Genomic DNA, 54264 nt, shown 5'->3' with positions numbered 1-54264 from the left:
TCGATGGCGTCGAGGGGCTTTCCACTGTCCCGAACGCCATCGGCGAGCTGTTCGTCGTCACGGGTGATCTGGCCGGTAAGGACCACGCCGCCGTCCAGTGTGCCTGCCAGACGGGCGTCGATTCGGCCATCTCGAAGACCTGCAACTTCCCGAACGACGCCTCGCGCGAGGACATGGCGGATGTCTTCAGGTTCATCTACGACAACGGCGGCAAGGGCGTCACCGTCTATCGGGACGGTACCCGATCGAAGCAGGTGCTGACTACCCGCGCCGAGAACGCCGAGTTCGCCGACGAGGAGGAAGCCGCCGAGGCGCTCGTCGAACAGATCACCGAGGTGTTCGGCGGGATCGACGAGTTCCTCACTCACGAGGAGGTCCGCGCGGTCGTCGCCGACGACTTCGACTTCACGCCCGAGTCGGGTCAGTACGCCCAAAAGCGCACCCGACCCGACGTGCTCCACGGCGTGACCCAGCGCATCGACACGGGCTACGGCAAGCTCTACGTCAACATCAACGAGGACAGCGAGGGCCGCCCGTTCGAGCTCTTCGCGAACATCGGTAATTCGGGAGGGTTCACCGCGAGCTTCACCGAGGCGCTCGCGAAAACCATCTCGACCGCCCTGCGCTCGGGCGTCGATCCCGAGGAGATCGCGAGCGAACTCCAGGGGATCCGCTCGCCGAAGGTCGCCTGGGACAAGGGCCAGCAGGTCAACTCCATCCCCGACGCGATCGGTACGGCGATGCGGCGCTATCTCGACGGTGATATCGAGCGCGCGTACCCCAAACAGCAGAACCTCACCGAACTCGAGGAGGAGGAACTGACCCGCGAAACGCCCGATGCCCCCGAAACGGACGGTGGGGCGGCGGTCGAGTCGGGCGCTTCGGAGGGCGCCCATCAGGACCTCATCGACGCGGGCGAGAGCCCCGAGTGTCCCGATTGTGGCTCGATGACGCTGTACTACTCGGAGGGCTGTAAGACCTGCGAGTCATGTGGCTGGTCGGAGTGCTGAGGTAGGTTCCCGTTTCCGCTCGGTTCTCCCGATCCTCACCGGCAGCGGTCGCTATCGCACACGACGACAAGAGTTAATAACGAGGTATACGGTTTCCGTGTATGGATCGTGATAACGCGGAGCCGAGCGTCCGGCGGCTTCCCGGGGAGCGGACGCGCGAGTGGATCGACCATCACCATCAATACTCCGCGCCCAGCGAGCACGCCCACGAGTTCGCCTGGGACGTCTCCGGCGAGGCCGAGGGCCCGTTCTGCACCGACCTCGACGGTAACGTCTTCCTCGATTTCACCTGTCACATCGGTGCCGCGCCGCTCGGCTACAACAACCCGAAGATAACGGATCGAATGGCGGAGTTCGACCTCGTCGACCCGCTGAAGATCGCCGGCCAGGACTTCTACGCCGGGTCGGCGGGCGGTCCCGAGGACCCCGAGATCCCGGGCGCGGCCCAGCTCATGGAGCGTCTCGTCGGGAGCGCCTCGCAGTACGACATGGACACCGTCTTCCTCTCGAACTCGGGCGCGGAGGCCATCGAGAACGCGATGAAGATCGCGTACGCGAACACCCCCGAACGGAAGTACGGAATCACCTTTCTGGGGGCGTTTCACGGCCGAACCCTTGGAACGCTCTCGATGACGCGTGCCGGCGACGTCTACACGCGCGCGTATCCCGAGATCGCCGGCACCCGAACCGTGCCCTTCTGCGAGGACCGCACCTGTGACGAATCGACCTGCTCGTGTGGCTTCTTCGCGGGCGGGCGCTCGCAGCTCGAACGGATGCTCGATCCCGAGCGGGGCTACATGGACCCCGCGGAGGTCGCCTTCATGGTCCTCGAACCGGTCCAGGGCGTCGGCGGCTACCGGTTCCCGAGCGACGCGTTCATGGAAGAGGTCCAGCGGGTCTGTGAGACCCACGACATCCACCTGATCGTCGACGAGATCCAATCGGGGATCGGCCGCACAGGGGAGATGTGGGCCGCGGATCATTACGCCATCGAGCCGGACGTGATCTGCAGCGCGAAGGCGCTTCGTTCGGGCGCGACGATCTCCCGCTCGGACGTCTTCCCCGAGGAGAAGAACCGCCTCGGCTCGACGTGGGGCGGCGGCGACCTCGTCGCGGCGGCCCAAGGGGTGTTCACCCTCGACGCCATCGAGGAGTACGACCTGCTCGAGAACGCCGTCGAGCGCGGCCGGCAGATGCAGGAACTGCTGCGGGATGCCGACCTCGAAGGGGTGACGGACGTCAGGGGAAAGGGCCTGATGCTCGCCGTCGAGTTCGACTCGAAAGAACGCCGTACCGAGGTCGTGAAGGCAGGACTCCAGCGCGGGCTGCTCACGCTCGGCTGTGGCCACAGTACGGTTCGACTCCTGCCGCCGCTCGACGTGACCGAGCGCGAGATCGAACTCGGGGTCTCGCTGTTTCGCGACGCGATCGAATCGGTGCGGTAACGGGTTTCGTTTCCGATGTATACGAAAACATAAGTCCCGCGGCCGAGAGGATGGTCTTGTTAGTGATTACCGTGCAGGTGTTCGAACGAGCGGAGTACGAACGGCGACTGGAGCGAACGAAAGACCACATGCGCGAGGCGGGAATCGAGACGCTCTTTCTCACCGATCCCGCGAACATGAACTACCTCTCGGGCTACGACGGCTGGTCGTTTTACGTCCATCAGGGGCTGATCGTCTCGCTGGACCACGACCAGCCCGTCTGGGTGGGCCGCGACATGGACAAAAACGGCGCGAAAGCCACCGTCTGGATCGACCACGAGAATCTCTACCCCTACAGCGACGACCACGTCCAGTCGCCCGTAGGCAAACACCCGATGGACTACGTCGCCCACGTCATCGAGGAGATGGGACGGGGCGATACGCATGTCGGCGTCGAGATGGACGCCTACTACTACACCGCCAAATCCCACCAGCGTCTCCGAGAGCGACTCCCGGAGGCGACGTTCTCGGACGCCACCCTGCTCGTGAGCTGGGTGCGCGTGGTGAAATCCGATGCCGAAATCGAGTTGATCGAGCAGGCCACCCAGCTCTCTGAGGCCGCGATGCAGGCCGGGATCGACGCGATGGGCGAGGGCGTTCCCGAGTCCACGGTCGCGGCGGAGATCTACCACACCCTCGTTGCGGGCACCGAGTCCTTCGGCGGCGATTATCCGGCGATCGTCCCGCTGATGCCCTCGGGCGAACACACCGGGACGCCGCATCTGACGTGGTCGGACGAGCCCTTCGAGGAGGGCGACCCCGTGATCGTCGAGCTGGCGGGCTGTCGCCACCGGTATCACTCGCCGCTTGCGCGGACCGCCGTCGTTGGGGGCGTCCCCGACGAGATGGAGCGGGTCGCGGACGTGGTCGTCGAGGGGCTGAACGCGGCGCTCGATACGGCCGCACCGGGTGTGACCTGCGAGGAGGTCGAACTTGCCTGGCGGGAGTCGATCGCGAGACACGGCATCGAGAAGGAGGACCGCATCGGCTACTCGATGGGGCTCGGTTACCCGCCGGACTGGGGCGAGCACACCGCGAGCCTCCGACCGGGCGACGAAACGGTGTTGAAGGAGGACATGACTTTCCACATGATTCCCGGTATCTGGACCGACGAGTTGGGCGTCGAGATCAGCGAGTCGTTCCGGGTGACGGCAAACGGGGCCGAACGCTTCTCCTCGTTCCCCCAGAAGGTGTTCTCGGTCTAATCGCCCGGGTCGTTCGGTGATCGCAGTACCGGTCCTTCGAATTGTGGCGTGGTAACGTTTCTACCGGCGGATATCGACATAGAAAAGTAGTCGAGACTCGTTCATCCGAGTGAAACGACCGTCGTGCAGGAGGGTTTACATCATGGTAGAAAAATACGACCTCGTCATCGTCGGCGGAGGAATTAGTGGGGCAGCGCTGCTTTATACCGTCTCGAAGTTCACCGACATCGAGCGGGTAGCGTTACTGGAAAAGGAGGACGAGATCGCGACGATCAACTCCCATCACACGAACAACTCCCAGACGCTGCATTTCGGTGACATCGAGACCAACTACACCCGCGAGAAGGCCGAAGAGGTGAACGAAGGGGCCCAGATGCTCGCGGGCTACCTCGAAGACGAGGACCCCGACCGGGAGATCCACAGCAAGCGAAGCAAGATGGTGCTGGCGGTCGGCGAGGAGGAGGTCGACGAACTCACCGCACGCTATCACGACGAGGGGTTTTCGGACCTGTACCCGAACCTTCGGGCGATCGACCGCGAGGAGATCGCCGAGATCGAACCCAATGTCGTCGAGGGACGGGATCCCGACACCGAACTGCTGGCGCTCCAGACGCCCGACGGCTACGTCGTCGACTACGGCGAGACCGCAAAATCGTTCGTCGAGGACGCAAGCGAGGAGGAGGGGATCGACGTCTACACCGGCAGCGAGGTAAAGCGCCTCGACGAGACCGACGACGGCTTCATCGTCGAGAGCGAGGCGGGCTGGTTCGAGGCCGAGGCCGCCGTCGTCGCGGCGGGTTCACACAGCCTGCAGGTCGCAAAGGAGATGGGTTACGGGAAGAACAAGTCCCTGTTGCCCGTCGCGGGCAGTTTCTTCCTCGGCGACGACCTGCTGAACGGTAAGGTCTACACGCTCCAGATGCAGAAGCTCCCCTTCGCCGCGATCCACGGCGACGCGGACGTCCACGACGATTCAATCACCCGGTTCGGGCCGACGGCCAAGCTCGTGCCGACGCTCGAACGCGGGGAGCTCTCGACGGTCGAGGACTTCTTCGACGTCTTCGGACTGAACGTCGATTCCTTCCTCAGCTACGGCAACGTGCTGGCCGACCGGGTCCTGCTGCCGTACGTGCTCAGGAACCTGCTCTACGATGTCCCCGAAGTCGGTAAACGCGCCTTCCTCCCGCACGTGAAGAAGGTCGTCCCGAACGTCGAACTCGACGACATCGAGCGGGCGAAGGGCTACGGCGGGGTGCGCCCCCAGATCGTCGACACCGAGGGCAAGAACCTCGACATGGGCGAGGCCAAGATCACCGGCGACGGGATCATCTTCAACGTCACCCCCTCGCCGGGCGCCTCGACCTGCCTGAAGAACGCCATGCGCGACACCGATCAGCTGATGGAGTTCCTCGACGGCGAGTTCGAGTTCGACGAACGGGGCTTCCGCGAGGCGACGGTCGGGAACTTTCCCGAGACGCAAGCGATCCCGGCCGACGACGACTGATCACTCCGGCGCGAGCACGAGGTTCTCGAGCTCGCCGGAAACGTCGAGACGCTCGACGTTTCCGGCGACGATCTCCGCCAGTCGCTCCCAGTGTTTCGGAGTATGCCCGCCCGTATGCGGCGTTATCATGACGTTCTCGAAGCCCCACAGGACGTGTTCTGAAGGGAGGGGTTCGGGGTCGGTCACGTCCAGTGCCGCCCCACGAATGGCGTTGGTCTGGATCGCATCCACCAGCGCGTCGGTTTCGACGATCGGCCCGCGGGCGGTGTTGATCAGGACCGCCTCGGGGGGTAGGGTGGCGAACTCCGCCTCGCCGATCAGCCCCCTCGTCGTCTCCGTCAGCGGGCAGGCGATCACGAGGTAATCGGTGCGCGCGAGTGCGTCGTGGAGACCTTCCTCGTCGAACCCGATCACCTCGTCGGTCGGCCCACCTTTTTCAGGACTGTAGCGCACTCCAATAGTTTCGACCTCCATTCCCGCCAATCGCTGGACGAGCGCCTTCCCAATGGAACCGAGGCCGACAACTGTTACTGTGCTGCCGGTCAGTTCCCCGGACTGGAAGTGGCGCCACTCCCTGTTCTGTTTTCGCCGCCAGCCCTCGTGGAGCCGCCGGGCGAAGACGAGCATGTTCCCCAGAACGCCCTCCGCGAGCCCTGGCGCGTGGATCCCGCCGGCGTTGGTCACCGCCACGCCCCGCTCGCGCAGCGCCTCGATCGGGAGGTGCTCGGTGCCCGCGAAGGCACACGCGAACAGTTCGAGCGCCTCGGCGTGCTCTAGTAAATCCTCGCCGATCCGCACCCCGGTTGCGATTCGGGCATTTTCGATCAGCTCGCGCTCCTCGCTCGGCGTCCGGGCCCGGCGGACCTCCCGGTCGGGCAGCCGCTCGCGCAGCTCTTCGGCGTACGGTTCGGTCGAGAGGCCCTCGGTCCCCTCGCGCAGCACCACCACGTCCGGTCGGTCCTCAGTCATAGATATCGTTCCACTCGATCACCGCATACCGCTAAAATCTTCGTATTCGCTATCAACGAATTCTGTGTATTTTTAAGTGGCTGGAACGACGAGTTCGCGAGAGAATGTCACGGACGATACGCGAGGGGATGGTCGAGCGCAGACGGACCTTTCACCGGTACCCCGAACCGGCGTGGCGGGAGTTCTACACGACGAGCCTGCTGGTCGACGAGATCGAGCACATAGGGGTCGCCGAGCAGTGCTCGGATGGCTTGCGGGAGCCGAACGGTTCCCGCGGTGTCGACGAACTCGCGGTCGGACGCGAGGCGATGGCCCCCGACGAGCGCATGGCGGTCCCGGACGACGAGGAGTTGGAGAAATGGTTCGATCGGGCGCGGGCGGCTGGCGCCCGCGAGGACGTGCTTTCGGCCTGCGAGGGTGGATATACGGGCTGTGTGGCCGTCCTCGATCGCGGCGAGGGCCCCTCGATCGGGCTTCGGGTCGACATCGACGGGCTGTTCATCGAGGAGGCCTCGGACGAGGGGCACCTCCCCGCACGCGAGGGGTTTCGCTCCGAACACGAGGGGATGATGCACGCCTGCGGGCACGACGCCCACATGACGATCGGGATCGCGGTGCTGGAGGCCGTCGCCGAGAGCGATTTCTCCGGTACTTTCACCGTTTTCTTCCAGCCCGCAGAGGAGGACGGCGGCGGCGGACGGCCGATGGCCGAAGGGCCCTACATGGAGGGTATCGAGTACCTGCTCTGTGTCCACGTCGGCCTCGATCACCCCACCGGCGAGGTCGTCGCGGGGATCGAAAAGCCGCTGGCGATGAGCCACATGCACGTCGATTTCACCGGACAGTCCTCCCATGCGGGACAAGCGCCCGAGAAGGGGGCCAACGCGATCCAAGCCATGGCGACCGCGGTGAGCGAGGCCTACGGGATCCCGCGTCACGCCGAGGGGATGACGCGGGTCAACGTCGGCCGGGTCGAGGCCGGAACGACGAGCAACGTCATCGCCGAGGACGCGCGGATCAGCGCGGAGGTGCGCGGCGAGACCACCCGGCTGATGGAGTCGATGAAGGGGCGCTTCGAGCGGGTCTGTACGTCGGCCGCCGAGATGCACGGCTGTGAGGCCGACCTGCAGGTCCACAGCGAGTCGCCGCGCGCGGACAGCGATCCCGAGCTCGCGGCGCTGGTCCACGGGGTCGCACGCGGGGTCGATGGGGTCGACAATCCGGTCGAAACCGCCGATTTCGGTGCGAGCGAGGACGCGACCTTCCTCATGGAGGCGGTACAGGACGCGGGCGGGCTGGCCTCGTATCTCGTCGTCGGAACCGACCACCCCGACAGCCACCACACCCCGCATTTCGACGTCGACGAGCGTTCGCTGGGGATCGCACTCGACGTGCTCACCGGATCGATCGAGAAAATCGCGGCCGAGCGCCCCTAATCGGTCAGATCCTCGATACGCCCCTCACGGTGGGCAGTCGCCTCTGCGGTCCGGCGGACGAACTCGTCCATCCGTCCCTTGAGTTCCTCACGGACCGGCGCCGAGGAGAACGCCTCGCTTTCGGCGAGCAGGCGCACGAACGCCCGCAACTCCTCGTCGGTGAGCTCGTCGAACCGGCCCTCGTCGAGCTTCTCGACCACCTCGTCGACGTCGATCCGCCCGACGGGGTCGACGTTGAACTCGACGTTCACCATCCGGTACTCCGAGTCCGCCAGCTCCTGTTCGCCCTTCGAGACCCCGCGAGCGAGCATGTCCTTGAACGGCGTCGAATACCCCATCGTCCCGAGATGGAAGAAGGCGAGCGTGTCGGTGATCCCACGGGTGTAGGCCTCCCGTTTCTCGTTTTCGGGGTCGAACACCGTCTCGCGGTCGCGCTCGTCCAAGTGATCGAACAGGATGGTGAAATCGAGGATCGCGTTGCGGACCCGCCGGCGGATCCGGTTTCGCTTCTGTTTCTTCGAATGCTCGGTGTAGTCGGTTTTACGCCCCAACAGGAACTCCCGGTCACTTGGAGTCAGGATTCCCCGGTCGCGCCCGGGATCGAACGCGAGGTCGGCGGCCGACTCGCTACTGGGGGTTTCGTTGTCGCTACTCATACACGGAAATCGTGTACGATGTCGGAAAACGCTTGTGAATGGGGGCGAATCAGTCGTCGTCGGCGGCGGGCGGGGTGTCGTTCTGTTTCGAGCGGTCGGGCCCCGAGCCGATGATCCACGCCCCGTCCTGTAGGATCACGCGGCCGTGGTTCGCACTGAATTCCTTTGCGAGCCCGAGCATCGCGAGGAAGCAGACGAACGCAAAGGGTGCGCCCGTGATGACGACCGCCTGCTGGAGCGCTTCAACGCCGCCCTCGCCGCCGATGATCATGAGGATCGCGGCGGTTATCCCCAGCACTACACCCCAGAACACCCGGTTGATGGTCGAAGGGTGGGCTTTCCCGCCGGTAGTCATCATCGAGACGGCGAGCGTCGAGGAGTCCGCCGACGTGATGAAAAAGGTCGTCACGAGGACCATGAACGCGATCATGAGCACCGACCCGAACGGGAACGCCTCGAAGAGGATAAACCCGGATGCCTCCGGGCCGATCTCGCCGGCGATCACCGCGCCGAAGTCGGCGACGCCGTTGTGCTGGGCCCAAACGGCCGTGCCGCCGATGAACGTGAACCACGGGATGGTCGCCGCGGAGGTCGCGGCAATGCCCGTAAAGGCGACCTCACGGACCGTCCGCCCGCGCGAGATCCGCGCGATGAACAGACCCGCGAAGGGCGACCACGAGAGCGCCCACGCCCAGTAGAAGACCGTCCAGGCGTTGGCCCACTCGGTGCCGCCCTCGACGCCCGCACCCGTAAAGAGGCTCATGGCGACGAAATCGCTGATCATCCCGCCGACGGCCTGCGTCCCCAGCAGGACGAGGAAGATCGAGGGACCGACGAGGAACGTCGCGAGCATGAGCGTGACGAACAGTATCATGTTGAAGTTCGAAAGCCGCCGGATCCCCTTATCGACGCCGAGCACCATCGAGATCGTAAACAGCAGCGTCATCGTCGTCACCACGATCAGGATGCCGGCGTTTCCGAGGTCGATTCCCCACTGGAAGTTCAGGCCGCTGATGAACTGGCTGCCGATGAACCCGAGCGAGGTGGCGACGCCGCCGATGGTCGCGAACACCGCGAGGATGTCGACGACCTTCGCGGCCGGCCCGTCGAGATTGTCCTTGCCGAGGATCGGCGTCAACGCCGAGGACACTCTCAGGGGCACGCTCTCGTAGTTATACGTGTAATAGCCGATGGCGATGCCCATGATCGTAAAGACCGCGAGCTGGGGCAGCGCCCAGTGAAAGAGGGTCTGTTGGACGGCGATGCTCATCGCCGCGGCCGATCCCCCTGAAACGTCGAACAGCGGCGAGGGGTCGGCATAATAGAACAGCGCCTCGGTCGGTCCCCAGAAGACGACGCCCGCGGCGAAGCCCGCGGAGTACAGCATCGAGAAAAACGACAGGAAGCTGTACTCGGGCGGGTCGTCGCCGAACTTGATCTTGCCCCATGGCCCGACGATCAGGAACAGCAAGAACAGGACGATCAGAAAGACGATCACGAGCAACGCCCAGTTCAGGTACTGGTTCATTACCCCGTTGAGGTCCGCGATCGCGTCCTGAACGGCGGTGGGGTTGACGAAGAACGTCACGATCACGCCCAGCGTGATCCCGGCGCCGACCAGGAAGACGACCGGATCGATCTCCTCTCGGAACCGACCGACTGCTCCGAGTTCGTCGTCAGCCATACTTAGAGCACCCCCGTTCCACCGTCGCGCTCGCACGGTTCGGTCGGATCGGCGTCCCGGACGACGGGGCCGTTCTCTGATGCGTGTCGCAGTCCACCCCCGATCATGGTATGTGGTGTCATCTATCGGGCTCAATCGGGAACGACGGTCTTAACGGTTGCGATTATTGTAGATAGCACACACATATTACGTATACTGAGTGCCGAGCGGGACGATAGGACAACGAACGTCGAAGCGGCGCGGTTCTCAAGGGGTCGTCCGCTCGATCGCCTCGCAGACCACGTCCATCGCCGTCTCGGCCAGTTCGTGGGTGAGCACGAGCGGCGGCAACAGGCGAAGAACGCTTCCGTGGCGGCCGGCGGTCCAGACGAGCACGCCGCGCTCGTAGCAGTAGCGCTGGATCTCGTCGACGACCTCGTCGGCGGGTTCGCCGTCGTCCGAGAACTCCGCGCCGATGAACAGGCCCTTCCCACGGACCTCCGCCAGGAGCGGGTTCGACTCGCCGGCCTCGCGCAGCCGGCCCCGCAGGTACTCGCCGAGTTCGCGGGCATGCGCGAGGAGGTCGTGTTCTTGGATGTACTCGATAGCCCGCGTGCCCGCACGCATCGCGACGACGTGGCCCCGGTAGGTGCCGGCGTGGTCGCCCGGTCCCCACGTGTCGAGTTCCTCGCGGTACATCGTCGCCGAGAGGGGAAAACCGGCTCCTCCGAGGGCCTTGGCCATCGTCATCGCGTCGGGCGTCACGTCGTAGTGCTCGCAGGCGAACCACTCGCCCGAGCGGCCCAATCCTGATTGGATCTCGTCGAACACTAAGGGAAGGGCGTTGTCGTCGGCGATCTCGCGCAGCCCCTCGAGAAATCCCTCCGGCGGGACGACGACCCCGCCTTCGCCCTGAATCGGCTCGGCGAAAATACCTGCTGGATTGGCAAGCCCGCCGTAGGGGTCCTCGACGATCGCGCGGACCTCTTCGAGGGCGTCCTTCACCGCCTCGTCCTCGGTTTTGCCCTGTCTGAGTGGGTAAGGATAGGGCGCGTGGACGACGTCGGGGAGCAGGGGCGTGTAGCGGCTCTTGAATTTCTTGTTTGAGGTCAGGCTCATCGGGCCGCTGGTTGGGCCATGGTAGGCCCCCCGGAAGGCGATCAGACCGGTGTTACCGGTGTTGTACTTCGCGAGCTTGATCGCGGCCTCGATGGCGTCGCTGCCGGTCGGACCGCCGAAGATCACTCGATTGTCCCCCGCGAGTTCGCCCGGTGCGATCTCGTCGAGCTTCTCGATGAGTTCGAGGCGGGCCTCGCTGGGGAAGTCCACCGTATGAACGATCTTGTCGGCCTGCTCGTGGACCGCCTCCATCACGTAGGGGTTCGCGTGGCCGACGTTGAGCACGCCGATGCCCGCAAACAGGTCGATGAAGGTGTTGCCGTCGGCATCCCGGAGCGTCGCGCCCTTCCCCTCCTCGAAGGCAAGCGGGATGTCGTTGGGATAGGCGACGGCGCTGCTGTCGATCTCGCGTTGTTTCTCGACCAGTCGTGTGGACTCGGGGCCCGGCACTTCCCCGACGTCGGGCGCGTTCTCGAAGTGGATCTCCTCGATCGGTGGTCCTGCCATACGTCACCCATGAACACCGTCGATAAATAACTTCTCAACGGTTCCCGAACGTGACATACACAGTATCCGATATCGGCGAACCGAATCGGAGCGCCGTCCGTATCCGATGTCAACGGTTCCTGTGTACAGTTAAGTGGACGGCGTGAGATGAGCCCGCATGCTATCAACGTACACGATCGAGGGAATGGGATGACGGGCGAGAACCCGATCACCGTCGAGGACGTCGAGGCTGCACGCGAGCGCCTCGCGGAGGTGATCCACCGGACGCCGATGGATCGCTCGACGACGTTCGCGGGGATGAGCGGGGCACGTTCGGTAGGACTCAAACTCGAGAACGCCCAGCGGACGGGCTCGTTCAAGATTCGGGGGGCGTACAACTGCATGGCTCAGCTTTCGGCGGAACAGCTCGATCGGGGCGTGATCACGGCGAGCGCGGGCAACCATGCCCAGGGAGTCGCGCTCGCCGGCGACCTGTTAGGGATCGAGACGACGATCGTCGTTCCCGAAATCACGCCGGCAGCAAAGATCGCCGCGACCCGGGGCTACGGCGCGGAGGTCGTCGTCGAGGGCGACATCTACGAACGCTCCTACGAGCACGCGCTCGAACTGGCCGAGCGCGAGGGATGGGCGTTCGTCCACCCGTTCGACGACGAGCGGGTGATCGCCGGGCAAGGAACGATCGGACTCGAACTGCGCGAGCAGTACCCCGAACTCGACACCGTCCTAGTGGCGATCGGCGGTGGCGGGCTGATCTCGGGGATCGCGACCGCGCTGACGGCGGCCGATCCCTCGATTCGCGTTCTGGGCGTCCAGCCCGAGGGCGCGGCCCACGCAGGGCGCTCGCTTTCTGAGGGGGCGATCTACGAGCGCGAGTCGGTCGACACCGTCGCCGACGGGATCGCCGATACTCGACTGCTGGAAACCACCTTCGAGACGATGCGCGGGCGGGTCGACGGCGTGCTGACCGTCTCCGACGCGGAGATCGCGGCCGCTGTCGCGCTGGCGGCCGAGCGCGCGAAGACCGTCGTCGAGCCGGCGGGCGCCGCGCCGCTGGCGGCGTTACTGTCGGGTGCGGCGGACGTCGCCGACGAACACGTCGCGGCCGTGCTCTCGGGAGGCAACGTCGACCTCACCGACCACGCCGACCTCGTCCGCCAGGGGTTGATCGAGCTCGGCCGATACGCGACGCCGCGGCTCGCCGTCGACGACCGCTCCCGGATCGAGGCGATCGCAAACCGGGTAGCCGAGGGCGGGGCGGAGCTCGCTGCCGTCGAGACGGACCGACGCACGCCCGGCGACGACCCGAACCGCCGGTCGCTCGTCCTCGGGATCGAGGGGAACGGCCCCGAACACGTGGGGGGCGTTCTCGCGGGACTCGACGGGATCGAGGGCGTTTCGGTGCTCGATGCGGAGTTGTGCGATGACCCGATCTTCGGCTGATCGCCCGCGGTGCGGGATCTCGACATCGTCGGGCGCGACTCGGTCGACTATCAAGGGTCGATCCCGGCCCCGAACGCTTAGCACACCCGGCGTCCTCAATCGAGTATGAGCGACACCGGCGGCCGGCCCTGCCCGCGCTGTGAGACGCCGATGTACCACCGCCACTGCAAGTACGTCTGTCCGAACCACGGCGTGATCTACGACTGTGCGGACACCTTCTACTGACATCCGAACGCCGCGTAGTGTGGGAAGCGCTTTGTGAACCGACGGGGAAAGACGGGTGATGAGCGATCCGGTGGAGCTGGGTTGTGAACTGCTCGAACACTGCGAGGACGAGTCCCTGGAACTCTCGGAGGCCGTCGACCGCCTCGAGACGGTAACGACAGATCCCCATCTCACCCGCGAGATCCTCGATACAGCGGAGAAACGCGGGATCATCGCGCGCGAGAACGGCCTGATCCGTCCCCAGCGGGGGGCGTTCGTCAGCTTCGAGAGCGAGGTAGTGGTGAAAGAAGGCGAGTTTACCTGTCGGCGCTGTGGGGCGGGGCTCTCGACGGGCCACTTCATCCGGTTCGAATCCGGCGAACACGGCCCCTTCGGCTCCTCGTGTATCCGGAAGGTCACCGGCCGGGAGTGAGCGCAGATGAGAACCTTAAAGGTCGACAGCCGACAACCGACGAACGCGCCCGGGTGGCTTAGCTGGTCATAGCGCCGCACTCATAGGGTTTCAGAGTCGAGGCGGCTGCCTTGGAAGCCTCCCATGCCCACGCGCCGTGCCACGGCTCGAATCTGGGTCATGCGGAGATCGAGGGTTCGGAGCCCTCCCCGGGCACTTTTCGAAACCGCCACGAGTCGAAGACGAGTGGCAACGCTCGGAAGGTCAGGAGCGGGAACGAATATCGAGGTACTGATACAGGGTCCTCTCGGACGGGATGTTTTTACGGGACCGAGACGCAGGAGCGGTATGGACGTCGGTATCGTCGCCCAGAAGGACAACGCACGCGCAGCGAACTTGGCCGACGAGATCAGGGAGACGCTCCGCGAGGAGGACGTTTCGGTGCAGGTCGATACGGCGACCGGCGAGGCGCTCTCGACCGCGGGGGTCGACCCGACGGCGATGCGCGAGTGCGACCTCGTCGTGAGCATCGGGGGCGACGGGACCTTCCTCTTTACCGCCCGCGGGGTGGGTGCGACCCCGATTTTAGGGGTGAACCTCGGCGAGGTCGGCTTTCTGAACGCCGTTTCGCCGGACGACGCCGTTCGGGCGGTCACCGACGAGATCGAGTACGCCCGGGAGGTCGGTACGGTTCGCTCGCGGCCGGTCCCTCGAATCAAGATCCGGGGCGAGGATTGGACGCTCTCGCCGGCGCTCAACGAGATCGTGATCCAGGGCCCTCAACGCGGCCACGGCCAGGGCTGTACGATCGAGGTCCGGATCGACGGCTCGCTGTACACCGGCGGGCACGCCGACGGGGTGTTGATCTCGACGCCGACGGGTAGTACCGCCTACAACCTGAGTGAGGACGGCCCGCTCGTCCACCCCGGCGTTTCGGGACTCGTCGTCACGGAGATGTGCGCCACCGAACCGATGCCGTCGCTGGTCGTCGGCGACGACCGCGAGCTGTCCGTCCGCGTCGATGACGCCGACCTCGCGTATGCCATCAGCGACGGGAAGGACCAGCGAGCCATCGAGCCACCGTCGCGGATCGAACTCGAACTCGCCGAACAGCCGGCTCACCTGGCCGGCCCGCCGGTCGACTTCTTCGAGGCGCTTGGCAAACTCGACTGAACGGTCGAGATGGAAACGTTGAATCGCCGTCGGCCCAATACATATACAATGAGCAGGCAACTGCCGGACGTACAAGCCGACAGCCCCGACGTGACCGTGGGACTGAGCCAGGTCGGCGTCACCGGGGTCGAGAAACTCGTCAAAGTCGCCCGTTCCGACGAGCGCCCCATCGTGCTGATGGCCGAGTTCGAGGTGTTCGTCGACCTGCCCAGTTGGCGCAAGGGTGCCGACATGAGCCGGAACATGGAGGTCATCAACGAGATCCTCGAAGACGCCGTGAGCGAACCGACCTACCGGGTCGAGGACGTCTGTGGCGACGCCGCCGAACGCTTGCTGTCGCGTCACGACTACACCTCGCGGGCGGAGGTCTCGATGGAGGCCGAGTACATGACCCGCGATCGCACGCCCGAAAGCGACCGCGAAACCCAGGGCACCGTCGACATCATCGCCGGGGCGACCGCCACGGAGGAGGGTACCCGCGAGGAGATTGGTACCCGGGTCACTGGAATGACCGTCTGTCCCTGCTCGCAGGGGATGTCCGCCGCCCGAGCGCGCGAGACCCTCGAGAACCTCGATGTCGACGACGGGACCATCACGGAGTTCCTCGATCGGGTGCCTCAGGCGGGCCACTCCCAGCGCGGGCATGCCACCCTCACCGTCGAAAGCGAGGGCGCACCCGAGGTCGATCTGAACGAGCTGATCGACGTGGCACGTGACTCGATGAGCGCGCGGATCTACAACCTCGCGAAGCGCCCCGATGAGGACCACATGACCTACGAGAGCCATGCCGACGCGAAGTTCGTCGAGGACTGCGTGCGCGCGATGGCAGAGGGCGTCATTCGGGAGTTCCCCGACCTGCCCTCCGACGCCGTCGTGACGATGAAACAGTCCAACGACGAGTCGATCCACCAGCACAACGCCCACGCCGAGCGGGTCGCGGAACTGGAGACGCTCAAAGCCGAGTTCAACGGCGACTGAGGACGGATCCGACACCCGTTTAGGCACGCCGCCCGCAGAGCCGCCAATGACCTTACGCGTGACCTTTCTGGGGACCAGCGGCGCGGTTCCCACCGCCCGACGCAACCCGAGCGGGATCTACCTCAACCGCGAGGGTGAGGAGTTACTCTTCGACTGTGGAGAGGGCACCCAACGCCAGATGATGCGCTTCCGGACGGGGTTTTCGATCTCGGCGGTCTTCCTCACTCACGTCCACGGCGACCACGTCCTCGGACTACCCGGATTGTGCCAGACGCTCGACTTCAACGACCGGGCCGATCCCCTCGCCATCTACACGCCCCGCGGGACCCGCCATACCGTCGAGGACCTCGTGGGCGCGCTCGACGCTCGGCTGGGCTATCCCCTCGAAGTCCGCGAGGCCGCCCCCGGCGAGACGGTCCACGGCGGCGAGGAGTACGAGGTCCGGGCCTTTCGGACCGAACACCGCACCCGGTCGGTCGGCTACGCGCTCGTCGAGTCCGACAGGAAGGGCCGGTTCGACCGCGAGCGCGCCGAGGAACTCGGCGTGCCGGTCGGCCCGAAGTTCGGCGCGCTTCACTCGGGCGAGTCGATCGAACTGGAGGACGGCACCGCAGTCGAGCCGGAACAGGTCGTCGGACCGCCCCGCCCCGGCCGGCGGGTCGTTTATACTGGCGACACCCGCCCGACCGAGGAGGGCCGCGAGGCCGCCGCGGACGCCGACCTGCTGATCCACGACGCGACCTTCGGGGACGACTGGGCCGAACGCGCCCGCGAGACGGGCCATGCCACCGCCCGCGAGGCCGGCGAACTCGCCGCCCATGCCGGGGCCAAACGCCTCGCCCTGACGCATATCTCCTCGCGCTACGCCGGCGATGCTTCCGAACTCGCCCGCGAGGCGAGCGAGGCACACGATGAGGCGTTCGTCGCCGAGGACGGGCTGGAGGTCGAGGTATCGTTCCCCGAGTAGGAGGCGACGAACGGCCCGAACCGAGGAGAGTCGGCCCGCAACCGGCGTATCGTTAATATAGCTCGACTTCCTACCGACGGTCGTGAGTGCGCGAACGAGTGCCCTCGAGACGCTGATCTTCGGCGTCGACATCCAGAGCGGCGACGTCCGGGGCGACGCCCCCTCGTATGCCGTCGTCGCCTTCGACGGGGAGAACATCGACCGTGACGTCGTCTCCTACCGAAAGCTCCGCCGGCTGATCGACCGGGAGGAGCCCGACATCCTCGCGACGGACAACGTCTACGAACTGGCCGCCGACAAGGACGCCCTCGTCGGCTTTCTCCGGGACCTACCGAGCGAAACGAAGCTGGTGCAGGTCACCGGCGCACAGCGGCCCGAACCCCTCTCGCGGGTCGCCTCCCGTCACGGCGTTCCGTATGGAAAAAAGCCGATGAAGGAGGCCGAGGCTGCCGCCCGACTCGCGGCGGGCAACGTCGGCCACGAGGTCAGCGCCTTTACCAACACCACCCGAATCAAGGTCTCTCGGGGGCGATCGACGGGCAAGGGCGGCTGGAGCGCGGACCGCTACACCCGCCGGATTCACGGCGCAGTCAGAAAGCGGGCCCGCGAGATCGAATCGGAACTCGACGGGGCGGGGCTGGAGTACGAACAGAACGTCACGGAGAAATACGGCGGCTACTCGCGGGCAGTCTTCGTCGTCGAGGCCGATCCCCACGAGATCCCCGTCTCGACGGGGCGGGCGGGCGACGTCCGCGTCGAGATGGCCCGCGAGCGCACCGACGGTATCGAGTTCGAGCCGCTGGCGAAACGGCGCGATCACGTCCTCGTGGGGATCGACCCCGGGACGACCACGGCCGTGGCGATCGTCGGGATCGACGGTGAGGTCCTCGACGTCCTGAGCACGAGAACCGCCGACACCGCCGCGGTCATCGAGTGGATCATCGAGCGCGGTCGACCGTTCGTCGTCGCCGCGGACGTGCGGCCGATGCCGAACACCGTCGAGAAGATCCGCCGGAGTTTCGACGCGGCGAGTTGGGTCCCCGGAACCGACCTCCCGGTCGACGAAAAGCAGCACCGAACTCGAAAGGAGGGCTACGACAACGACCACGAGCGCGACGCACTGGCCGCGGCGCTGTTCGCGTACGACGACCACGAAGAGCAGTTCGAGCGGGTCGCCCGGAAGACACCCGCACGGATCGACACCGGCGAGGTGATCGCCCGCGTGGTCGGCGGCGAGAGCGTCGAAACCGTTCTTGAGACCTACGAGGAGGACGACGGCGGGGACGAGGAGGACGCGACGGAGTCCTCTCAACCCGAGCGCAGCCCGGAACAGAAGCGCATCGCCCGCCTCGAAACGCAGGTCGAGCGGCTCAAAAGCCACGTGAGCGACCTGAAGGGGACCGTCGAGACGAAGGACGAGCGGATCGACAGGCTCGAAGGCGAACTCACCGAGCGCCGCAGCGAGGAGCGAAAGCGGGTTCGACGGAAGCGTGATATCACGCGTCTCGAACGCGAGACCGACCGCCTCGAACGCGAGCGCGACGAGGCCTACGAGGAACGGGACGCGCTCGCGGAGAAGCTCGACAGGCTCAAGGAACTCTGGAAGCTCGATCACTCGAACTTCGCGGACGTCGAGGACGAGAAACGCGATCTGGTCTCCGTCAAGCCGATCGAGAAGTTCTCCGTCGATGCGATCGAGGCCGCCGAGGACGCCTACGGGCTCTCGAAGGGCGACGTGATCCTGCTCCGGGACGCGAGCGGCGCGGGCCCGAAGACGGCCCGTCGGCTCGCCGATCGTTCCCCGAGAGTCGTCCTCAAAGAGGGGGGGCTATCGGATAGCGCCGACGAGGTCCTCTTCGAGGCGGGAATTCCCGTCGGTCCCGCAAGCGAGGTCACCGTCCAGGAGATCGACGAACTCGCCGTCGCGCGCGAGAGCGAGGTCGAAGCCGTCATCGAGGAGTGGCACGACCGGGCCGAGGAGCGCCGCCGCGAGCGAAACGCCTCGATGGTCGATCAGGTGATCAGCGAACACCGTGCGGGCGACAACCAGGTCTGAGCCGGCGCGGACACTGAAATCAGAACATTCCGCCCATCCCGAACGCCGAGAGCATCCCCGAGACGAGCGATTTGATCGCGAGCCCGAGTCCGACGAGCACGAGCGCGAGTCCGGCGGCGATCAGGGGGCTCTCGATGGCGACGAGTGCGAGACCGACCACAACGAGCACGAGACCGGCGATACCGGCGAGACCGAGGCGATCGAGCATACCGGGCCTGAGAGCGCGGTCGGGATAAACCCCCTGACACGGGGCTCCCGTCGGAGTTAAACTGCATCCCGTCGAACGCCGATCCATGGGCGACGACGGACACAGAGGGGAAATCGACCTCCGAACGCCCGACGAGGGCGAACTGTTCGCCACCGTGACCGAGATGCTCGGCGCGAACCGGATCACGGTCCGGTGTGGCGACGGCACCGAACGAACGGCACGGATTCCGGGCCGGATGCAAAAGCGCGTCTGGATCCGCGAGGACGATCTCGTTTTGGTCGAGCCGTGGGACTGGCAGGACGAAAAGGCGGACGTGACCCATCGCTACGAGCAAAGCGAGGCCGAGCGGCTCCGCGAGGAAGGGCACATCCAGTGATCAGCTGACGAACAGCCGCCGCTCGGCCCGCTCGTGGCGCATCCCCTCGACGTCGATCAGCGGTACGGTCGAGCGAAGCTCCGCCAGCCCGTTCTTGCCGTACTCCCGCTCGACCTCCTCGATCACGGGAAACAGGTCGTGGAGGATGACTTGGATCTCGGTATGACCCAGCCGGAGCAGGCGTTGGGCCGCCCCGAGCAGCCCGGTGACGAACGCGTAGCCGAAGACGAGGCGTGCCTCACGTTCCGAGATCCCGTTCGCGGCGGTCACGACCCCCATCGCGGTCGGGTGATGACCACGGGCCGAGTCGCCGACCGTTCCCGCGTAGCGGTCGACGAACGCGTGTTCGCCCTCGACCACGTCGAGCAGTCGCCGACCCGAGGTCAGCGAGCTCTCGCGGGACTCGCTGAGAAGCAGCGTCGCGTGCAGGTGGTCGTCGACCCGTCCGAGACGCTCCATATCGTCCTCGCGGGCTGCCCGGTGAGCCACCGAGAGCGCGACCATGTCACAGGGACCAACCTGTCCGCGGAGGTAGTCCGCGAGAAGCTCCCGGAGGTCGTCGCCGTCCTCGACCCGGTCCTCCGCGACGAACGTTTCGAGGCCGTAGGAAATGGTATAGGAGCCCACGGGAAGGAAGGAATCGGCCAGTCGGAGCGCCGAGAGCAACCCGCCGTCGTCCCCGGTCATCCGTGCCCACCGTGAACGTCGTCGTGGCTGTGAGAACGGTCGTGGTCCGAACCATCCGAACCGTGGGCGTGGTCGGATCCATGTCCATGGGGGTGACCGGGATCGTCCTCCGGATCGTCGAACAGCTCCGGATCGACCGACTCGATCCCGATGGTCGCCCCATCGGACAGTTCCTCCCGGAGGGTCCGCTCCATCAGCCGGCGCTCGCTGACGACCGGGATCAGCAGCTCGTCGCCACGGATCGCGAGCTCCCAGTGCTGGTTGCCCATGTGGTGGCCCAGTTCGAGCGCCTCTTTCCAACTCATCTCGGGGACCGAAACGACCAACACTTCGCGGCGCTCGAACTCGACGGCGACCATCCGCTCGTCGCTCTCGACGAGCACGTCGCCCGGCGAGAGCTCCCGATCCCCGAGGACCACCCCGAGTTCGGTGCCATCCCCGAGCTCGGTCTTGAACCGCGAGCGGTTTCGCTCGCGTTCGCTTACCGAGACCGTCTCGAAGGTCCCCTGTTTCTCGTGAATCGCACGCGTCTCGACCAGTTCTTCGACGCTGCCGAGCACCTCGCGGGCGACGATCACGGCCGGACCTCCGGGACCGGCGATCCCAGACACGCCCCGCGGACGGAGGCCCACGCCCCGCGGAGCGCCTCTGTCACTGGTGCGCGTTGGTCGCCCACGGCGCGGACGATCACGCCCCGGTCGTCGGGAGCGCATGTCACGCCGGCGTGTGCCTCGCCGTCGAAACCGTCGTGGATCGCGTCGGTGAGCGATTCGGGCTCCTCGACTCCTAGTGCATAGAGCGTCCCCACGACCGCGAACTCGCCGAGGACGCCCGGCGACTGGGGCGAGCGCTCGTCGGGTGCGAGATCGATCGAGTCCTGTAACAGGGGCGTCCCGTCGGGGGCGTCGACGCACAACTGGGAACGATAGCGGTCGTAGGCGAACCGCTCGCCGCGGGCCAACCGTCCGGGAACCACGACGTCCGAGAATAACAGGGTCCCCCCCTCGTGCAGCGTCACGTCGGCGGTCTGCAGACAGCGAGTCCCCTCGTGGAGGATCAGCGGCTCGGGCAGGTACTCGAGGTACGCCTCCTCCTCGATCTCGAGGTCGACCGAGAGGTCCGCGTAGTTGCGCTCCATCGACTGGACCTTCGTCGCGCTCTGGGCGGTGATACGGGCTTTCGCGTCCGGCTTCGCCTCCACCCGGGTGCGGTGGCGATCGCCCTGGGCGACCCCACCGGTCGGCGTCTGCACACACCGGGTGAGCAGCCCCGGCTCGGGGTCGTGATACAGCCCGCGGGTGAGGTGAAACGGGACTTCGACGTATTCGTGGGTCGCGCGGGTCGTTCCCTCGGCGTCGGGTGCGAGCGTGAGTTCCAGAACGCCGTCCTTGCCGGGCGAACCCGCGGGCGTCGGGAGCTCCTCGGCGGCGTAGCCCTCGAAGGCGGCGGGCACCGACCCGGCCATCAAAACAGCACCCGATCGGAGATGTCCGCGACCACGTCGTCGATCCCGTCGCCCGTCTTGCAGTTCGTGAAGATGGAGGGCCCTTCGCGAACGTCGGCGGCGTCGGTCCGCATCACGTCCAGATCCGCGCCGACGTGTTCGGCGAGATCGGTCTTGTTGATCACCAGCAGATCGGCCTCGACGACGCCCGGACCGCGTTTTCGGGGGATGTCGTCGCCCTCAGCCGTCGAGATGACGAAGGCGTAGTAGTCCGCGAGCTCGGGGTTGAACGTCGCCGCGAGGTTGTCCCCGCCGCTCTCCAGCAACACGAGATCGAGGTCGGGATACTCCTCGAGGAACGAATCGATCGCCGCGAGGTTCATCGAGGGGTCCTCTCTGATTCCAGTATGCGGACAGGCGCCGGTCTCGACGCCGACGACGAGGTCATCGGGGATCTCGCCCGCAAAGGAGCGCTTGAACTGCTTTGCGTCCTCTTGGGTGAGGATGTCGTTTGCGATGACGCCGATCTCCAGTCCCGAGTCCTTGAGCTTCGGGACGAGCCGTTTGATCAGCGCCGTCTTTCCGGAGCCGACGGGGCCGCCGATCCCCACGGTGGGGACATCCCGGTGGGTGGGCGGGCTGCTCATTCGGCCTCTCCCCCTTCGTCGCCGTCCAGTCGAATGGGATCGTGGACGGTCACGAGCTTCGTCCCGTCGGGAAAGACGGGCTCGACCTGCACCATGTCGACCATCTCCGGGATCCCCTCCATCACGTCCGCGCGGGTCAGCAGCTGGGTCGCCTCCGAGCGTAGTTCGGCGACGCTTTGGCCCTCGCGGGCGCCCTCGCAGACCCAGTCCGCGATGTAGGCGACGGACTCGGGGTGGTTGAGCGACACGCCGCGTTCCTTGCGGCGGCGGGCCATCTGTGCGACGTTGAACAGCGTGAGGCGTTCTTCCTCTTTGGGTGTTAGGTTCATTGGTGGCGTGAGTGAGTAGCGATTTCAGAGCAGGTATCGCTGGGTCAGGGGTAGTTCCTCGGCGGGCTCGGAGGTCACCGGCTCGCCGTCGATGAACACCTCGAAGGTCTCCGAATCGACCTCGAGGTCCTCCGGGCAGTACGTGTTCCGGACCATGTCCTCCTTCGAGAGCGGGCGGGTGTCCTCTACCGGAACGACCTCCGACTGGAGGTCGTACTCGTCGCCGACGCCGGCCTCGGCGGCCGCACCGCTGACGAACGTCATGCTGGTGGCATGGCGGGCCGTTCCCTCCGCGCCGAACCACGGGCGCTGGCGCTTCGGCTCGCAGGTCATCAGCGAGCCGTTCGCCTCGCCCATGTTCGCCGAGGCGGGATACCCACCTTTGAGCACCCACTCGGGCTTGATCCCGAAGAACGCGGGCTCCCAGAGGACGACGTCCGCGAGCTTGCCGGGTTCGAGCGATCCCACGTGATCGCTGATCCCCGCGGTGATCGCGGCGTTGATCGTGTATTTGGCGATGTATCGCAGAATGCGACTGTTGTCGTTATCGGTTCCCTCGTCGCCCGGCAACGGGCCGCGCTGGCGTTTCATCTTATCGGCGGTCTGCCAGGTTCGGTTGATCAGTTCGGCCTGGCGCCCCATCGCCATCGAGTCGGTCGCCATCATGCTGATCGCGCCGGTGTCATGCAGGACGTCCTCGGCACCGAGCGTCTCCGCGCGGATGCGGGACTCGGCGAAGGCGACGTCCTCCGGCACATCGGGGTTGAGGTGATGGCAGACCATCACCATGTCGAGGTGCTCGTCGAACGTGTTCTCGGTAAACGGCATCGAGGGGTTCGTCGAGGAGGGAAGCATGTTGGGATGGGCGACGAGTTCGAGGACGTCCGGCGCGTGGCCCCCGCCTGCACCCTCGATGTGGAAGGTGTGGATGGTCCGCCCGTCGATGGCGTCGAACGTCTCCTCGACGAAGCCCGCCTCGTTGAGGGTGTCCGTATGCAGACAGACCTGGACGTCCATGTCCTCGGCGACCGACAGGCAGGTGTCGATGGCGGCGGGGGTCGCCCCCCAGTCCTCGTGGACCTTCAGCCCGCAGGCACCGGCCTCGACCTGCTCGACGGAGGGGGCGGGCCGACTCGCGTTGCCCTTGCCGTAGACGCCGACGTTGACGGGCCACTCGTCGGCCGCCCGCAGCAGCATCTCGATGTTCCGGGGGCCGGGCGTGGCGGTGGTCGCCCCGCCACCGAAACCGCCGCCCATCATGGTCGTGATTCCGCTCGCGATGGCGTGATCCGCGAGCTGGGGCGTGTTGAAGTGGACGTGGATGTCGAGGGCTCCAGGGGTAGCGATCAGCCCCTCGCCCGGGATCGCGTCGGTGCTCGGCCCGACGATCAGCTCCTCGTCGACGCCGTCCATCGTCTCGGGGTTGCCCGCCGATCCGAAGCCGGCGATCCGGCCGTCCTTGATCCCGAGATCTCCCTTCTCGATTCCGAGGACGGGGTCGATCACCGTCACGTTGGTCAGCACCCAATCGAGCGCACCCTCGGCGCTGGTGAGTCCGGATGTCATCCCCATGCCGTCACGCAGAGTTTTCCCGCCGCCGAAGACGCTCTCGTCGCCCTTCGTGGTGTGATCCCGCTCGACCTCGGCGATCAACTCCGTATCGGCGAGGCGGAGCCGGTCGCCCTCGCTCGGCCCGTACAGCCGTGTGTACCGATCGCGGTCTATCTCGCTCATCACTCGATCCCCCCGAAGTCACCCTTGCGGGCGCGTTCGAGCGCGTCCTCCCGTTCGTCGTCGAGGTCGCCGTCGACGAGACCGTGCATGCCGTAGACCACCCGATCGCCGCCGATGGTCACCAGATCGACCTCCTGGCGATCACCGGGTTCGAACCTGATAGCGGTGCCCGCGGGTACGTCCAATCGCATTCCATACGCGATCTCACGGTCGAACGCGAGCCCGGGGTTGACCTCGAAGAAGTGGAAATGCGAGCCGACCTGAACGGGCCTGTCACCGGTGTTCTCGACGGCGACGGTCGCCGTCTCGCGGTCCCCGTTGATTCGAACTGATCCGTCGGCCGGGAGCAGTTCGCCCGGATTCACGTTTCGTCCCTCCGCTGTCGTGCGGTCATGCGACCCCCTTTCGGGAGCGATCGTATAGGGGTTGCCGTCGATGAAATATTTGTCCACTCCTCCGTTGGTTACTCGATGATCCCCATACGAAATGAGCCAGAAGACTACGTTTACAAATCATCTTTGGAATCATTGGGTCCGTTATGGACGTCTGCCCATCGAGGAAGTCGATCGGTATAGCTGGTGGTCGAACACGCTGTTCGAGGCCTTTCATTGGACTGTTTCCCGACGTTCGTCTGGTTGGATTCCGAACAAACGGGGGTCATTATACAGTCATAACCGGGTTAATGAGTTCGGGGGAGTCCCCAGGGAACGTTTTTATAGCCGTATCGGAACCGACCTGACGTCATCGACGAATGGACGAACAACCATCGATAGTGTCTATTAGGGGAAATGGAGACGGATAATCTCACCAAAAACGGCCGTTCATCCACACGGCGCGCGTTCCTCGCGGCGGGGGCCGCGGGGCTGGCCGCGACGGCCGGCTGTACGGGTAGCGCCGCCGGGGGCGACGACGTCGTCAGGATCGGCGTGCTGGAGGATCGATCGGGCGATTTCGCGCTCAACGGCACCTCGAAGTGGCAGACCAGCGTGCTCGCCGTCGAGGAGCTCAACGATTCGGGCGGTATTCTGGGTAAGGAGATCGAGCTGTTCGACCCCGATCCTCAGTCCGACAACCAGCGCTATCAGGAGCTGACCCGGCGGCTGATCCAGCGCGAGGAGGTCGACGCGCTGTGGGCGGGATACTCGAGCGCCGCCCGCGAGACGATCCGCCCGCTGATCAACCAGTACGAGCAGCTGTACTTCTACACCACCCAGTACGAGGGTGGCGTCTGCGACAACACGATCTTCCCGGTGGGCGCGACCGCCCGCCAGCAACTCGGTGCGGTGGTTCCCTATCTGATCGAGGAGTACGGTCCCCGTATTTATACCATCGCTGCGGACTACAACTTCGGGCAGATCTCCGGCGACTGGGTGCGGATCCTCGCCGAGGAGAACGACGCCGAGGTGATCGGCGAGGAGTTCATCCCGCTCGACGTCTCGCAGTTCGGCTCGACGATCAACCGGATCCAGGAGGCCGACCCGGACTTCGTGATGTCGATGCTGGTCGGCCAGAACCACACCTCCTTCTATAATCAACGTGCTTCGGCGGGACTCGACATACCGATCGGCAGTTCGACGACGATGGCCCAGGGCTACGAGCACCGCCGGTTGAACCCGCCCGCACTCGCGGACATGTACGTCGGGGTCAACTACATGCAGGAGATCGGCACCGAGGCAAGCGACACGTTCGTCGAGCGCTTTTACGACCGCTGGCCCGACGCGCCCTACCTCAACCAGGAGGCCCAGAACAACTACTTCTCGATCCACATGTACGCCGAGGCCGCAGAACGCGCCGGGACGACGGACCAGGAGGCGGTGATCGAGGAGCTGGAGAAGGGAATGGAGATCGACGCCCCGGAGGGAACGATCGAACTCGACGGCGACACCCACCACATGAACCACCACATGCGGATCGGACACGCCGACGCGAACCACGATCTGGCCTTCGGCAACGAGCAGTACATCGGCGCGGGCTTCCTTCGGGAGGTCGGCTGTTCGCTTCCGACCGATCCCGAGACGACCCAGTACCTCCCCGCGGAGGTCTACGACCTATGACATACGACACGCTCAACCTGTTGTTCCAGTTCCTGGATAGTTTCGCCTTCATCGTGCTCGCGACCGTCGGGTTAGCAGTCATTTTCGGCATGATGGGCATCATCAACCTCGCTCACGGCGAGTTCATCCTCGTCGGGGCCTACGGGACTACCCTCTCGTACGGGGCGGGCCTCCCGCTCGTCGCGGCAATGGGGGTCGGCGTCCTCGTGACGACCGTCTTCGGGCTCGTTCTTGAGCGCACTGTGATCAGACGGCTCTATCACCGGCCGCTGGATTCGATGGTCGCCACGTGGGGGCTGAGCCTCCTCTCGATCCAGCTCGCACGGATCGTCTTCGGCAACACGCTGTCCCAAGTCGGGACGCCGCTGGGAAGCATCTCCTACGGGCCCTTCTCGTACTCGGCCTACCGGGTCGCCCTCGCGGGCATCGCCGTTGCGGTCCTCGGTGGGCTCTACTGGCTGTTCATGTACACCGAGTTCGGCACGCAGGCCCGCGCGACGATGGAGGACGAACCGACCGCCCGCAGCATGGGTGTCGACACCGACCGGATCTACCTCGGGACCTTCGGGTTGGGCTCGGCGCTTGCCGGGCTGACGGGGGCGCTCTACGCCCCGACGATCACGATGACGCCCGAACTCGGTGCGTCCTTTCTCGTCGAGGCCTTCGTGACGGTTGTCGTCGGCGGTTCCTCAGTACTCGTGGGCACCTCGCTTGCGGGTGGCTTCCTCGGAGTCGTGAACGCCACTTTCACCAACCTCGCAGGCACGTTCATCGGGCAGGTCGCGATGTTGCTCGCGGCGATCCTCGCGATCCGCCTGCTCCCGGAGGGGATCACCGGCCTGCTCGACTCGTGGCGTGAAAAGCGCGCGGAGGGCGAACAATGAACCTCGCTTCGCTCCGGGCGCTCTTCGACGGCCCCAACACCCGGGGGACCTCCGACAGGTTCTGGATGGCGTTCGGGCTCGCGGTGTTCGTACTGCTGTGCTACCCGCTGGTGGCCTCGACGTACGCGGTCGCAAACGCCGCGCTGTTTCTCCTCTATGCGATCCTCGGGCTGAGTCTCTGTGTGATCTGGGGCTACTGCGGGATCCTCAGCTTCGGGCAGGTCGCCTTCTTCGGCGTCGGCGGCTACGTCTTCGGGATCGTCGGGATCAACCTCGCCGACGGGATCGGCGCGGCGCTGGGCCTGCTCGCGGGCGTCGGGGTCGCCACCCTCTTCGCGTTCGTGCTCGGCTACTTCATGTTCTACGGCGGGGTCCGCGACGTCTACGTCACGATCATGACGCTCGTGGTCGCGCTGGTGGTCCACACGTTCATGGGCCAGACCGCCGGCAGCGAGTGGGCGATCGGCGAGGCCGCACTGGGCGGGTTCGACGGGATGACGAACATCCCCAACCTCGCGATCGGCGGGTTCGAGCTGATCGATACGGCCTTCTATTACGTCGTCCTCCTCGCGCTCCTCGGGACGTACCTCGGGCTGCGCGCGCTGGTCAACAGCGACTTCGGCCGGGCGATGGTCGCGGTCCGCGAGGACGAGGAGCGAACCGAACTGCTCGGCTACGACACCAAACGGATCAAGCTGTTCGTGTTCACGCTCGGCGGCGCGCTCGCGGGCCTTTCGGGGGTGTTGTACGCCTCCTGGGGCAACTACATGAACCCCGCCGTCTTCGGGATCACCTTCGCCGCCCTCCCGGTGGTGTGGGTCAGCGTCGGCGGCCGGGATTCCCTGTTGGGCGCGATCGGCGCGACCTACGCCATCGAGTGGTTCTCCCAGCAGCTCTCGATCACCGGCAGCGAGTACGCGCTGGTCGTCGTCGGCGGGCTGTTGCTGGTGACGATCCTCTGGTTGCCCGCGGGCGTCGCGCCCGCCGTGGCCGACTGGCTGAGCGAGAAGCAAAGCAGTCCGGCCGCCCGCGGTCACGAGGAGGTGGCCGACTGATGGCCGCCGACCCCCTCCTATCGACCGACGGGCTCCGAAAGGAGTTCGGCGGGCTGACCGCGACCGACGACGTTTCCCTTACCGTCTCGCCGGGCGAACGCCGCTGCCTGATCGGGCCCAACGGCGCGGGCAAGTCGACGCTACTCTCGCTGATCACCGGCCAGCTCGACCCCAGCGCGGGCTCGATCCGCTTCGCCGGCGAGACGATCGACGGTCTCTCGCCCCACGAGCGCATCGACCGCGGTCTCAGCGTGAAGTTCCAGGTGCCGAGCGTCTACGGGGAGTTCAGCACCCGGGAGAACCTCCGGTTGGCGCTCCAACGCCGCGTTTCGGGCGAGAAGCTCGAGGACGCGATCGCGGAGTCGCTGGCACGATTCGACCTCACCGACGAGGAGCACGCCGAGGCTACCGCGCTCTCGCACGGACAGAAACAACGACTGGAGATTGCGATGGCGAGTGCGCTCGATCCGGCCCTCCTGTTGCTCGACGAACCCGTCGCGGGCCTCTCGGTCGAGGAGACCCAGCGGATCGCCGAGTTGCTGATCGACCTCAACGAGTCGGCGGGCGTTGCGTTGCTCGTCATCGAACACGACATGGCGTTCGTCCGCGCGCTCGCCGAGCGGGTGACCGTGCTCCATCAGGGCTCGATCCTCACCGAAGGGGAGATGGAGGACGTCGCCGACGATCAGGCGGTTCGGGACGTCTACCTGGGGGAGGAGGTCTGATGCTCGCGATCGAGGACCTCCACGCCTCCTACGACTCGACGCCCGTCCTTCGCGGGGTCGACCTGGAAGTCGGGGACGGCGAGGTCGTAGGCGTGATCGGGAAGAACGGCGCGGGCAAGACGACGCTGATGAAGAGCGCCATCGGCCTTCTCGAACCCGACTCGGGGACGATTCGATTCGACGGCCGGGACGTGACGGACGAGCCGGCCGACGCCCGCGCCCGCGGGGGCATGGGCTACATCCCGCAGGGACGGGACGTGTTTCCCTCCCTGACCGTCGCGGAGAACCTCCGGATGGGCGAGTCGATCAACGGGGGAAGCGAGCCGCGTTACGACGCGGTCTACGACTACTTTCCGATCCTCGACGAACGGCGCGAGCAGACGGCCGGAACGATGAGCGGCGGCCAACAGCAGATGCTCGCGGTCGGCCGGGCGCTCGTGGGTGGTCCCGACCTCCTGTTGCTCGACGAACCCTCGGAAGGGGTCCAGCCCTCGATCGTCTCCGAGATGAGCGGGACGATCGGGCGCATCAGCGACGACCTCGGAACCACCGTACTGTTCGTCGAACAGAACCTCTCGGTGATCGACGCGCTCGCCGAGCGCTGTTACGTCATGGAGAAGGGACGGGTCGTCGAGGAGCTCTCGACGGTCGAGCGCGAGGCGGTCGCCTCGCATCTCGCGGTGTAGCGGCGGCGGACTCGGACTTTTATCGCTGGCAGCTGTAGGGGGTGTATGAGCGACATCGAGGGCGAGTTCGGGCTGCTCGACCCGGAGGGTGCAGACGGGGTCGGCGACGAGTGGGAGGAGATCGACGTCTCGGACACCGAGGAGGACCGTATCGCCCGGAAGCGCGACCGGGAGTTCAACCAGTTTCGCGAACGCATCAAGGACGCCGACCAGTTCAAGGTCGAGGCGTCGGTCTTCGACGAGGCGACGCTGCTGGCGCTCTACCAGCTGGTCCATCACGGCCACCTCCAGGCGTTCGGCGGGCCGATTTCCACCGGGAAGGAGGCGAACGTCTACGAGGCGATGGGCGCCGAGGAGCAGGTCGCGGTGAAGGTCTATCGGATCAACGCCAGCGACTTCAAGGACATGCGCGAGTACCTCATCGGCGACCCGCGCTTCGAGGAGCTGGGCGGCGACAAGAAACGGGTCGTGCTCGCCTGGACCCGAAAGGAGTACGCGAATTTGGAGCGCGCACGGAAGGCGGGCGTGCGGGTTCCGAAACCGATCGCCGTCGAGCGAAACGTACTGGTCATGGAGTACATCGCGACCGACGGCGAGCGCGCGAAACGGCTGAACGAGGTCGAGATCGAGAACCCCGAGACCGCCTACAACGTCGTCCGCGAGTACATGCGCCGGCTCGACGAGGCCGGGCTCGTCCACGGCGACCTCTCGGAGTACAACATCGTCTTCCACGACGGCCAACTGGTCTTTCTGGACATGGGCCAGGCGGTGACGGTGCATCACCCCAACTCCGAGGCGTTCCTCCGGCGCGATTGTGAGAACGTCGCGAACTTCTTCGCGCGCCAGGGCCTCGAAACCGATGCCGACGACCTCTACGTGTTCGTTACCGGCGAGTCGTAGTCAGCGGTCGCCGAACTCCTCGGGCCAGGACTCGAGCGCGCCCGCCGCGGCAGCGGTCGTCGAGCCCGTATGCAGGATCTGATAGCCGTCGTCGATCTTCTCCGCGACGTCGTCCTCACCGAAGCCGAGCCCGCCGATCGCCACGTCCGCCTCGCGGGCGGCCGACACGACCGTCTCGACGGCCTCCTGTACCTCGGGGTGGTCGGGTTCGCCCGGGTGGCCCATCGCCACCGCCAGATCGAGCGGCCCGAGGAAGACGAACCCCAGTTCAGGTACCGCGAGGATTTCCTCGATCCCCTCGACGGCCGCCGGCTCCTCGATCGTCACACCGATCATCGTCTCGCGGTCCTCGCTCGCGGCGTAGTCCTCCGCCCGGCCCCAGCGGCTCGCCCGCGGGTTCGCGAAGCCCCGCTTTCCGGGCGCGCCGTCGTACTCGAAGCGGGCGGCCTCGACCGCCCGGCGGACGTCCTCTGCGGACTCGACGTGCGAGACGAACAGGTTTCTGACCCCGGTATCGAGCGCCTTGCGGATCGTCGCCGGGTCCGGCGAGGGGACCCGGACGAGGAGTTCAGTACCCGCGAGGTCGGCCGCCCGGAGCAGCCCCGCCAGCGCGTCGGCGTCGCGGGGCGACGGGCCGGCGTGTTCGAGGTCGTGCCAGACGAAGTCAAAGCCCAGATCGCCGTAGATCTCGACCATCTCCGGACTGTAGAGGTCGTCGAGCACCCCTAGCGCGACGCCGCCGTCCTCGACGGTCGCCCGCAGTTCGTTTCCCCGTACTCGGTCGTTACCAGCGGAGTCAGATGCCATCTCGTGTTCCTATACGCGTATCCACCGAATAAGTGTGCGGCCCGTTAGCCGGTGAAACGGCGGTATCACAGCGTCGTACGATGGCCGAACGCTTAACGTAATCGAGCCAGTAGCACTGCCATGAACCACGTGAAGATTCCACAGGACCGCGTCGGCGTGCTGATCGGTGCCGGCGGCGAGACGCTCCGGGAGATCGAAGACCGGGCGGAGGTCCGTCTCGACGTCGACTCGGAGAACGGTGCAGTGCAGGTCGAAACCGTCGGCGACCCCGTAACCGGACTCAAGGGACCGGAGGTCGTTCGTGCGATCGGCCGCGGGTTCTCGCCCGAAGCCGCCCTCGAACTGCTCGAGGACGACGTGATGCTGTTCGATCTCATCGACATCGACGCCGCTGCCCGCAACAAGAAGGACCTCCAGCGCAAGAAGGGACGACTCATCGGCGAGGGCGGGCGCACCCGACAGATCATGGAGGAACTCTCGGGAGCGAACGTCGTCATCTACGGCTCGACCATGGGCGTCATCGGGCGGCCCGAGCAGGTCTCGATGGTCCGCGAAGCGGCGGAGATGCTGCTGGAAGGTGCCCCTCACGGGGCGGCGTACTCCTTTCTCGAACGCAAACACAACGAACAGAAGCGCGAGGACCTCAGCTACCACCGCTTTTCCGGCGGAGAGTCAGCGTAGTATATAAACACCTGTGCGGTAACCTGTCACAACGTGAGAGGACAGCAGTTCCCACGGATACGCTGGCTGTTTCCAGTGGGTTTATATAGAAGCACAAACAATCGTTCTCCTGACCATGGCTCAGCAGATGGGTAACCAGCCCCTCATCGTGATGTCGGACGACAGTCAGCGCACGTCCGGACGGGACGCACAGTCGATGAACATCTCGGCCGGCAAGGCCGTTGCCGAGTCCGTACGGACCACGCTCGGTCCGAAAGGAATGGACAAGATGCTCGTCGACTCCTCGGGTGGGGTCGTCGTCACGAACGACGGCGTCACCATCCTCAAGGAGATGGACATCGAGCACCCCGCCGCGAACATGATCGTCGAGGTCGCCCAGACCCAGGAGGAGGAGGTCGCGGACGGCACCACCTCCGCGGTCGTCGTCGCGGGCGAGCTCCTGAAGCAGGCCGAGGAACTGCTCGATCAGGACATCCACGCGACCACGCTCGCACAGGGGTATCGACAGGCCGCGGAGAAGGCCAAAGAGGTCCTCGAGGAGATCGCGATCGATGTCGACGAGAACGACACCGAGGTCCTCACCCAGATCGCCGCGACCGCGATGACGGGCAAAGGTGCCGAAAACGCCCGCGACGTGCTCGCGGAACTCGTCGTCGACGCCGTTCAGTCCGTCGCCGACGAGGACGGTATCGACACTGAGAACGTCAAAGTCGAGAAGGTCGTCGGCGGCGCGACCAGCGAATCCGAACTCATCGAGGGCGTCATCGTGGACAAGGAGCGCGTCCACGACAACATGCCCTACTTCGCCGAGGACGCGAACGTCGCGCTGATCGACGGCGCACTCGAGGTCAAGGAGACCGAGGTCGACGCCGAGGTCAACGTCACCGACCCCGACCAGCTCCAGCAGTTCCTCGACCAGGAGGAATCCCAGCTCGAGGAGATGGTCCAGCAGATCAAGGACGTCGGCGCGGACGTCGTCTTCGTCGGCAGCGGCATCGACGACATGGCCCAGCACTTCCTCGCACAGGAGGGCATCATCGCCGTGCGCCGAGCGAAGGACTCGGACCTCTCGCGGCTCGCGCGCTCGACGGGTGGCCACGTCGTCTCCAGCGTCGACGACCTCGACGAGGACGATCTCGGCTTTGCGGGTAGCGTCGCCCAGAAGGACATCGGCGGCGACCAGCGCATCTTCGTCGAGGACGTCGAGGAGGCGAAGAGCGTCACCATGATCCTGCGTGGCGGCACCGAGCACGTCGTCGACGAGGTCGAGCGCGCCATCGAGGACTCCCTTGGCGTCGTTCGCGTCACGCTCGAGGACGGACAGGTCCTGCCCGGCGGCGGCGCGCCCGAGATCGAACTCGCGCTCGCGCTGCGTGACTTCGCCGACTCGGTCGGCGGGCGCGAACAGCTCGCAGTCGAGGCCTTCGCGGACGCACTCGAGGTCAACCCGCGCACGCTCGCGGAGAACGCGGGTCTCGATTCGATCGACTCGCTGGTCGAACTGCGTAGCCAGCACGACGGCGGCGCACAGAACGCCGGGCTGGACGCCTACACCGGCGACGTCATCGACATGGAAGCGGAGGGCGTCGTCGAGCCGCTGCGCGTGAAGACGCAGGCCATCGAAAGCGCCACCGAGGCCGCGGTCATGATCCTCCGGATCGACGACGTGATCGCCGCGGGCGACCTCTCTGGCGGCCAGATCGACGCCGACGACGGCGGCGACGACGAAATGCCCCCGGGCGGCGGCGGCATGGGCGGCGGAATGGGCGGAATGGGCGGAATGGGCGGCATGGGCGGCGCTATGTGAGACGAAGGGAATTCGTCTCACGGAGGCAGCGAAGCTCTGCTTCGCCCGCCGATATGGAGTAGGCCCACACGCCTTCATCACTAACCAACCACTGTCGAACCGATTTCTTTCCGTTTCCGACCGATCAGCGGCGCGTATCCTCGTTCGAAAAGAGCGGTCCTCGTTCTCGTCGAAAACAGACGTCGAGTGCCCGGAGCACGCCGACGTGGACCGCGCTGGCGACGAAGGCGAACGCGATCACCCCTCAAGCAAGAGCCCGAGTATAGCCAGAAACTCCCATCGTTCGTCATACCTGTTCCGGCCGTCGACTCCTATTTCCGAAGCACCGAGCCGGCGACCAGCAGTCCGCCGAGTACGAGCAGCACAACTGGCACGCCCGGAACGGCGGCGGCGGTCGTACATTCGTTCGTCCCGCCGTCCGGCGTGTAGACGAGATACGACCCGTCGAAACCGTAGAACGTCGGTTGACCGGGCGCATCCCAAATCGTGTACGCAACTTCGGTACACGTCGATAGTGGTAGCGTCGGGAACAGTGCGAGGAGCGCAAGCAGCCCCACGGTCGCAAGTAGTAGTGCGGTGATCCCCGCTTGAAACGCCAGTCCTTTCATGATTCTGGCGAACGAACCGGACGGCCATGTAGGTAGGGGCCGGTTTCGAAATGGGCGTTCTCGCAGAAACCGTCCTTATTCCTCGAGTTCGAGGGGGAACTGGCGGTTCTCGATGGGGGCGTTCAGCACGACGCTGGTGTTCGATTCGCGGATGTCGGGGTCCACCAAGAGCGATTTGATCCCCTCGTTCATGGCATCCGTGTCCTCGAACTTCGCGATCGCGATGATGTCGTGGTCGCCGGTGACCTCGTAGACGCTGATCATCCGTTCGGAGTTCTCGAGGCGTTCGGTCACGTCCGGTAGGGCGTTCCCTTCGACCTTGAGTTGGAGGATCGCGGTCACGTCGTATCCGAGTCTCCCGTAGTCGATCTTCGGGGTGTAGCCGGTGATCGCGCCCTCCTCTTCGAGGGCCGAGAGGTGGTTCGAGATGGTCGTCACCGAGACGTCGAGATCCTCAGCGAGGCTGCGAAGGCTCGCACGACCGTCGTGCAGCAGCGCGTTCACCAACTTCGAATCGAGATTTTCGTACGTCATCGGTTCCACTGACCCACTGCATCCATTAGAAGTTTACGAATATCCAGTTCTATTTCGGGAACGGAATACTTGCGTAGAGCGATAGTATTTTGGTGGCAACTGTGTTCAGAGAGACTGTCGAGAACGATGGCAAACGGAAACCTTACATCTGAAGAACAATCGGTACTGAAGCGCATCGAAGACGAGAACGTGAAGTTCCTGCGCTTACAGTTCACCGACATCACCGGCACAGTCAAGAACGTCGCGATCCCCGCGAGTCAGGCCGAGAAGGCCTTCGACGAGGGGATCTGGTTCGACGGCTCCTCGATCGAGGGGTTCGTTCGCATTCAGGAATCGGACATGCGCCTCGAACCCGACCCGACCACGTTCGAGGTCCTCCCGTGGCGCTCGGACGGCGATGTCGCGAGTGCGCGCCTGATCTGTGACGTCGCACACACCGACGGCACGCCCTTTGCGGGTGGCCCGCGACAGGTCTTAAAGAGCGTTCTGGAGAAGGCCGACGAAATGGGCTATACGGCCTCGATCGGCCCCGAACCCGAGTTCTTCCTCTTCGAGACCGACGAGAACGGTAACGCGACGACGATCCCCCACGACAAGGGCGGCTACTTCGATCTCGCGCCCAAGGACTTGGCGAGCGACGTGCGCCGGGACATCATCTTCGCGCTGGAGGACATGGGCTTCGAGATCGAGGCCTCCCACCACGAGGTCGCAGAGGGCCAACACGAGATCAACTTCAAGTACGACGACGCGCTGGACGCCGCGGACAACATCGCGACCTTCCGCTCGGTGGTCCGAGCGGTCGCCGCACAGAACGACCTACACGCGACGTTCATGCCCAAGCCGATCGCCGAGATCAACGGCTCGGGGATGCACAGTCACATCAGCCTGTTCGACGAGGACGGCAACGCCTTCGCCGACGACGATGACGAGTTCAACCTCTCGGAACTCGCCTACAAGTTCATGGGCGGCATCCTGAACCACGCCGAGGCGTTCGCCGCGGTCACCAACCCGACGGTGAACTCCTACAAACGGCTGGTACCGGGCTACGAGGCGCCCGTTTACGTCGCGTGGTCCGATACGAACCGCTCGGCGCTCGTGCGCGTCCCCGACGCCGCGGGCACCAGCGCTCGCTTCGAGATCCGCAACCCCGACCCCTCGTGTAACCCCTACTTGGCGTTGGCGGCGATCATCGGCGCTGGCCTGCACGGCATCGAGAACGACGCCGATCCGGGCGAGCCCGTTCGCGAGGACATCTACGAGTTCGACGACGAGAAACGTGAGGAGTACGGCATCACGACGCTCCCGCCGAACCTCGAACGCGCGGCAGACGCACTGGAGGCCGACGAAGTGATCACCGAGGCGCTCGGCGAGCACGTCACCGAGAAGTTCCTTCAGGCGAAACGTGCCGACTACGCCGACTACAAGACCCACGTCAGCAGCTGGGAAACCGACCGGTACCTCGAGAAGTTCTGAGTCGATAGCTGCCGTTTTTTTATCCGCGGGCCGCTCGTCGACATCGATCCGTAGCGAGTACGCCGAATTGCGTTGCCCCTGTTCGTCCCGTCGTATCGTTACGAACTCGTTCGTTTAGTTCCCGCGCCAGTTGCGGATCGCGTCGTTGACCCGACCGGGGAAGCCGAGTACGCCCAGCCCGGTCCCGATCGTGACCATCACGACGTACAGCCCGAGCGTCGAGAGCCAGAGAACGAGCATCGCGGCGATGGCCCAGCCGCCCGAGAGGAAGAAGAAGGCCCCAAGCGTCATGATCGTCCCGTAGAGCAGGACGAGGTACGGCCCCCATCCGGTGGCATGGCCCCGCCTGATGCGCTTTCTGACGTAGCCCTTCAGGTCGGATTCGACGTCGTCCTTGTCGACGGTTTTCGACTCGATGTCGGCCTGGAAGGTGTCGAGGTCGCTTCTGAGCGAACGCACCTCGTCCTGCAGGCCGACGACGTCGGGTGCGGGCCCGCGGTTTCCGGTGGCGGCCTCGTCGTCGGCTATTCGCGTCGAGTCGGTCGCCTCGTCGGTCTCGTCGCCGATGTCGGGGCTCGGGCCGCGCGCGGAGTCCGTCGCTGCGCGCGCGCCCTCTCCGTCGGCGATCGGCGTGGTCGTTTCGCTGGTCTCTTCGCCTGCGCCGTCCGTGTCGTTGTCGCGGTTCATGAGTACTGAGTTGAGTACGGCTCCGAGGATGATCAGAACGCCGCCGATATACAGCCAGGTAAGCAAGAGGAGGACCCCGCCGATCACGCCGTAGGCCTCGTACTGGCCGGCGTTCGAGGCGTACAGCCCGAACACCGAGTGCAGCGCCGCCCACCCCGCGCCCGCAAGGATCGTCCCCGGGATCGCGTCGCGCACGGTCAACCCGTCGACGTCGGGCATGAAGTAGTACATCGGGAGGAAGACCACTGAGAGCGCGATGAGTGCGAACAGTGGCGTGACGTAGCCGATGAAGGGGATCGCGGGGACGAGCGCGAAGACTGTCCCGAGCGCGAGCATTCCCAGGACCGCGATCAGGATCGAGAGAAAGACGATCAGGGCGTTGACGATCTGTCCGATGATCGACTTATCGCCACCGGAATCGTAGACGATCGAGAAGGCGGTATCGAGGCCCCTGAACAGCTTCAGCGCGCTCCACAGCAACACGCCCGTGCCGGCGAGGGTCGCCCCGCCCCGCCCCGTCTCGCCAGTGATCGCCCCCTCGATAGCCTCCTGGCCCGCGGGTGCGAGGAAATTGCTCGTCTGATTGAGGATCTGATCCGCGAGCTCCTGACCTCCGATCGCGCTCACGGCGACGAAACAGAACAGCAACAGCGGGATGAGCGAGACGAAGGCGTAGTACGCGATGCTCGCCGCAAGGAACGTGGCTTCGTTCTCCTGCACCTCCTCGACGACGTCACGGCCGATACCGACGGCGCTCCTCATGCGACGATTCACACCGGGATTGGGTCGGGCAGATACAAATACTCGGGGGATGTCATTCGCAAGCCCCCGCCCCCGTCGTCATCACCACGTCCCGGATCTCCTCGACGGTCGCGTCGGTTTTGAACGCGGTTCCGTGGTAGTGTGCCCGCGCGGCATCGTATCCGGCCTCGCGGAGCGCTCCGAGGAACTCGTCCATCGATTCTGCGGGCCGGCCCCACTCCTTACAGAGGCGGTGCTGGTCGTAGTGGGTCGGGTAGTCGAGTTCGCCGGCGATCGCGTCGACGAGCCGATGAGCGCGCTTCGCACTGCCCCACTCCTCGTCGATGTGTTCGCCCACTCGCTCGACGAATTCCCGATTTCGGATCGGCCCCAGCCAGACCGGCCCCGCCGTCAGTGTTCGGTTTGAGTCACATAGCGGGCAACCATCCCACGGGTCGGCGATCAGCCCCTCCGTGACCTCGCGATGGAGACAGTCCTCGCAGTGATCGAGATACCCCAATTGCTCGATCGCCGCGTTGCCATCGGTCGCGCTGTGTTCCAGATCGAGGTAGGTTCGCACGTAGTGGCGGGTGACGTGACTGAAGATCGGGACGACTCCGACGTCGTAACGTGCGGCGGTGCGAGCGAGCGCCGACAGCAGGATTCGCAACCCCATCTCGGAGTGATAATCGGTGTTCTGGGGGACGGCGCTGTACTTCCTGACGCCGCTCTCGAAGTGCGCGCCACAGAGCGGGGCGGTGTCGGTCGCGGTCACACAGACGAGGTTGCGGGCGTTCGCGAAGGCGGCGTCCGCGAAGGGGATCGGCGTGCCGTAGGGGTCGAGATCGACCACGTCGAACAGCCCCTCGTGAAGCAGGGCGTTGGCGTCGCGGTTTTCCACCGTCCCGTTGAGGTCGTTGTGTTCGAGGTTCTCCCGACAGAGCGCGGCGTTCTCGGTCTTGTAATCACACAGCGTCGCGTCCCAGCCGTCCGCGGCGGCCCGCACTCCCCGGATACCGGACGCGCTCATCGCGTCGAGATACCGCTCGGCCCGGGGTTCTCGGTCACGGTACGCGCGGAGGGCGGCGATCGTCAGGTCGCGATTCAACTCCTGATCCGGGTTGTAAAACGCTTCTCCAGTGTGGATCTCGACCCCGCCCTCGCGTACGCGCATGGCTCTCCGTCGGTGGCGAGCGGGGGAAAAGCCATGCGATCCCCGGCCGGAACCGAACCGGTTTAGCCACCCCCGTTCCAACCCCCGGTGTGTCCGATCCGGTCGGTGCGTGGCGCGAGGAACTCGCTGAAACCGGGGCGATCACCGGCCCGGTAGCCGAGCGGATCATCGAGGTTCACGGCGACCGGGGGGTGCGGGCCATCGAGGCCGTCACCGAGGGACGGATCAAGCAGTACCGCGATTTCACCGTCGTCGTCGGCCACGACGAGGAGTACGTCGTCGAGGATGGGGGTTGTACCTGCAAGGACAGCGAGTACAACCTCGACTCTGAGGACCCAAGCGAGCGCTGTTGGCACGCGCTCGGGGTGGTGATCGCCGAAGCCACCGGGAGGGTCGACGAACACGACATGTGGTACTCCGAGGTCCGGAGCTTCCTCTGAAGGCCCTCGTAATCGCTTGGCAGTCGAAAATTGCAAAGCAATTTTCGGGTCCACGAGAAACGCAGCTGCGTTTCTCGGGACAGCGATTGGTCGCGCTTTTCATTTCCGACCAGGTACCGCCTAGTCGCGGCGCCTGATCACGCGCCGCTTCCGGGAACGCCAGCCCTTCCCCGCCCCGCTTATGCGGTCGCCGAGTTGGCGACCGCCCTCGCGTCGGCCGCCGTACCGTGACCGCCCCCACGGCAGTCGATACACCGAAACCCCCTCGCGTTCAGTCCCCGACATGAACCCACGGCTCGCGCGGATCTCGCTGTTCTCGATCAAATCCCTCGACGCCTTCGAGCCCGAGCGTGCCGAGATCACTTCTTCGGGACCTATCGCGGGCGACAGACGCTACGCGATGGTCGACGGCGAGGGAGAGTACGTCAACGGCAAGCGGACCCCGGCGGTTCACCGTCTACACACGGAATACGACGGCTCCGATCGGGTCCGCCTCGCGAGCGACGGGGACGGTTCCCACGAGTTCGCACTGGAGGACGGGGCCGATCGCGAAGGACTCGCCGAGCGCCTCTCGGAGCATTTCGACAACCCCATCGAGCTGATCCGTGACGAGACCGGGATGCCCGACGACACCGAGATCCCCGGCCCGACGGTCATCAGTACCGCGACGGTCGAGGAAGTCGCCTCGTGGTTCGACCTCGGTATGGAGAGCGTTCGGCGGCGCTTTCGTGCGAACCTCGAGATCGAGGGCGTGCCGGCCTTCTGGGAGGACCGCCTGTTCTCGGATCACGGCCGGGTCGTCGACTTCTCCATCGGGAGTATCCGCCTCGCGGGTGTCAACCCCTGTCAGCGCTGTGTGGTCCCCTCGCGCGATCCCGACACCGGCGAGGAACTCGAAGCGTTTCGGAAGCGTTTCATCGAGAAACGCCGCGAGACCCTACCGGAGTGGACCGATTCGGACCGGTTCGACCACCCGTTCCGACTGATGGTTAATACTCATGTTGTAGAAGTCGGGGGAATAGTGATCGGCGATCCCGTCGAGATCCACGGCGAGCGTGACGGGTAGTTAGTATCCGGATTATTGCGGTTTCAGCGCGTTCACGTAGGTGTTGCCGCGGGCGTTATCGGCCCCGATGTAGACGAACAGGACGGCGTTCACGAGTGCGAGTACCGTGACGAACGTCCGTGCAATTGAACCATCGACCGACGGGGAAACGAGGAGGCCGAGTGAGAACGAAAGCCCGACGAGCGAGAGCCCGACGCCGAACGGGACGTACCAGCGGACCGTACGATCGTCAATCGAAAACGCGTCGATTACGCCACCAACGAGAAGCAGTGCACCGGCGAGCACGAACGTGAGGAGCTGTACGAGCGCTGCTGGATCCGACGGCCACCCGCCCCAGATCACAAAGATAGCGAAGAGAGTGAGCAGGACGATGCCGAATCCGGTGGGGAACTTCCGCATGGCTACTGATTCAGTCGAAATATAATAACAGTGCCGGCCAGTCGACTCCCACGCCGCCTTAGAGGACGATTGACCAGATGGCCACACCGGCGAGAAACGACACGACTGCGAACAGCACGACCCCGGCTACCCGGGCGTTCGATGGTTCGGTATCGAGATCGACGTGGCGGCCGTCAACGGCTGTCTGAAGCCCGATCCAGACGAGCGATCCACACCCGAAAATCGCACAGATCCCGAGAATCCACCTCATCACCCCGGATTCGTAGAAGGCGCTTTGAACCATCGATCCGCCGACGGAAACCCCGAGTAACACGAACGCGACGCCGACGAGGACGTTCCAGTCGAACTTTCGCGACCCTACCTGAACTGAATCTCGGAGCGCACCGACGATCAGCAGCGTCGCCGCGATCGTAATCGGGCCCATCGAGACGAGCGTGGTCGGATCGGTAAGCGCCTCGGGAAAGGCGAGGAAGTAGAGGCCGATGAGCAGGAACATGAACGTACCGACGTAGGGAAGGCTCCGTTTCATACCATATGATACATTTGATTATCTATTCGGATGGGCAGAATCGATTTCCCCGACGGTGATGTTCTATTCCTCGGCACAGATCCCGACGAAGTTGCGCAGGATCTGTAGGCCCGTCTCGCCGCTCTTCTCGGGGTGGAACTGCGTCCCGAAGACGTTGCCCGCCTCGTTTGCGACGACCGCGGGGAACTCGATTCCGTAGTCGGTGGTGGCGACCACACTAGTAGGATCCTCGGGCTCGGCGTAGTACGAGTGGACGAAGTAGGCGTGTTCTCCATCTACGCCCTCCACGAGCGGGTGCTCACGTTCGACGTGCAGCTCGTTCCAGCCCATGTGGGGGACCTTCTGTCCCTGGTCGAACCGGAGGTTCGTCCCGGGGATCAGGTCCAGCCCCCGAACGTCGCCCTCGCCGTCGTGGGCGGCTTCTTCACTATTCGTCAGCAGCATCTGCATCCCGAGACAGATTCCAAATACTGGCTGGCCCCGCTCTGCAGCCTCTAGAAGCGGCTCGCGGTACGGCCCGGCGTTCTCGACGCCCTCGCGGAACGCCCCGACGCCCGGCAGGACGATCCCGTCGGCCTCGGCGAAGTCCTCGGGATCGTCGGTGATCTCGACTGCGGCGCCTGCCCGTTCCAGCCCGCGGGTGACGCTGCGGAGGTTCCCCAGCCCGTAGTCGACGATGACGACCTCCGCGAGCGTTTCCGGAGCGTCGGCCGCCTGCGTGTTCATGCTCACGGGTCGGCCTACGTCCCTCGCGCTAAAGGTACTTTCCGTCGTGTTAAAACGAGTCCAGTCGGGACTGGTCGTTCCCGCCCGCCCCGATCAGTGCCGCGGCCTCCTCGATCGTCGACTCGAAGGTCGCCTCCTGCGAGCGGTCGTAGAGCATTGCGGCGGGATGAACGCTGATGAGGACTGTCCTCGACTCGCCGCCGATCCGGCAGTCCTCGACCGACCCGGCCTCCTTCGTCACCGCCACGTCGCGTTTCAAGAGGTGTTCGGTCGGCACCTTCCCGACGGTCATGACGAGCTCGGGATCGACCAGTTCGATCTCGTGTTCGAGGTAGCCCCGACAGTTCCCGAGTTCCTCCTTGGTCGGATCACGGTTCTCCGGCGGCCGACAGCGCACGCAGTTGGTGATCCGGACGTCCTCGCGGGCGATTCCGAACTGGCCCAGCTTTTCGTCGAGTTCGGCCCCGCTCCGGCCGACAAAGGGCTCTCCCTCGCTGTCTTCCTGTTCGCCCGGCCCTTCCCCGACGATCAGCAGATCGGTGTCCTCCGGGCCGACCCCGTTGACGATCCGCGAACGGGATTCGACGAGCGCGGGACAGCGCTCGCAGTGGGTCACGCGGGGTCCGTCCATGTTCTCCATGGCCGCCGTTTCGACGGCCGCCTACAAATCCTCTCGGAACCGGTCTGCCGCCCGTGCGGCCAGCCGTGCGACCCGCAGCGGCTCGGGCCGCCCGCCCTCGGGCGTCAGCGCCCGCAGAAGCTCGCGGGCCTCTCCGGAATCGAGGCCGACGCCCCGCCAGAACAATGCTTCGTCGTTCACCTCGATACGCTCACGCGGCGGTTGACGCTCGTAGATCGCGAGCCGGCATTCGAGCGCGTCGTCCGAAAAGGCCTCTCGGAGGGGCGTTTCGAGGCCTGCACTCTCCTCGAAACTCACCGCACAGACGGGGCGGTCGACCCGCTCTGTGAGTTCGTGTAGATCGACGAGGTTGAACCACGCGGGGGCGATTCCCGCGAGCAGGAGGTACTGAACGTCCTGGCGGTCGAGTTCGAAGCAAAGCTCGCAAACGGCGTCGCATCCATCGAGACCGCCGACGGTGAGCGAACCGAAAACGAAACCGTCGACGACCCGATCCGCGCGCACGACTGCACCGGCCAACGTGCTCGGATCGCCGGACGAGCGCTCGCCGCGGTAGGACTCGGCGATGCCAAGCACCCGGCTCCCGGACCTCACTCCTCTTTGATCTCTTCGAGCTGCGAGATGAGCTCGTCGTTCGAGGCGCCGTTGTCGAACGTCATCGCACCGTCGTGGGTGTGTTCGTTCGTGTCGACACCGTCGTCGTCTTCGAAGTCGGTGTCGTAGTCCTGGTTCTCCTGTTCGGATTCATCGTAGCTCCCAAAGCCCATACAGGATCATATAGTGTAGCCGTTCACTAAAAATCTACGCCGCTGGAAGATCCCCGACCGCGGAAACACCGCGACCGTCGATACGCGGTACAACCCTTATACGACCGGCCGCCGAGATACCGGCATGGCCGTTTACAACCTGACCGCCGACGCCGAAACGTTCACCTGTAACGTCTTTCTGGTCACCGGCGAGGAGACGACGCTTATCGACGCCGGCACCGTACCGGGGGTCGTCGACGCGATCGAAGAACGCGTCGAGGACCTCGATCGGGTCGTTCTCACCCACCAACACGGCGATCACGTCGAGCAGCTCGATGCGGTGCTTAAAGCGTTCGATCCCGACTGCTATGCGTACGCCGACCACCCCCGTCGAACGCACGAACTCGCGGACGGCGATACCGTGCGGATCGGCGACGAGACCTGCGAGGCGATCTACACGCCGGGCCACGCCGACGACCACCTCGCGTTCGTGAGCGAGTCGACGATCTACAGCGGCGACGTCGTCGTTCACGACGACGGCGCGTTCGATGACGGTAGCTTCGGGCGCACCGACATGACCGGCCAGTCCCGGGAGGAGCTGATCGAGAGCGTCCGTCGGATCCTCGATCGACTCCCCGAGGACGTCGAGGACATGTACGCGGGCCACGGCGGGGAGTTCCATGGCGACGTCCGGACAGTGATCGAGCGCGCGCTCGAACGCGCCGAACGGCGCGAGCCGAAGTACCCTGACGGATAAGGAAAGTCGGAACGGACTGCCGCCGGGTGGCCCTTTTATCCGGTCGGGTGTCGAAGGGGTGGTATGGAGATCACGGACGCCACGGAGGAGGACGTCGAGACGGTCAAGGACGTCGCACGGCGCTCAATGGAGGCCTCATATGCACTCAGTCCCGATGCGATCGAGGGGATCCTCAACGATCAGTTCAACCCCGACCGGCTGGCCGACCTGATCGAAAACGAGGAGAGCGTGTTGCTCGTCGCGAAGGACGAAGGCCACGTCGGTGGGTTCGTCGAGGCCGAGATCAACGGGGAGAAGGGGACCCTCCACTGGCTACACGTCGCAACCGAGTTCCGCGGGATGGGGATGGGATCGGGGCTGTTCGAGGCCGCCCGTGACCGTCTCCACGAGGCGGGCGTCGAGAGCGTTCGCGCCCGCGAGCTGTCCGACAACGCCGAGGGACAGGGATTCTTCGAGTACTTCGGCTTCGAGAAGGCCGAACAGGAGCGCATCGAGATCGCAAGCGAGGACCTCATCGTCGATATCTTCGCCGAGAACGAATCGGAGACCGAGGACGAGGACGAAACCGATAGCGAACCTCAAGAGACCGTCGAGACCGACGACGGGACCGTCCACATCGACCGAAGCGAGGAACTGGCCGGCGAGAGCGGGCCCTTCTTCGTCGCCTACGCCGACGAGGAGTACGACGAGCAGTACGGGTTTTACTGTGGGAACTGCGAGTCGATAGTCGAGGCCGTCGACAGCATGGACCGCATCGAGTGTGGGACCTGTGGCAACCTGAACAAGCCCGACGAGTGGGACGGCGGCTACCTCTAACCTGCGGACGGCATCCGTCCGGTGTAGAAACCCCTATTTGGGATAAGGACCTTCGGAAACCATGGCGACGATCACCGATTTCCAGGTACCCATAGAGCAGTTCGCTCTGGGAACTACCTTCGCTCGGGTCTCGGATCTGTACGTCGAGATCGAGCGCTTTGCCGCACAGGAGGCCGATTCTGCCATCCCCTTCGTCTGGGTGCAGGCCGGCGAGTTCGAAGCGTTCGAGGCGGCGTTGTCCGAGGACCCCTCCGTCGAGGCGTTCACAACGCTCGCCGAGTTCGACGGCGAGCGCTTCTATCGTATGAACTGGGTCGACGAGGTCGACCTCGTCGTCCACCTGTTGCTCGAGGAGGACGGCGCGATCACGCAGGCCCGTTGTGGCGGCGATACGTGGCACCTCCAGGTGATGTTCCCCGATCACGACTCGCTGTCGCGAACCTACGAGTTCTGCGAGGAGAACGGACTGGAACTCACCGTCGATTCGATCTACCGGCTCGACAACGACGACGAATCGCAGTTCGGGCTCACCGACTCGCAGTACCGAACCCTCTCGACGGCCAAGGACGAGGGCTACTACGAGGTTCCCCGGGAGACGACGATGTCAGAACTCGCCGAGGAACTCGACGTCTCCCACCAGGCACTTTCCGAACGACTTCGACGGGCCCACGGCAGCCTCGTCGACCGGGCGCTTTCGGCGTCGAAAACCCAACACGAGACCGATCAATCGGTTCGAAAGCCAAACTAACGCCTACCAGTCGACGCTCAGCGTCCCGTCGCCGTGGGGATCGGGGGCGATCTCCTCGTCGGTACGGCGGTCGACGACGTGTATCACGCCGCGGTCCTTCTTCGCCGGACAGAGTTCGGCCGCCCGCACGTTTTCATCGAGTTCCTCCTCGGTGATGAAGTACGACCGGGGCTTTGCGATCCCCGTCTCGAAGTCGAGTTCCCAGTTCCGGGAGGCCTCCGCGCATTTCCCCGCGCCGAAGCACTTGTTGGCCTCGAAGACGATCTTGTAGGGTTTCTCCTCTACCGGCGGGGCGTCCGTCTCGCCGATCTCGCTCGCGCGGACGACGCCGTCTGAGTCGCTCATATGCGTAGAAAGCGCCGGATGGGCTTTCCGGTTACGGTTCCGGGACCGACAGTATGAGGGCGGTTCGTGGAGACGTTCGGATCTGTCGCTCGTACTCGCGGTCGTCCTCTGGATCAGCGGGTTCGTCCCCGAGGCGTACTGGAACGGGGCGTTCGCGCCCGTGTTCGTCGGGCTGACGATTGCGGTTTCGCTGTGGATGCTCGTCGGCGCGCGCCGGTACGCGTAGGGTTATTCGTCGATCGTAACCGATTCGATCTCGATGGTCGTCGTCGGCTTGTCCTGGGCGTCGGTTTCGGCGCTCCCGATCGCCTCGACGACGTCCATCCCGTCGATTACCTCGCCGAAGACGGCGTGGCGGTCGTCGAGGTGGGGGGTGGGTGCGAGCGTGATGAAGAACTGCGAGCCGTTGGTGTCGGGGCCGCTGTTGGCCATCGAGAGGGTGCCCGCCGAATCGTGGCGCAGCTCGTCGTGAAACTCGTCGTCGAAGCTGTAGCCCGGTCCACCCCGTCCGGTGCCCGTCGGGTCGCCGGTCTGGATCATGAACTCGTCGATGATGCGGTGGAACTCGACGCCGTTGTACAGTCCGTCGCCACGGACCTCACCGCTTTCCGGGTCCTCCCACGTCGGGGTGTCGGGGGCCGGTTCGTCGTTCGCGGCCGGGTCGTGCTCGGCGAGGTTGAGGAAGTTCTCGACGGTTCGGGGCGCGCGCTCGTCGTAGAGCTCGATCTCGATGTCGCCCTTCGTCGTGTGCAGCGTCGCGGTAGTCATGTCTGGTCAGTCGTCGAGGCCGCGTAAAACGCTGATGATCGTGGTCAGCTCGCACGCGGCGGGTGCAGCGCGACCGCGTCCACAATGGCCAACGCGCTGATCAGGGACGCCCCGACGAGCGCCGTGTGGGTGCTGATCGCGAGGGTGGCGCTCGCGACGAACGCGAGGAGGAACGCGAGCGGAACGAGCCACAGCACGAGGTCGTATCGCGAGACGGGCGCGAGCGCCGAGTCGAACCGTTCGACGGGCCGTACTGCGACACCGTTTCGATGACGCATCCGTCCTGTCATCGGTCTCACCTCGTCGTATTATTCGTGGTGGATTTACAAAAATCCTGCTCGGAGTACCGAGGTTGATGTAGCCGCCGCCCGCAGGGCCACTATGGCAACCCACAGCGCCGAGCGGACGACGCTCGCCCGCCTTCCCTCCGGGATCGCGGTCGAGACGACGATCCACCGCTACCGCGGCGAGCGAAGCGGGCCGACGATCTACATGCAGGCCGCCCAGCACGGCCGGGAGGTAAACGGTGTCGAGGTCCTCAGGCGAGTCCACGACCGCCTCGCCACCGTGGGGCTGGCCGGCGAGGTGATCGCCGTCCCCGTCGCCGACCCGCTGACCTTCGACCGGGTCTCCTACACCACGCCAGAGGTCCTCGACAGCGTCAACGCCAACATGAACCGGTCGTGGCCCGGCGATTCGGACGGCACCCTCCACGAGCGCATGGCCGCGACCCTCTGGAGCGAGGCCCGCGAGGCCGACGCGATCGTCGACCTGCACACTGGAAGCCCCGATATGCTGACCCACGTCGTCTTCATGAAGGGCAACGAGGAGTCCCGCGCGCTCGCGGCGGCGTTCGGCTCCGACCTCCTACTGGCCGAGCGCGCCGGCGAGGAGGCCAACGAGGAGTGGGACCGGCGGGGCTTCGACGGCAAGCTTCGGGTCGCGGCCACACGAGCGGGAATCCCCTCGATCACGCCCGAACTCGCCCATAACAAACAGCTCGTCGAGAGCGCGGTTGAGGCCGGCGTCGAGGGTACGCTGAACGTGCTTCACGATCGGGGCGTCCTGTCGGGCGAGCCCGAGCCCGCGGGCAAACGCCGACTCGCGCGAAACCACCTCGGGCGGGTCACCGCAGACGATTCGGGGCTGTTCCGTGCCGACCCCGATCTCGAACTCGGTGCCGAGATCACGGCCGGAACCCATATGGGAACGGTCTACGATCCGACGAGCTACGAGGTGCTCCAGGAGGCGGTCGCCGACCGCGACGGAATCCTCTATGCGCTGACCAAGGAGGCGACCGTCACGGGCGGCGAGAAGCTCGCGAACGTGGCACTTCCCTTGGAGGACTAGAGCGCGGCGACGTCCTCACGCAGGCGTTCCGCGTACTCCAAGCGGATTTCGCGGGCGCGCTTGCGGTCGATCTGTTCCTCGCTCGCGATCTCCTCGGAGAGGGGAGCGTAGCGTTCGGACTCGATTCCCATCACGTCGAGGTAGCGCTCGACGGCGGGGGTCCGGCCGTCGACGATCGCCTCGCGGGTGAGATCGCGCAGCTCCTCGAACGCGGGGATCGTGACCCGTTCGTCGTCGATTCCCGGTTCACCGCCGATTTCGAGGGGGCGGTCCTCGAGCGAGGAGATCGCCCCGGTGACGTCGCCGAGCAGGGAAAGTAGCTGGCTCGGGAGGGCGGTGTCGGGTGCGCGCCACTCGACGGTCGGCGAGCCGAGCCGCAACCGCACGGGGGTGAGGACGCTGTTTTCGGGTTCGATATGCGTCTCGAAGGTCACCGTGTCGACCCCTCGATCGACTGCGAGCGCGCGGAGTTCGTCGTAGGCGTCGGCGAGCCGGGCGTTCCACTGGTTCATCGACTCGGTGTACTCCCAGAGGTCGCGATACCGGGAGAACTCCCGTCCCGTCTCGTAGCGATAGACGTACGCCCGCGATGAGTGGGCGAGGCGCCGCCCGTCGTAGTACGGCGAGGAGGCCACGAGTGCGAGGACGGGGTCGAGCGCCGTCAACAGGTTGAGCTGGTCGGGCACCGCGCGCTTATCGAAGTGGACGTGCGTGCCCGCACAGTGTTTCGCGTACTCCAGTCCCTCGCCGTAGAGCCGTTCGAGCAGCCGACCCCGATCGGAGATCGCGGGCATCGTCTCTGAGACCAGCGGCGTCCCGAGGGGAACGAGGTGTTTCTCCGCCCCGTCTGCGGCCGCAAGCCCCACCTCGAGGACCTCCCGCAGGTCGCGACGCACCTCGTCGAGGTCCTCCCTGGGCGGCGTCTCGAACTCGACCATCGGCGCGACGAACTCGTGGCAGATCCGGTCGTGGGCGGCGACGACCTCCTCGCCGGCACAGAGCCGCCCGTCCGAATCGACCACCCAGTACTCGATCTCCATCCCCACGGCCATCCCGGTTCCCGGCTCGTTCATACCGTTGAGGACTCATCCGGGGCCGAATACACTGTCGGTGGCTCGGCCCGAATCACGGGGCATCGAACACCCGGGGCCCTAACCGCTTCGCTACCCCCCACACCCCGCCGGTTGGCGGACCTCTATTTCGACCCGCCACCATGTCTGTCCGTGAACCCACTATGTCCGAGATGAGAGCCGTCCGCGTCCCGGAGCCCGGCGCGGAGTTCGAGGTGATCGAACGCGAGATCCCCGAACCGGCAGCCGACGAGGTCCGCATCGAGGTCGAGGCCTGCGGCGTCTGTCACAGCGACGTCTTCGTCAAGGAGGGCCAGTGGCCCGGCGTCGAGTACCCTCGCACCCCCGGCCACGAGATCGCCGGATACGTCGACGAGATCGGGGCGGACATCGAGGAGTGGGAGGCGGGCGACCGCGTCGGCGTCGGCTGGCACGGCGGGCACTGTTTTACGTGTGAGCCATGTCGCCGCGGCGACTTCATCGCCTGCGAGAACGCAGACGTCACCGGCATCGACTTCGATGGCGGGTACGCCGAGTACGTCGTTGCACCCCACGAGGCACTGGCGGCGATGCCCGAGGACCTCGAGGCGGCGAGCGCCGCACCGCTTCTGTGTGCCGGCGTGACGACGTTCAACTCCCTGCGAAACAGCAGCGCCGAACCGGGCGACCTCGTCGCCGTCCAAGGCGTCGGCGGTCTGGGACATCTCGGTATCCAGTACGCCGACGCGGCGAGCTACGAGGTCGCGGCCCTCTCGCGGGGCACTGAGAAACGCGAACTGGCGCTCGACCTCGGTGCCGACCACTTCGTCGATAGCGAGAATGAGGACCCCGCCGAGGCGCTCTCGGAACTCGGTGGCGCGAGCGTGGTTCTGGCGACGGCGCCGAGTGCCGATGCCATCTCGTCGGTCGTCGGCGGACTGGACGTCGAGGGCGAACTGCTCGCGATAGCCGTCCCAGGCGAGGAGGTCCCAGTGTCGGTTCAGCCGCTCGTCCAGGGCCGTCGGCGCGTCCAAGGCTGGCCCTCGGGAACCGCCCGGGACTCCCAGGACACTCTCGAGTTCAGCGCGCTGCAGGACATCGAGGCGATGATCGAGACCTACGACCTCACCGAGGCCGAGGCGGCCTACGAGTCGATGCTCTCGAGCGACGCCCGGTTTCGGGCCGTCATCGAGCCGTAGATCAGAACGCCCGCAGGTCGTCGAGGACGGCTTCTGCATTCCCGTCGTCGATCGCCTCGCGGGCCGTCTCGAGTCCCGCGTCGATCGATTCTACGTCCCCGCGGGCGTAGATCCGCAGGGCGGCGTTGAGCGCGACCGCGTCGGCGAAACCGTCGGTTCGATCGCCCGAGAGGACCTCGCGCGTGATGGCCGCCGAATCGTCACCGACGTCTGCGACCTCGAGGTCCTCGCTCTCGAAGTCCATGCCGTACTCCTCGGTTTCGATCTCGAAATCCGAGAAGTCGCCGTCGCGCCATTCTGCGACCTTCGTCAGTCCCGGCCGGACGTCGTCGTAGCCCTCCATCCCCTGGAACATGAGCACGCTCGAGAGTGACTGGTCGCTTCGCTCGAAGGTCTCAACGATCCGCTTTGCAAAGGGCAGGTGATAGAAACTACCCAGGTGGACGTCGGCGTTCGCGGGGTTCGCGAGCGTCTCGATCGTGTTGACGAAGGTTCGCACGCCCATCTCGTCCCGTCGCTCGAAGAGGGTCCCGATCCCGGGGTTGAACTCGGGCTGGTAGTAGAAGCCGAAGCCCGTCCCGTCGACCATCTCGGCGCTTTCTTCAGGACTGATCTCCGTCCGAACCCCGAGTTCGTCGAGCACGTGCTTGTAGGCGGTCGCCTTCTGCGTGGGAACTCGATCGCCCGAATGGGTCACGACGGGCGTGCCCGCACCGGCGGCGACACACCCCGCGGCGACGCCCAACAGCGCGGAGCTGTGCTTGCCGTCGTAGTTCGCCCCGCAGTCGACGGGGTCGCAGTCGGGTTCGCCAGTGCGAACCGACTCGCGCATCACGTCGGTGAAGGCCGCCAGTTCCTCGGCGGTGTTTCGCTTCCAACGGTTCGCGAGCCAGAACGCTCCGAGGGTAGTGTGGTCGGGCTCGCCGTCGAGAATGCGCCGGAAGGCTTCTGCGGCCTGCTCGTAATCCATGTCGTCGGCGGACTTGTGTCCCGAACCGACGACCTCGCTCATCAGCCGCTTGAGCGGCCACTCGCCGTATTCCTGGGTCGCTTGTGCCATGGGAGCGTCTTGGAGCGGCGGGCGCAAAAACGCTCGCCTTCGCTCCCCGAACGCCGTACCGTGGGTCACGATATCATCCGTCTATAACGGAACGTTTCCCCGGTTGCTGGTCGCTTATTCGAGCGGGGCCCGTATCCACGGGCGCAATGGTAACTACCGGCGAGACGGCGCCGTCGATCGCCGCGACGGTCGCAAACGGCGAGGAAGAGTCCTTCGAGCTCGACGATCACCTCGGCGACGGACCGGTCGTGCTGGCGTTTTTCCCGGGAGCGTTCACGCCGCCATGTTCGAACGAGATGGTCGCCCTACAGGACGATCTCGACGGCTTCGAGGAGCACGGGGCGACCCTGCTCGGCGCCAGCGCCGACTCGGCGTTCTCGCTGAACGCCTTCCGTGAGGAGTACGGCATCGAGTTCGATCTCGTGAGCGACATGAGCCGCGAGGCGATCGACGCCTACGGGCTGAAGACCGACATCGAGGACCTCGGCCTGTACGGCGTCGCCAACCGTGCGGTCTACGTGCTCGACGCCGCCGGCGAGATCGTCTACGAGTGGGTCGCCGACTCCCCCGAAAACGAGCCCGACTACGAGGAACTGCTCGACGCGGTCGGCTCGATCTGAGACGGGGCGACCGGCCGACGACCGTTCGAGAGCGAAACTGATACTCGGGATCGGTCCCTAGCGGGTCTAATGACACTCACGGCGGACTGGCGAGCCGACCTCGACGGGGTCGACGCCGCCCTCATCGACGGCTTTCAGAGCGGCTTTCCGGTCGAGTCTCGGCCCTTCCGTCGGGTCGGGGAGGCTATCGGGGTCGGCGAGGACGAGGCGCTCGCGCGCGTCGAGGCGCTCGTCGAACGGGGCCTCGTCCGCCGGTTCGGCGCGGTGCTCAACCCGCCGGTGATCGGCTCCTCGACGCTCGCGGCGGTTCGTGCCCCCGAGGGCCGATTCGAGGAGATCGCGGACGTGATCAACGCCTACCGACAGGTCAACCACAACTACCGTCGGGACCACGAGTGGAACATGTGGTTCGTCGTCACTGCCGGCTCGCGGGAGACGCGCGACGCGATCCTCGCGGAGATCGAGGAACGAACCGGCTGTACGGTGTTGAACCTCCCGATGCTGACGGATTTCTACATCAACCTCGAGTTCCCCGTGGTCAACGCGGACCGCTTCGCCCGCGAATCGGCCTCGGGGACGGGGGAGATCGAGGCGACGGTGATCAGCGAGGAGGCGACGGGCGGGCTCTCGACCCTCGATACGCGCGTCCTCCTCGAGATCCAGGGCGGCCTGCCCCTCTCGTACACCCCGTACGCCGACGTGGCCCGGACGGTGGGTGCCGAGGAGCGTGCGGTTCTCGATTCGATCCGCGGACTGCTCGATACGGGCTGTATCAAACGGATCGGCTGCGTGATCAACCACCTCGTGACGGGCTTCGACGCGAACTGCATGGTCGTCTGGGACGTCCCCGACGACGAATTGGACGCGCGCGGCCGGGCCGTCGGGGCGCTACCGTACGTCACGCTGTGTTATCACCGCCCACGCCGGAGCGAACTGGGTTGGGAGTACGACCTCTTCACGATGATCCACGGCCGGGAGCCGGCGGCGGTCGACGCTCAGATCGACGAACTCGCCGCGGAGTATCTGCCCTACGACCACGAGCGTCTCTACTCGACGGAAACGTTGAAACAGACGGGCGCACGCTACGAGGAGTTGCTCTCGGGATGAATCGAGCCCGAGCGGCCCCCGATCAGAACAGCAGTTCGTCGTCGTTCTCGACCATGTAGAGGGTTCGCGCGGCGATGTTGACCGCGTGATCGCCGACGCGTTCGAGGTCCCGGATCGTCAACAGCAGTCGCGAGACGTCCTGGAGCATGTCCTCGATCTCGCTCTCGTCGGTGCCGTCGCCGAGCTCGGTCTCGATCAGGTCCCGGACGACGATCTCGCTCGCGCGTTCGCAGCGCTCGTCGACGTCGTCGTCGCGGTCGTTGATCCCGTAACACGACTCGATGTCCTCAGCGGCGTAGGCCGCCATTGCGTCCTCGATCATCTCCAACGTGACGCTGCCGATCCCCTGGACGTCGACGTCGGGGTAGAGGTTTCGGGTCGCCTGTTTGGTGTAGTTGCCGAGGTTGGTCGCGAGGTCGGCGATCCGTTCGAGATCGGTGATGATCTTGAAGGAGGCGGCGATAAAGCGCAGGTCACCGGCGACGGGCTGTTGGAGCGCGATCAGGTCCGTACACTGGCGCTCGAGTTCGAGGTACATCTCGTTGACCTCGGCGTCGCGCCCGATCACCTCCTCGGCGAGCTCCTCGTCCTTGTCCTCCAGGGCCGCAAGCCCCATGCGGAGGCGTTCCTGGACGACTTCGCCCATGTAGAGGACGTCCTCGCGCAACTCGTCGAGCTTCTGCTGGTATTCCTTTCGAGCCATTCTTATCCGAACTTACCCGTGATGTAGTCTTCAACCCGTTGGTTCTCGGGGTTCTCGAAGATTCGATTGGTGTTCCCGAACTCGACGAGCTCGCCGCCGGTCAGGAAGACGGCCGTCTTGTCGCTGATGCGGGCGGCCTGTTGCATGTTGTGGGTAACGATCACGACCGTGT

The 54264-nt window shown here is 65.4% G+C and carries 61 protein-coding genes, 1 tRNA gene and 1 pseudogene (1 of these 63 only partly in view); 32 read left to right on the top strand and 31 right to left on the bottom strand.

Annotation, left to right across the window (positions count from 1 at the left end):
- From EAO80_RS00970 to EAO80_RS00955, 4 genes are all read left to right on the top strand, one after another.
- A protein-coding gene (locus EAO80_RS00970; protein ID WP_122088077.1) for an adenosylcobalamin-dependent ribonucleoside-diphosphate reductase crosses the window boundary here: on the top strand, positions 1–1010 show its 3' portion. Its footprint begins 2086 nt before the window's first position; the window shows 1010 of its 3096 coding nt (coding positions 2087–3096); its start codon lies off the left edge, out of view; its stop codon occupies positions 1008–1010.
- Positions 1011–1111: 101 nt separating this feature from the next.
- The gene (locus EAO80_RS00965) at positions 1112–2455 is read left to right on the top strand and encodes a class-III pyridoxal-phosphate-dependent aminotransferase (RefSeq protein WP_122088076.1); all 1344 of its coding nucleotides are present in this window, start codon (positions 1112–1114) and stop codon (positions 2453–2455) included.
- A gap of 65 nt (positions 2456–2520) precedes the next feature.
- The gene (locus EAO80_RS00960) at positions 2521–3699 is read left to right on the top strand and encodes a M24 family metallopeptidase (protein ID WP_162993823.1); all 1179 of its coding nucleotides are present in this window, start codon (positions 2521–2523) and stop codon (positions 3697–3699) included.
- Between the two features lie 142 nt (positions 3700–3841).
- Positions 3842–5203, top strand: a complete 1362-nt coding sequence (locus EAO80_RS00955) for an FAD-dependent oxidoreductase (RefSeq protein WP_122088074.1) — start codon at positions 3842–3844, stop codon at positions 5201–5203.
- Here the strand turns inward: EAO80_RS00955 and EAO80_RS00950 are convergent, their stop codons facing one another.
- Complete coding sequence (locus EAO80_RS00950; protein ID WP_122088073.1) at positions 5204–6172, bottom strand: D-2-hydroxyacid dehydrogenase; 969 nt, start codon at positions 6170–6172, stop codon at positions 5204–5206.
- A gap of 104 nt (positions 6173–6276) precedes the next feature.
- Between EAO80_RS00950 and EAO80_RS00945 the strand changes: the two genes are divergently transcribed.
- Positions 6277–7608, top strand: a complete 1332-nt coding sequence (locus tag EAO80_RS00945) for an amidohydrolase (RefSeq protein ID WP_122088072.1) — start codon at positions 6277–6279, stop codon at positions 7606–7608.
- Here the strand turns inward: EAO80_RS00945 and EAO80_RS00940 are convergent.
- The 3 genes from EAO80_RS00940 to EAO80_RS00930 form a co-directional block, all read right to left on the bottom strand.
- A complete protein-coding gene (locus EAO80_RS00940; RefSeq protein WP_122088071.1) occupies positions 7605–8264 on the bottom strand; it encodes a hypothetical protein in 660 nt (219 codons plus the stop codon). The two genes, EAO80_RS00945 and EAO80_RS00940, sit on opposite strands and share 4 nt — an antisense overlap.
- Before the next feature lie 49 nt (positions 8265–8313).
- Positions 8314–9948, bottom strand: a complete 1635-nt coding sequence (locus tag EAO80_RS00935) for a BCCT family transporter (protein ID WP_122088070.1) — start codon at positions 9946–9948, stop codon at positions 8314–8316.
- A 246-nt stretch (positions 9949–10194) separates the two neighbouring features.
- On the bottom strand, positions 10195–11553 hold the full coding sequence (locus EAO80_RS00930; RefSeq protein WP_122088069.1) for an aspartate aminotransferase family protein: 1359 nt from the start codon (positions 11551–11553) through the stop codon (positions 10195–10197).
- Between the two features lie 189 nt (positions 11554–11742).
- On the opposite strand from EAO80_RS00930, the gene ilvA reads away from it, so the two are divergent.
- The 8 genes from ilvA (at position 11743) to EAO80_RS00895 (ending at position 18783) form a co-directional block, all read left to right on the top strand.
- Complete coding sequence (ilvA, locus tag EAO80_RS00925) at positions 11743–12993, top strand: threonine ammonia-lyase (RefSeq protein WP_122088068.1); 1251 nt, start codon at positions 11743–11745, stop codon at positions 12991–12993.
- Between the two features lie 105 nt (positions 12994–13098).
- Positions 13099–13218, top strand: coding sequence for an HVO_2523 family zinc finger protein (locus EAO80_RS20705; RefSeq protein ID WP_303645836.1), 120 nt, complete (start codon positions 13099–13101; stop codon positions 13216–13218).
- Between the two features lie 58 nt (positions 13219–13276).
- Positions 13277–13630, top strand: coding sequence for a DUF5830 family protein (locus EAO80_RS00920; RefSeq protein WP_122088067.1), 354 nt, complete (start codon positions 13277–13279; stop codon positions 13628–13630).
- Between the two features lie 47 nt (positions 13631–13677).
- Positions 13678–13825 (top strand) — tRNA-Met (locus EAO80_RS00915).
- Positions 13826–13957: 132 nt separating this feature from the next.
- The gene (locus EAO80_RS00910) at positions 13958–14782 is read left to right on the top strand and encodes an NAD(+)/NADH kinase (protein WP_122088066.1); all 825 of its coding nucleotides are present in this window, start codon (positions 13958–13960) and stop codon (positions 14780–14782) included.
- 48 nt (positions 14783–14830) lie between these two features.
- Entirely contained in the window at positions 14831–15760 is a 930-nt protein-coding gene (gene mptA / locus EAO80_RS00905; protein WP_122088065.1) for a GTP cyclohydrolase MptA, read from the top strand.
- A gap of 46 nt (positions 15761–15806) precedes the next feature.
- The gene (gene rnz / locus EAO80_RS00900; protein WP_122088064.1) at positions 15807–16727 is read left to right on the top strand and encodes a ribonuclease Z; all 921 of its coding nucleotides are present in this window, start codon (positions 15807–15809) and stop codon (positions 16725–16727) included.
- A gap of 82 nt (positions 16728–16809) precedes the next feature.
- Positions 16810–18783, top strand: coding sequence for a DUF460 domain-containing protein (locus EAO80_RS00895; RefSeq protein ID WP_122088063.1), 1974 nt, complete (start codon positions 16810–16812; stop codon positions 18781–18783).
- Positions 18784–18802: 19 nt separating this feature from the next.
- Here EAO80_RS00895 and EAO80_RS00890 read toward each other — a convergent pair whose 3' ends face one another.
- On the bottom strand, positions 18803–18991 hold the full coding sequence (locus tag EAO80_RS00890; RefSeq protein WP_122088062.1) for a DUF7470 family protein: 189 nt from the start codon (positions 18989–18991) through the stop codon (positions 18803–18805).
- Positions 18992–19076: 85 nt separating this feature from the next.
- Here EAO80_RS00890 and EAO80_RS00885 point away from each other — a divergent pair, with 85 nt between their 5' ends.
- The gene (locus EAO80_RS00885) at positions 19077–19367 is read left to right on the top strand and encodes a translation initiation factor aIF-1A (RefSeq protein ID WP_122088061.1); all 291 of its coding nucleotides are present in this window, start codon (positions 19077–19079) and stop codon (positions 19365–19367) included.
- On the opposite strand, the gene EAO80_RS00880 is transcribed toward EAO80_RS00885, so the two are convergent.
- Genes EAO80_RS00880 through EAO80_RS00850 form a run of 7 tightly spaced genes read right to left on the bottom strand, consistent with a single transcriptional unit; the run spans position 19368 to position 24573 of the window.
- Entirely contained in the window at positions 19368–20054 is a 687-nt protein-coding gene (locus EAO80_RS00880; RefSeq protein WP_122088060.1) for an urease accessory protein UreF, read from the bottom strand.
- Complete coding sequence (locus EAO80_RS00875; RefSeq protein ID WP_122088059.1) at positions 20051–20632, bottom strand: urease accessory protein UreE; 582 nt, start codon at positions 20630–20632, stop codon at positions 20051–20053. The genes EAO80_RS00880 and EAO80_RS00875 overlap by 4 nt, the downstream gene beginning before the upstream one ends.
- Positions 20629–21519 (bottom strand): urease accessory protein UreD, encoded by an 891-nt coding sequence (locus EAO80_RS00870; protein WP_122088058.1) that lies wholly within the window; start codon positions 21517–21519, stop codon positions 20629–20631. The genes EAO80_RS00875 and EAO80_RS00870 overlap by 4 nt, the downstream gene beginning before the upstream one ends.
- The gene (gene ureG, locus EAO80_RS00865) at positions 21519–22145 is read right to left on the bottom strand and encodes an urease accessory protein UreG (protein WP_122088057.1); all 627 of its coding nucleotides are present in this window, start codon (positions 22143–22145) and stop codon (positions 21519–21521) included. The genes EAO80_RS00870 and ureG overlap by 1 nt, the downstream gene beginning before the upstream one ends.
- Positions 22142–22474, bottom strand: coding sequence for an urease subunit gamma (locus EAO80_RS00860; RefSeq protein ID WP_122088056.1), 333 nt, complete (start codon positions 22472–22474; stop codon positions 22142–22144). Before EAO80_RS00860 ends, ureG begins: the two co-directional genes overlap by 4 nt.
- 24 nt (positions 22475–22498) lie before the next feature.
- The gene (ureC, locus tag EAO80_RS00855; protein WP_211330605.1) at positions 22499–24208 is read right to left on the bottom strand and encodes an urease subunit alpha; all 1710 of its coding nucleotides are present in this window, start codon (positions 24206–24208) and stop codon (positions 22499–22501) included.
- Positions 24208–24573: an urease subunit beta gene (locus EAO80_RS00850; RefSeq protein WP_122088103.1), complete on the bottom strand. Its 366-nt coding sequence runs from the start codon at positions 24571–24573 to the stop codon at positions 24208–24210. The genes ureC and EAO80_RS00850 overlap by 1 nt, the downstream gene beginning before the upstream one ends.
- A gap of 423 nt (positions 24574–24996) precedes the next feature.
- Here EAO80_RS00850 and EAO80_RS00845 point away from each other — a divergent pair, with 423 nt between their 5' ends.
- Genes EAO80_RS00845 through rio1 form a run of 6 tightly spaced genes read left to right on the top strand, consistent with a single transcriptional unit; the run spans position 24997 to position 30512 of the window.
- Complete coding sequence (locus EAO80_RS00845) at positions 24997–26262, top strand: urea ABC transporter substrate-binding protein (RefSeq protein ID WP_122088054.1); 1266 nt, start codon at positions 24997–24999, stop codon at positions 26260–26262.
- On the top strand, positions 26259–27146 hold the full coding sequence (urtB, locus tag EAO80_RS00840; RefSeq protein WP_122088053.1) for an urea ABC transporter, permease protein UrtB: 888 nt from the start codon (positions 26259–26261) through the stop codon (positions 27144–27146). Before EAO80_RS00845 ends, urtB begins: the two co-directional genes overlap by 4 nt.
- Positions 27143–28201 (top strand): ABC transporter permease subunit, encoded by a 1059-nt coding sequence (locus EAO80_RS00835; protein ID WP_122088052.1) that lies wholly within the window; start codon positions 27143–27145, stop codon positions 28199–28201. The genes urtB and EAO80_RS00835 overlap by 4 nt, the downstream gene beginning before the upstream one ends.
- Entirely contained in the window at positions 28201–28926 is a 726-nt protein-coding gene (locus EAO80_RS00830; protein ID WP_122088051.1) for an ABC transporter ATP-binding protein, read from the top strand. Before EAO80_RS00835 ends, EAO80_RS00830 begins: the two co-directional genes overlap by 1 nt.
- Positions 28926–29612 (top strand): ABC transporter ATP-binding protein, encoded by a 687-nt coding sequence (locus tag EAO80_RS00825; protein ID WP_122088050.1) that lies wholly within the window; start codon positions 28926–28928, stop codon positions 29610–29612. The genes EAO80_RS00830 and EAO80_RS00825 overlap by 1 nt, the downstream gene beginning before the upstream one ends.
- Positions 29613–29657: 45 nt before the next feature.
- Positions 29658–30512, top strand: coding sequence for a serine/threonine-protein kinase Rio1 (gene rio1, locus EAO80_RS00820; RefSeq protein WP_122088049.1), 855 nt, complete (start codon positions 29658–29660; stop codon positions 30510–30512).
- Here rio1 and EAO80_RS00815 read toward each other — a convergent pair whose 3' ends face one another.
- Complete coding sequence (locus EAO80_RS00815; protein ID WP_122088048.1) at positions 30513–31319, bottom strand: HpcH/HpaI aldolase family protein; 807 nt, start codon at positions 31317–31319, stop codon at positions 30513–30515.
- Between the two features lie 120 nt (positions 31320–31439).
- Here EAO80_RS00815 and EAO80_RS00810 point away from each other — a divergent pair, with 120 nt between their 5' ends.
- Together EAO80_RS00810 and thsA are read left to right on the top strand one after the other, a co-directional pair.
- Positions 31440–32000, top strand: a complete 561-nt coding sequence (locus EAO80_RS00810; RefSeq protein WP_122088047.1) for a KH domain-containing protein — start codon at positions 31440–31442, stop codon at positions 31998–32000.
- Between the two features lie 127 nt (positions 32001–32127).
- Positions 32128–33807 (top strand): thermosome subunit alpha, encoded by a 1680-nt coding sequence (gene thsA / locus EAO80_RS00805; RefSeq protein ID WP_122088046.1) that lies wholly within the window; start codon positions 32128–32130, stop codon positions 33805–33807.
- Between the two features lie 311 nt (positions 33808–34118).
- Here thsA and EAO80_RS00800 read toward each other — a convergent pair whose 3' ends face one another.
- The gene (locus EAO80_RS00800; RefSeq protein ID WP_245998377.1) at positions 34119–34415 is read right to left on the bottom strand and encodes a hypothetical protein; all 297 of its coding nucleotides are present in this window, start codon (positions 34413–34415) and stop codon (positions 34119–34121) included.
- Positions 34416–34490: 75 nt separating this feature from the next.
- Positions 34491–34949: an HTH-type transcriptional regulator Lrp gene (gene lrp, locus EAO80_RS00795; RefSeq protein ID WP_122088045.1), complete on the bottom strand. Its 459-nt coding sequence runs from the start codon at positions 34947–34949 to the stop codon at positions 34491–34493.
- A 126-nt stretch (positions 34950–35075) separates the two neighbouring features.
- Between lrp and EAO80_RS00790 the strand changes: the two genes are divergently transcribed.
- The gene (locus EAO80_RS00790; protein ID WP_122088044.1) at positions 35076–36422 is read left to right on the top strand and encodes a glutamine synthetase family protein; all 1347 of its coding nucleotides are present in this window, start codon (positions 35076–35078) and stop codon (positions 36420–36422) included.
- A gap of 114 nt (positions 36423–36536) precedes the next feature.
- Here EAO80_RS00790 and EAO80_RS00785 read toward each other — a convergent pair whose 3' ends face one another.
- Together EAO80_RS00785 and EAO80_RS00780 are read right to left on the bottom strand one after the other, a co-directional pair.
- Positions 36537–37871 (bottom strand): YihY/virulence factor BrkB family protein, encoded by a 1335-nt coding sequence (locus EAO80_RS00785; RefSeq protein WP_122088043.1) that lies wholly within the window; start codon positions 37869–37871, stop codon positions 36537–36539.
- Positions 37872–37923: 52 nt separating this feature from the next.
- On the bottom strand, positions 37924–39024 hold the full coding sequence (locus tag EAO80_RS00780; RefSeq protein ID WP_122088042.1) for a tRNA (guanine(26)-N(2))-dimethyltransferase: 1101 nt from the start codon (positions 39022–39024) through the stop codon (positions 37924–37926).
- A gap of 89 nt (positions 39025–39113) precedes the next feature.
- Between EAO80_RS00780 and EAO80_RS00775 the strand changes: the two genes are divergently transcribed.
- A complete protein-coding gene (locus EAO80_RS00775) occupies positions 39114–39464 on the top strand; it encodes a hypothetical protein (protein WP_122088041.1) in 351 nt (116 codons plus the stop codon).
- 120 nt (positions 39465–39584) lie between these two features.
- Here the strand turns inward: EAO80_RS00775 and EAO80_RS19335 are convergent, their stop codons facing one another.
- Positions 39585–39749 carry a hypothetical protein gene (locus EAO80_RS19335; RefSeq protein WP_162993820.1) on the bottom strand — a complete coding sequence of 55 codons (165 nt, stop codon included), beginning with the start codon at positions 39747–39749 and terminating at the stop codon, positions 39585–39587.
- On the opposite strand from EAO80_RS19335, the gene EAO80_RS00770 reads away from it, so the two are divergent.
- Positions 39748–40530, top strand: coding sequence for an MOSC domain-containing protein (locus tag EAO80_RS00770; RefSeq protein WP_122088040.1), 783 nt, complete (start codon positions 39748–39750; stop codon positions 40528–40530). The two genes, EAO80_RS19335 and EAO80_RS00770, sit on opposite strands and share 2 nt — an antisense overlap.
- Before the next feature lie 12 nt (positions 40531–40542).
- Here the strand turns inward: EAO80_RS00770 and EAO80_RS00765 are convergent, their stop codons facing one another.
- The 6 genes from EAO80_RS00765 to EAO80_RS00740 form a co-directional block, all read right to left on the bottom strand.
- Positions 40543–40929, bottom strand: a complete 387-nt coding sequence (locus EAO80_RS00765) for a hypothetical protein (RefSeq protein ID WP_122088039.1) — start codon at positions 40927–40929, stop codon at positions 40543–40545.
- A gap of 58 nt (positions 40930–40987) precedes the next feature.
- Positions 40988–41458 (bottom strand): hypothetical protein, encoded by a 471-nt coding sequence (locus EAO80_RS00760; RefSeq protein WP_122088038.1) that lies wholly within the window; start codon positions 41456–41458, stop codon positions 40988–40990.
- 63 nt (positions 41459–41521) lie between these two features.
- Positions 41522–42184, bottom strand: coding sequence for an imidazole glycerol phosphate synthase subunit HisH (gene hisH / locus EAO80_RS00755; protein ID WP_122088037.1), 663 nt, complete (start codon positions 42182–42184; stop codon positions 41522–41524).
- A gap of 49 nt (positions 42185–42233) precedes the next feature.
- Positions 42234–42824, bottom strand: coding sequence for a uracil-DNA glycosylase (locus EAO80_RS00750; RefSeq protein WP_122088036.1), 591 nt, complete (start codon positions 42822–42824; stop codon positions 42234–42236).
- Between the two features lie 21 nt (positions 42825–42845).
- Complete coding sequence (locus EAO80_RS00745; protein WP_122088035.1) at positions 42846–43418, bottom strand: endonuclease dU; 573 nt, start codon at positions 43416–43418, stop codon at positions 42846–42848.
- A complete protein-coding gene (locus EAO80_RS00740; protein WP_122088034.1) occupies positions 43415–43591 on the bottom strand; it encodes a DUF5786 family protein in 177 nt (58 codons plus the stop codon). Before EAO80_RS00740 ends, EAO80_RS00745 begins: the two co-directional genes overlap by 4 nt.
- A 124-nt stretch (positions 43592–43715) precedes the next feature.
- On the opposite strand from EAO80_RS00740, the gene EAO80_RS00735 reads away from it, so the two are divergent.
- From EAO80_RS00735 to EAO80_RS00725, 3 genes are all read left to right on the top strand, one after another.
- Positions 43716–44327 carry an MBL fold metallo-hydrolase gene (locus EAO80_RS00735; RefSeq protein ID WP_122088033.1) on the top strand — a complete coding sequence of 204 codons (612 nt, stop codon included), beginning with the start codon at positions 43716–43718 and terminating at the stop codon, positions 44325–44327.
- Between the two features lie 63 nt (positions 44328–44390).
- Complete coding sequence (locus EAO80_RS00730; protein WP_122088032.1) at positions 44391–45143, top strand: GNAT family N-acetyltransferase; 753 nt, start codon at positions 44391–44393, stop codon at positions 45141–45143.
- A 61-nt stretch (positions 45144–45204) separates the two neighbouring features.
- A complete protein-coding gene (locus EAO80_RS00725) occupies positions 45205–45891 on the top strand; it encodes a helix-turn-helix domain-containing protein (protein WP_122088031.1) in 687 nt (228 codons plus the stop codon).
- Between the two features lie 3 nt (positions 45892–45894).
- Here EAO80_RS00725 and EAO80_RS00720 read toward each other — a convergent pair whose 3' ends face one another.
- From EAO80_RS00720 to EAO80_RS00710, 3 genes are all read right to left on the bottom strand, one after another.
- Positions 45895–46236, bottom strand: coding sequence for a ferredoxin (locus EAO80_RS00720; RefSeq protein WP_122088030.1), 342 nt, complete (start codon positions 46234–46236; stop codon positions 45895–45897).
- A gap of 228 nt (positions 46237–46464) precedes the next feature.
- A complete protein-coding gene (locus EAO80_RS00715) occupies positions 46465–47004 on the bottom strand; it encodes a peptidylprolyl isomerase (RefSeq protein WP_122088029.1) in 540 nt (179 codons plus the stop codon).
- A gap of 44 nt (positions 47005–47048) precedes the next feature.
- Complete coding sequence (locus EAO80_RS00710) at positions 47049–47294, bottom strand: hypothetical protein (protein ID WP_162993819.1); 246 nt, start codon at positions 47292–47294, stop codon at positions 47049–47051.
- Between the two features lie 91 nt (positions 47295–47385).
- Between EAO80_RS00710 and EAO80_RS00705 the strand changes: the two genes are divergently transcribed.
- The gene (locus EAO80_RS00705) at positions 47386–48354 is read left to right on the top strand and encodes a succinylglutamate desuccinylase/aspartoacylase family protein (RefSeq protein WP_122088027.1); all 969 of its coding nucleotides are present in this window, start codon (positions 47386–47388) and stop codon (positions 48352–48354) included.
- Here EAO80_RS00705 and EAO80_RS00700 read toward each other — a convergent pair.
- Positions 48351–49427 carry a glutamate-cysteine ligase family protein gene (locus EAO80_RS00700; protein ID WP_122088026.1) on the bottom strand — a complete coding sequence of 359 codons (1077 nt, stop codon included), beginning with the start codon at positions 49425–49427 and terminating at the stop codon, positions 48351–48353. The two genes, EAO80_RS00705 and EAO80_RS00700, sit on opposite strands and share 4 nt — an antisense overlap.
- A 170-nt stretch (positions 49428–49597) precedes the next feature.
- On the opposite strand from EAO80_RS00700, the gene EAO80_RS00695 reads away from it, so the two are divergent.
- The gene (locus EAO80_RS00695; RefSeq protein ID WP_122088101.1) at positions 49598–50602 is read left to right on the top strand and encodes an alcohol dehydrogenase; all 1005 of its coding nucleotides are present in this window, start codon (positions 49598–49600) and stop codon (positions 50600–50602) included.
- A gap of 1 nt (position 50603) precedes the next feature.
- Here EAO80_RS00695 and EAO80_RS00690 read toward each other — a convergent pair whose 3' ends face one another.
- Positions 50604–51662: an anthranilate phosphoribosyltransferase gene (locus EAO80_RS00690; RefSeq protein WP_122088025.1), complete on the bottom strand. Its 1059-nt coding sequence runs from the start codon at positions 51660–51662 to the stop codon at positions 50604–50606.
- Positions 51663–51808: 146 nt separating this feature from the next.
- On the opposite strand from EAO80_RS00690, the gene EAO80_RS00685 reads away from it, so the two are divergent.
- Positions 51809–52282: a redoxin domain-containing protein gene (locus EAO80_RS00685; RefSeq protein WP_122088024.1), complete on the top strand. Its 474-nt coding sequence runs from the start codon at positions 51809–51811 to the stop codon at positions 52280–52282.
- Positions 52283–52351: 69 nt separating this feature from the next.
- Positions 52352–53389 (top strand): siroheme decarboxylase subunit beta, encoded by a 1038-nt coding sequence (gene ahbB, locus EAO80_RS00680; protein WP_122088023.1) that lies wholly within the window; start codon positions 52352–52354, stop codon positions 53387–53389.
- A 22-nt stretch (positions 53390–53411) separates the two neighbouring features.
- Here the strand turns inward: ahbB and phoU are convergent, their stop codons facing one another.
- Both phoU and EAO80_RS20170 read right to left on the bottom strand, forming a co-directional pair.
- Entirely contained in the window at positions 53412–54092 is a 681-nt protein-coding gene (phoU, locus tag EAO80_RS00675) for a phosphate signaling complex protein PhoU (RefSeq protein ID WP_122088022.1), read from the bottom strand.
- 2 nt (positions 54093–54094) lie between these two features.
- A pseudogene (locus EAO80_RS20170) lies at positions 54095–54264 on the bottom strand (phosphate ABC transporter ATP-binding protein); the annotation flags it as partial.

It is taken from the genome of Halalkalicoccus subterraneus (assembly GCF_003697815.1).
Classification (GTDB): domain Archaea; phylum Halobacteriota; class Halobacteria; order Halobacteriales; family Halalkalicoccaceae; genus Halalkalicoccus; species Halalkalicoccus subterraneus.
The sequence above is the reverse complement of the archived record's forward strand: the minus strand, read 5'-3'. Positions and strand labels throughout refer to the sequence as shown.

Excerpts from the sequence above, each read along its gene's own strand:
- EAO80_RS00695 (WP_122088101.1), top strand. The coding sequence starts at position 49,598 with ATGAGAGCCGTCCGCGTCCCGGAGCCCGGCGCGGAGTTCGAGGTGATC.
- EAO80_RS00750 (WP_122088036.1), bottom strand. The coding sequence starts at position 42,824 with ATGGAGAACATGGACGGACCCCGCGTGACCCACTGCGAGCGCTGTCCC.
- EAO80_RS00720 (WP_122088030.1), bottom strand. The coding sequence starts at position 46,236 with ATGAGCGACTCAGACGGCGTCGTCCGCGCGAGCGAGATCGGCGAGACG.
- EAO80_RS00735 (WP_122088033.1), top strand. The coding sequence starts at position 43,716 with ATGGCCGTTTACAACCTGACCGCCGACGCCGAAACGTTCACCTGTAAC.
- EAO80_RS00870 (WP_122088058.1), bottom strand. The coding sequence starts at position 21,519 with ATGGCCGGGTCGGTGCCCGCCGCCTTCGAGGGCTACGCCGCCGAGGAG.
- EAO80_RS00835 (WP_122088052.1), top strand. The coding sequence starts at position 27,143 with ATGAACCTCGCTTCGCTCCGGGCGCTCTTCGACGGCCCCAACACCCGG.
- hisH (WP_122088037.1), bottom strand. The coding sequence starts at position 42,184 with ATGAACACGCAGGCGGCCGACGCTCCGGAAACGCTCGCGGAGGTCGTC.
- EAO80_RS00730 (WP_122088032.1), top strand. The coding sequence starts at position 44,391 with ATGGAGATCACGGACGCCACGGAGGAGGACGTCGAGACGGTCAAGGAC.
- EAO80_RS00740 (WP_122088034.1), bottom strand. The coding sequence starts at position 43,591 with ATGGGCTTTGGGAGCTACGATGAATCCGAACAGGAGAACCAGGACTAC.
- EAO80_RS00715 (WP_122088029.1), bottom strand. The coding sequence starts at position 47,004 with ATGACTACCGCGACGCTGCACACGACGAAGGGCGACATCGAGATCGAG.
- EAO80_RS00760 (WP_122088038.1), bottom strand. The coding sequence starts at position 41,458 with ATGAAACGGAGCCTTCCCTACGTCGGTACGTTCATGTTCCTGCTCATC.
- EAO80_RS00765 (WP_122088039.1), bottom strand. The coding sequence starts at position 40,929 with ATGCGGAAGTTCCCCACCGGATTCGGCATCGTCCTGCTCACTCTCTTC.
- EAO80_RS00785 (WP_122088043.1), bottom strand. The coding sequence starts at position 37,871 with ATGAGGAGCGCCGTCGGTATCGGCCGTGACGTCGTCGAGGAGGTGCAG.
- phoU (WP_122088022.1), bottom strand. The coding sequence starts at position 54,092 with ATGGCTCGAAAGGAATACCAGCAGAAGCTCGACGAGTTGCGCGAGGAC.
- EAO80_RS00710 (WP_162993819.1), bottom strand. The coding sequence starts at position 47,294 with ATGACAGGACGGATGCGTCATCGAAACGGTGTCGCAGTACGGCCCGTC.
- EAO80_RS00845 (WP_122088054.1), top strand. The coding sequence starts at position 24,997 with ATGGAGACGGATAATCTCACCAAAAACGGCCGTTCATCCACACGGCGC.
- EAO80_RS00885 (WP_122088061.1), top strand. The coding sequence starts at position 19,077 with ATGGGCGACGACGGACACAGAGGGGAAATCGACCTCCGAACGCCCGAC.
- EAO80_RS00685 (WP_122088024.1), top strand. The coding sequence starts at position 51,809 with ATGGTAACTACCGGCGAGACGGCGCCGTCGATCGCCGCGACGGTCGCA.
- EAO80_RS00955 (WP_122088074.1), top strand. The coding sequence starts at position 3,842 with ATGGTAGAAAAATACGACCTCGTCATCGTCGGCGGAGGAATTAGTGGG.
- mptA (WP_122088065.1), top strand. The coding sequence starts at position 14,831 with ATGAGCAGGCAACTGCCGGACGTACAAGCCGACAGCCCCGACGTGACC.
- EAO80_RS00790 (WP_122088044.1), top strand. The coding sequence starts at position 35,076 with ATGGCAAACGGAAACCTTACATCTGAAGAACAATCGGTACTGAAGCGC.
- EAO80_RS00780 (WP_122088042.1), bottom strand. The coding sequence starts at position 39,024 with ATGCGCGTACGCGAGGGCGGGGTCGAGATCCACACTGGAGAAGCGTTT.
- EAO80_RS00965 (WP_122088076.1), top strand. The coding sequence starts at position 1,112 with ATGGATCGTGATAACGCGGAGCCGAGCGTCCGGCGGCTTCCCGGGGAG.
- EAO80_RS00910 (WP_122088066.1), top strand. The coding sequence starts at position 13,958 with ATGGACGTCGGTATCGTCGCCCAGAAGGACAACGCACGCGCAGCGAAC.
- EAO80_RS00810 (WP_122088047.1), top strand. The coding sequence starts at position 31,440 with ATGAACCACGTGAAGATTCCACAGGACCGCGTCGGCGTGCTGATCGGT.
- rnz (WP_122088064.1), top strand. The coding sequence starts at position 15,807 with ATGACCTTACGCGTGACCTTTCTGGGGACCAGCGGCGCGGTTCCCACC.
- ahbB (WP_122088023.1), top strand. The coding sequence starts at position 52,352 with ATGACACTCACGGCGGACTGGCGAGCCGACCTCGACGGGGTCGACGCC.
- EAO80_RS00830 (WP_122088051.1), top strand. The coding sequence starts at position 28,201 with ATGGCCGCCGACCCCCTCCTATCGACCGACGGGCTCCGAAAGGAGTTC.
- EAO80_RS19335 (WP_162993820.1), bottom strand. The coding sequence starts at position 39,749 with ATGTCGGGGACTGAACGCGAGGGGGTTTCGGTGTATCGACTGCCGTGG.
- EAO80_RS00880 (WP_122088060.1), bottom strand. The coding sequence starts at position 20,054 with ATGACCGGGGACGACGGCGGGTTGCTCTCGGCGCTCCGACTGGCCGAT.
- EAO80_RS00770 (WP_122088040.1), top strand. The coding sequence starts at position 39,748 with ATGAACCCACGGCTCGCGCGGATCTCGCTGTTCTCGATCAAATCCCTC.
- urtB (WP_122088053.1), top strand. The coding sequence starts at position 26,259 with ATGACATACGACACGCTCAACCTGTTGTTCCAGTTCCTGGATAGTTTC.
- ureG (WP_122088057.1), bottom strand. The coding sequence starts at position 22,145 with ATGAGCAGCCCGCCCACCCACCGGGATGTCCCCACCGTGGGGATCGGC.
- EAO80_RS00700 (WP_122088026.1), bottom strand. The coding sequence starts at position 49,427 with ATGAACGAGCCGGGAACCGGGATGGCCGTGGGGATGGAGATCGAGTAC.
- ilvA (WP_122088068.1), top strand. The coding sequence starts at position 11,743 with ATGACGGGCGAGAACCCGATCACCGTCGAGGACGTCGAGGCTGCACGC.
- thsA (WP_122088046.1), top strand. The coding sequence starts at position 32,128 with ATGGGTAACCAGCCCCTCATCGTGATGTCGGACGACAGTCAGCGCACG.
- EAO80_RS00725 (WP_122088031.1), top strand. The coding sequence starts at position 45,205 with ATGGCGACGATCACCGATTTCCAGGTACCCATAGAGCAGTTCGCTCTG.
- rio1 (WP_122088049.1), top strand. The coding sequence starts at position 29,658 with ATGAGCGACATCGAGGGCGAGTTCGGGCTGCTCGACCCGGAGGGTGCA.
- EAO80_RS00950 (WP_122088073.1), bottom strand. The coding sequence starts at position 6,172 with ATGACTGAGGACCGACCGGACGTGGTGGTGCTGCGCGAGGGGACCGAG.
- EAO80_RS00690 (WP_122088025.1), bottom strand. The coding sequence starts at position 51,662 with ATGGCACAAGCGACCCAGGAATACGGCGAGTGGCCGCTCAAGCGGCTG.
- EAO80_RS00705 (WP_122088027.1), top strand. The coding sequence starts at position 47,386 with ATGGCAACCCACAGCGCCGAGCGGACGACGCTCGCCCGCCTTCCCTCC.
- EAO80_RS00815 (WP_122088048.1), bottom strand. The coding sequence starts at position 31,319 with ATGGCATCTGACTCCGCTGGTAACGACCGAGTACGGGGAAACGAACTG.
- EAO80_RS00945 (WP_122088072.1), top strand. The coding sequence starts at position 6,277 with ATGTCACGGACGATACGCGAGGGGATGGTCGAGCGCAGACGGACCTTT.
- EAO80_RS00825 (WP_122088050.1), top strand. The coding sequence starts at position 28,926 with ATGCTCGCGATCGAGGACCTCCACGCCTCCTACGACTCGACGCCCGTC.
- ureC (WP_211330605.1), bottom strand. The coding sequence starts at position 24,208 with ATGAGCGAGATAGACCGCGATCGGTACACACGGCTGTACGGGCCGAGC.
- EAO80_RS00920 (WP_122088067.1), top strand. The coding sequence starts at position 13,277 with ATGAGCGATCCGGTGGAGCTGGGTTGTGAACTGCTCGAACACTGCGAG.
- lrp (WP_122088045.1), bottom strand. The coding sequence starts at position 34,949 with ATGACGTACGAAAATCTCGATTCGAAGTTGGTGAACGCGCTGCTGCAC.
- EAO80_RS00935 (WP_122088070.1), bottom strand. The coding sequence starts at position 9,948 with ATGGCTGACGACGAACTCGGAGCAGTCGGTCGGTTCCGAGAGGAGATC.
- EAO80_RS00930 (WP_122088069.1), bottom strand. The coding sequence starts at position 11,553 with ATGGCAGGACCACCGATCGAGGAGATCCACTTCGAGAACGCGCCCGAC.
- EAO80_RS20705 (WP_303645836.1), top strand. The coding sequence starts at position 13,099 with ATGAGCGACACCGGCGGCCGGCCCTGCCCGCGCTGTGAGACGCCGATG.
- EAO80_RS00890 (WP_122088062.1), bottom strand. The coding sequence starts at position 18,991 with ATGCTCGATCGCCTCGGTCTCGCCGGTATCGCCGGTCTCGTGCTCGTT.
- EAO80_RS00800 (WP_245998377.1), bottom strand. The coding sequence starts at position 34,415 with ATGAAAGGACTGGCGTTTCAAGCGGGGATCACCGCACTACTACTTGCG.
- EAO80_RS00860 (WP_122088056.1), bottom strand. The coding sequence starts at position 22,474 with ATGAACCTAACACCCAAAGAGGAAGAACGCCTCACGCTGTTCAACGTC.
- EAO80_RS00940 (WP_122088071.1), bottom strand. The coding sequence starts at position 8,264 with ATGAGTAGCGACAACGAAACCCCCAGTAGCGAGTCGGCCGCCGACCTC.